The organism is Streptomyces sp. NPDC001985 (genome assembly GCF_040296845.1).
In the GTDB taxonomy this organism is placed as follows: domain Bacteria; phylum Actinomycetota; class Actinomycetes; order Streptomycetales; family Streptomycetaceae; genus Streptomyces.
The window spans coordinates 28,041-84,607 of the sequence record NZ_JBEOYB010000012.1; the positions used below are offsets into that span (position 1 = coordinate 28,041).

General features: G+C 72.4%; 48 protein-coding genes and 3 pseudogenes (1 of these 51 only partly in view). 35 read left to right on the top strand and 16 right to left on the bottom strand.

Annotated features, from left to right (window positions below):
• Positions 1–51: 51 nt before the first annotated feature.
• The 4 genes and pseudogenes from ABT122_RS07680 to ABT122_RS07695 form a co-directional block, all read left to right on the top strand.
• Positions 52–168: pseudogene (locus ABT122_RS07680) on the top strand (DUF255 domain-containing protein); the annotation flags it as partial.
• Between the two features lie 518 nt (positions 169–686).
• Positions 687–1,949: an AAA family ATPase gene (locus ABT122_RS07685; RefSeq protein ID WP_351546922.1), complete on the top strand. Its 1,263-nt coding sequence runs from the start codon at positions 687–689 to the stop codon at positions 1,947–1,949.
• On the top strand, positions 1,939–2,964 hold the full coding sequence (locus ABT122_RS07690; RefSeq protein ID WP_351546924.1) for a hypothetical protein: 1,026 nt from the start codon (positions 1,939–1,941) through the stop codon (positions 2,962–2,964). The genes ABT122_RS07685 and ABT122_RS07690 overlap by 11 nt, the downstream gene beginning before the upstream one ends.
• A gap of 2 nt (positions 2,965–2,966) precedes the next feature.
• Positions 2,967–4,643 (top strand): DUF262 domain-containing protein, encoded by a 1,677-nt coding sequence (locus ABT122_RS07695; protein WP_351546927.1) that lies wholly within the window; start codon positions 2,967–2,969, stop codon positions 4,641–4,643.
• A gap of 517 nt (positions 4,644–5,160) precedes the next feature.
• On the opposite strand, the gene ABT122_RS07700 is transcribed toward ABT122_RS07695, so the two are convergent.
• Positions 5,161–5,727: a Uma2 family endonuclease gene (locus tag ABT122_RS07700; RefSeq protein WP_351546929.1), complete on the bottom strand. Its 567-nt coding sequence runs from the start codon at positions 5,725–5,727 to the stop codon at positions 5,161–5,163.
• A 180-nt stretch (positions 5,728–5,907) separates the two neighbouring features.
• On the opposite strand from ABT122_RS07700, the gene ABT122_RS07705 reads away from it, so the two are divergent.
• Positions 5,908–7,920: a thioredoxin domain-containing protein gene (locus tag ABT122_RS07705; protein WP_351546930.1), complete on the top strand. Its 2,013-nt coding sequence runs from the start codon at positions 5,908–5,910 to the stop codon at positions 7,918–7,920.
• A gap of 49 nt (positions 7,921–7,969) precedes the next feature.
• Here ABT122_RS07705 and ABT122_RS07710 read toward each other — a convergent pair whose 3' ends face one another.
• Positions 7,970–8,581, bottom strand: a complete 612-nt coding sequence (locus ABT122_RS07710) for a TetR/AcrR family transcriptional regulator (RefSeq protein ID WP_351546932.1) — start codon at positions 8,579–8,581, stop codon at positions 7,970–7,972.
• A gap of 18 nt (positions 8,582–8,599) precedes the next feature.
• Positions 8,600–9,274: a PAQR family membrane homeostasis protein TrhA gene (gene trhA, locus ABT122_RS07715; protein ID WP_351546933.1), complete on the bottom strand. Its 675-nt coding sequence runs from the start codon at positions 9,272–9,274 to the stop codon at positions 8,600–8,602.
• A gap of 301 nt (positions 9,275–9,575) precedes the next feature.
• On the opposite strand from trhA, the gene ABT122_RS07720 reads away from it, so the two are divergent.
• A complete protein-coding gene (locus ABT122_RS07720; protein ID WP_351546936.1) occupies positions 9,576–11,420 on the top strand; it encodes a phosphoenolpyruvate carboxykinase (GTP) in 1,845 nt (614 codons plus the stop codon).
• A gap of 330 nt (positions 11,421–11,750) precedes the next feature.
• On the opposite strand, the gene ABT122_RS07725 is transcribed toward ABT122_RS07720, so the two are convergent.
• The 6 genes from ABT122_RS07725 to ABT122_RS07750 all read right to left on the bottom strand — a co-directional run bounded on the left by ABT122_RS07725 (position 11,751) and on the right by ABT122_RS07750 (position 16,094).
• On the bottom strand, positions 11,751–12,134 hold the full coding sequence (locus tag ABT122_RS07725) for an SCO4983 family protein (RefSeq protein ID WP_351546939.1): 384 nt from the start codon (positions 12,132–12,134) through the stop codon (positions 11,751–11,753).
• Between the two features lie 134 nt (positions 12,135–12,268).
• Positions 12,269–13,480, bottom strand: coding sequence for a pyridoxal phosphate-dependent aminotransferase (locus ABT122_RS07730; protein WP_351546942.1), 1,212 nt, complete (start codon positions 13,478–13,480; stop codon positions 12,269–12,271).
• A gap of 336 nt (positions 13,481–13,816) precedes the next feature.
• Entirely contained in the window at positions 13,817–14,008 is a 192-nt protein-coding gene (locus ABT122_RS07735) for a chaplin (protein WP_351547132.1), read from the bottom strand.
• A 306-nt stretch (positions 14,009–14,314) separates the two neighbouring features.
• Entirely contained in the window at positions 14,315–14,725 is a 411-nt protein-coding gene (locus ABT122_RS07740; protein ID WP_351546945.1) for a rodlin, read from the bottom strand.
• Positions 14,726–15,073: 348 nt separating this feature from the next.
• Positions 15,074–15,484: a rodlin gene (locus tag ABT122_RS07745; RefSeq protein WP_351546949.1), complete on the bottom strand. Its 411-nt coding sequence runs from the start codon at positions 15,482–15,484 to the stop codon at positions 15,074–15,076.
• A gap of 319 nt (positions 15,485–15,803) precedes the next feature.
• On the bottom strand, positions 15,804–16,094 hold the full coding sequence (locus ABT122_RS07750) for a hypothetical protein (RefSeq protein ID WP_351546951.1): 291 nt from the start codon (positions 16,092–16,094) through the stop codon (positions 15,804–15,806).
• 485 nt (positions 16,095–16,579) lie between these two features.
• Here ABT122_RS07750 and ABT122_RS07755 point away from each other — a divergent pair, with 485 nt between their 5' ends.
• The 9 genes from ABT122_RS07755 (at position 16,580) to ABT122_RS07795 (ending at position 28,292) form a co-directional block, all read left to right on the top strand.
• Positions 16,580–17,737, top strand: a complete 1,158-nt coding sequence (locus ABT122_RS07755) for a DUF3344 domain-containing protein (RefSeq protein WP_351546954.1) — start codon at positions 16,580–16,582, stop codon at positions 17,735–17,737.
• Between the two features lie 87 nt (positions 17,738–17,824).
• Positions 17,825–19,018, top strand: coding sequence for a glycosyltransferase (locus tag ABT122_RS07760; protein ID WP_351546957.1), 1,194 nt, complete (start codon positions 17,825–17,827; stop codon positions 19,016–19,018).
• Positions 19,015–20,469 carry an exopolysaccharide biosynthesis polyprenyl glycosylphosphotransferase gene (locus tag ABT122_RS07765; protein WP_351546960.1) on the top strand — a complete coding sequence of 485 codons (1,455 nt, stop codon included), beginning with the start codon at positions 19,015–19,017 and terminating at the stop codon, positions 20,467–20,469. Before ABT122_RS07760 ends, ABT122_RS07765 begins: the two co-directional genes overlap by 4 nt.
• 2 nt (positions 20,470–20,471) lie before the next feature.
• Positions 20,472–21,917, top strand: a complete 1,446-nt coding sequence (locus ABT122_RS07770) for an O-antigen ligase family protein (RefSeq protein WP_351546963.1) — start codon at positions 20,472–20,474, stop codon at positions 21,915–21,917.
• 671 nt (positions 21,918–22,588) lie between these two features.
• Complete coding sequence (locus ABT122_RS07775; RefSeq protein ID WP_502976114.1) at positions 22,589–24,349, top strand: lipid II flippase MurJ; 1,761 nt, start codon at positions 22,589–22,591, stop codon at positions 24,347–24,349.
• Positions 24,339–25,142: a polysaccharide deacetylase family protein gene (locus ABT122_RS07780; RefSeq protein WP_502976111.1), complete on the top strand. Its 804-nt coding sequence runs from the start codon at positions 24,339–24,341 to the stop codon at positions 25,140–25,142. The genes ABT122_RS07775 and ABT122_RS07780 overlap by 11 nt, the downstream gene beginning before the upstream one ends.
• Before the next feature lie 8 nt (positions 25,143–25,150).
• Positions 25,151–26,470, top strand: a complete 1,320-nt coding sequence (locus ABT122_RS07785) for a glycosyltransferase (protein ID WP_351547138.1) — start codon at positions 25,151–25,153, stop codon at positions 26,468–26,470.
• The gene (locus ABT122_RS07790) at positions 26,467–27,144 is read left to right on the top strand and encodes a YveK family protein (protein ID WP_351546970.1); all 678 of its coding nucleotides are present in this window, start codon (positions 26,467–26,469) and stop codon (positions 27,142–27,144) included. The genes ABT122_RS07785 and ABT122_RS07790 overlap by 4 nt, the downstream gene beginning before the upstream one ends.
• On the top strand, positions 27,144–28,292 hold the full coding sequence (locus tag ABT122_RS07795; protein ID WP_351546973.1) for a GNAT family N-acetyltransferase: 1,149 nt from the start codon (positions 27,144–27,146) through the stop codon (positions 28,290–28,292). The genes ABT122_RS07790 and ABT122_RS07795 overlap by 1 nt, the downstream gene beginning before the upstream one ends.
• Positions 28,293–28,295: 3 nt before the next feature.
• Here the strand turns inward: ABT122_RS07795 and ABT122_RS07800 are convergent, their stop codons facing one another.
• Positions 28,296–29,873: a glycoside hydrolase family 26 protein gene (locus tag ABT122_RS07800; protein ID WP_351546976.1), complete on the bottom strand. Its 1,578-nt coding sequence runs from the start codon at positions 29,871–29,873 to the stop codon at positions 28,296–28,298.
• Between the two features lie 177 nt (positions 29,874–30,050).
• Here ABT122_RS07800 and ABT122_RS07805 point away from each other — a divergent pair, with 177 nt between their 5' ends.
• From ABT122_RS07805 to ABT122_RS07820, 4 genes are all read left to right on the top strand, one after another.
• Positions 30,051–31,460: a carboxylate--amine ligase gene (locus ABT122_RS07805; RefSeq protein ID WP_351547141.1), complete on the top strand. Its 1,410-nt coding sequence runs from the start codon at positions 30,051–30,053 to the stop codon at positions 31,458–31,460.
• On the top strand, positions 31,442–32,707 hold the full coding sequence (locus tag ABT122_RS07810) for an NAD(P)-binding domain-containing protein (RefSeq protein WP_351546979.1): 1,266 nt from the start codon (positions 31,442–31,444) through the stop codon (positions 32,705–32,707). The genes ABT122_RS07805 and ABT122_RS07810 overlap by 19 nt, the downstream gene beginning before the upstream one ends.
• 759 nt (positions 32,708–33,466) lie before the next feature.
• Entirely contained in the window at positions 33,467–34,009 is a 543-nt protein-coding gene (locus tag ABT122_RS07815; RefSeq protein ID WP_351546982.1) for a DUF4352 domain-containing protein, read from the top strand.
• 45 nt (positions 34,010–34,054) lie between these two features.
• Entirely contained in the window at positions 34,055–34,555 is a 501-nt protein-coding gene (locus ABT122_RS07820; RefSeq protein WP_351546985.1) for a DUF5949 family protein, read from the top strand.
• Here the strand turns inward: ABT122_RS07820 and ABT122_RS07825 are convergent.
• Complete coding sequence (locus tag ABT122_RS07825; RefSeq protein WP_351546988.1) at positions 34,552–35,769, bottom strand: cytochrome P450; 1,218 nt, start codon at positions 35,767–35,769, stop codon at positions 34,552–34,554. The genes ABT122_RS07820 and ABT122_RS07825 overlap by 4 nt on opposite strands.
• A 425-nt stretch (positions 35,770–36,194) precedes the next feature.
• On the opposite strand from ABT122_RS07825, the gene ABT122_RS07830 reads away from it, so the two are divergent.
• A complete protein-coding gene (locus ABT122_RS07830; protein ID WP_351546991.1) occupies positions 36,195–36,635 on the top strand; it encodes a tyrosinase family oxidase copper chaperone in 441 nt (146 codons plus the stop codon).
• Between the two features lie 19 nt (positions 36,636–36,654).
• The gene (locus ABT122_RS07835) at positions 36,655–37,515 is read left to right on the top strand and encodes a tyrosinase family protein (protein ID WP_351546994.1); all 861 of its coding nucleotides are present in this window, start codon (positions 36,655–36,657) and stop codon (positions 37,513–37,515) included.
• 75 nt (positions 37,516–37,590) lie between these two features.
• On the opposite strand, the gene ABT122_RS07840 is transcribed toward ABT122_RS07835, so the two are convergent.
• A complete protein-coding gene (locus ABT122_RS07840) occupies positions 37,591–37,854 on the bottom strand; it encodes a chaplin (protein WP_351546996.1) in 264 nt (87 codons plus the stop codon).
• A gap of 172 nt (positions 37,855–38,026) precedes the next feature.
• Between ABT122_RS07840 and ABT122_RS07845 the strand changes: the two genes are divergently transcribed.
• Positions 38,027–38,257 (top strand): hypothetical protein, encoded by a 231-nt coding sequence (locus ABT122_RS07845; RefSeq protein ID WP_351546998.1) that lies wholly within the window; start codon positions 38,027–38,029, stop codon positions 38,255–38,257.
• A gap of 12 nt (positions 38,258–38,269) precedes the next feature.
• Here ABT122_RS07845 and ABT122_RS07850 read toward each other — a convergent pair whose 3' ends face one another.
• Both ABT122_RS07850 and ABT122_RS07855 read right to left on the bottom strand, forming a co-directional pair.
• Positions 38,270–39,877, bottom strand: coding sequence for an N-acyl-D-amino-acid deacylase family protein (locus tag ABT122_RS07850; RefSeq protein WP_351547001.1), 1,608 nt, complete (start codon positions 39,875–39,877; stop codon positions 38,270–38,272).
• 17 nt (positions 39,878–39,894) lie between these two features.
• Positions 39,895–41,169, bottom strand: coding sequence for an alanine racemase (locus ABT122_RS07855; protein WP_351547004.1), 1,275 nt, complete (start codon positions 41,167–41,169; stop codon positions 39,895–39,897).
• Positions 41,170–41,358: 189 nt separating this feature from the next.
• Here ABT122_RS07855 and ABT122_RS07860 point away from each other — a divergent pair.
• The 4 genes and pseudogenes from ABT122_RS07860 to ABT122_RS07875 form a co-directional block, all read left to right on the top strand.
• Positions 41,359–42,066 (top strand): annotated as a pseudogene (locus tag ABT122_RS07860) (sugar kinase); the annotation flags it as partial.
• 699 nt (positions 42,067–42,765) lie between these two features.
• Positions 42,766–43,062: pseudogene (locus tag ABT122_RS07865) on the top strand (PfkB family carbohydrate kinase); the annotation flags it as partial.
• Complete coding sequence (locus ABT122_RS07870; protein ID WP_351547007.1) at positions 43,059–43,811, top strand: IclR family transcriptional regulator; 753 nt, start codon at positions 43,059–43,061, stop codon at positions 43,809–43,811. The pseudogene ABT122_RS07865 and the gene ABT122_RS07870, both read left to right, overlap by 4 nt.
• A gap of 44 nt (positions 43,812–43,855) precedes the next feature.
• Positions 43,856–44,266 carry a RidA family protein gene (locus ABT122_RS07875; protein ID WP_351547010.1) on the top strand — a complete coding sequence of 137 codons (411 nt, stop codon included), beginning with the start codon at positions 43,856–43,858 and terminating at the stop codon, positions 44,264–44,266.
• Between the two features lie 73 nt (positions 44,267–44,339).
• Here ABT122_RS07875 and ABT122_RS07880 read toward each other — a convergent pair whose 3' ends face one another.
• Positions 44,340–45,689, bottom strand: coding sequence for a M14 family metallopeptidase (locus ABT122_RS07880; protein ID WP_351547013.1), 1,350 nt, complete (start codon positions 45,687–45,689; stop codon positions 44,340–44,342).
• Positions 45,690–45,987: 298 nt separating this feature from the next.
• On the bottom strand, positions 45,988–47,685 hold the full coding sequence (locus ABT122_RS07885) for a chitinase (RefSeq protein WP_351547016.1): 1,698 nt from the start codon (positions 47,683–47,685) through the stop codon (positions 45,988–45,990).
• Between the two features lie 414 nt (positions 47,686–48,099).
• On the opposite strand from ABT122_RS07885, the gene ABT122_RS07890 reads away from it, so the two are divergent.
• The 9 genes from ABT122_RS07890 to ABT122_RS07930 form a co-directional block, all read left to right on the top strand.
• A complete protein-coding gene (locus tag ABT122_RS07890) occupies positions 48,100–48,930 on the top strand; it encodes a hypothetical protein (protein ID WP_351547019.1) in 831 nt (276 codons plus the stop codon).
• A 284-nt stretch (positions 48,931–49,214) separates the two neighbouring features.
• Positions 49,215–49,925, top strand: coding sequence for a Flp pilus assembly protein CpaB (gene cpaB / locus ABT122_RS07895; RefSeq protein ID WP_351547022.1), 711 nt, complete (start codon positions 49,215–49,217; stop codon positions 49,923–49,925).
• 7 nt (positions 49,926–49,932) lie between these two features.
• Positions 49,933–51,183: a CpaE/TadZ family protein gene (locus ABT122_RS07900; protein WP_351547025.1), complete on the top strand. Its 1,251-nt coding sequence runs from the start codon at positions 49,933–49,935 to the stop codon at positions 51,181–51,183.
• A 22-nt stretch (positions 51,184–51,205) separates the two neighbouring features.
• Entirely contained in the window at positions 51,206–51,634 is a 429-nt protein-coding gene (locus tag ABT122_RS07905; RefSeq protein ID WP_351547028.1) for a TadE/TadG family type IV pilus assembly protein, read from the top strand.
• Positions 51,631–51,993: a TadE/TadG family type IV pilus assembly protein gene (locus ABT122_RS07910; RefSeq protein WP_351547031.1), complete on the top strand. Its 363-nt coding sequence runs from the start codon at positions 51,631–51,633 to the stop codon at positions 51,991–51,993. Before ABT122_RS07905 ends, ABT122_RS07910 begins: the two co-directional genes overlap by 4 nt.
• Before the next feature lie 88 nt (positions 51,994–52,081).
• Entirely contained in the window at positions 52,082–53,422 is a 1,341-nt protein-coding gene (locus tag ABT122_RS07915; RefSeq protein ID WP_351547034.1) for a TadA family conjugal transfer-associated ATPase, read from the top strand.
• 36 nt (positions 53,423–53,458) lie between these two features.
• Positions 53,459–54,400, top strand: coding sequence for a type II secretion system F family protein (locus ABT122_RS07920; protein ID WP_351547037.1), 942 nt, complete (start codon positions 53,459–53,461; stop codon positions 54,398–54,400).
• 17 nt (positions 54,401–54,417) lie between these two features.
• The gene (locus tag ABT122_RS07925) at positions 54,418–55,305 is read left to right on the top strand and encodes a DUF5936 domain-containing protein (protein WP_351547040.1); all 888 of its coding nucleotides are present in this window, start codon (positions 54,418–54,420) and stop codon (positions 55,303–55,305) included.
• A gap of 107 nt (positions 55,306–55,412) precedes the next feature.
• On the top strand, positions 55,413–56,567 hold the 5' portion of the coding sequence (locus ABT122_RS07930; RefSeq protein WP_351547043.1) for a sensor histidine kinase. It continues 273 nt past the right edge of the window; only the first 1,155 of its 1,428 coding nucleotides appear in the window; its start codon is at positions 55,413–55,415; the stop codon falls past the right edge of the window.

The window sequence follows — 56,567 nt, forward strand, 5'->3', positions numbered from 1 at the left end:
CCCGTGCGGGCCTCATCTGCCGGGCCGGGGCGCTGTGAGAGGCTGGACCGCATGAACCGGCTGGCCAGCGCGACCTCGCCCTACCTGCTTCAGCACGCTGACAATCCGGTCGACTGGTGGCCCTGGACGCCGGAGGCTTTCGGGGAGGCCCGGTGTCGCCACTGGTGCCAGTGAACCCACGAACCCAGTAGTCCGCAGCTCTCGCGTCCGCTCGAGGTGCGGGGTGCCGTAGCCAGGACGTGATGGCTACCCGGAGGCGGAGGTACTGAGTCTCAGAGGAACCCAAGCTGACGTATGTGGCAAGGCTCCGACAGCAGCTGCATCAAGGGGCGGAGCTGTTGCTGGCCGCAGGCGATGGCCACGGGGTCCTTTCCAGGAGGTTCAAAGGCTGGGCCAGGTCGTAGCAGGGAGGGGAAGTTGATATGCCCGCTGCCCTTCTGGTACCTGTGCTCGCAGCCACATGCAGCACCTCTGCCGTCCCGAGGAAGGACTGTTCCGTAGAGGCTGACGGTCTCGCCAGATAGCTGGAGCTCCGAGACAGACGTCGGGCATCTCCGCAACTGGAAGGTGGAAACTCGGGTCCCGAGCTTCCACTGTCTGAGAGTATTGCTGCGGCCAAGCTGGCGCGGTGTTCCCTGAGGTCGGCACGGCCTCGCCAGACATGGTTTAACCGAACGGGAGCTCCGGTGTCGTTGGAACGGTTCTCGCTGGAGAACTATCGCTGCTTCAGGGAGAGACAGGAGGTGGAGCTTGGAAAGATCACCGTAGTACTCGGCCGGAACAATTCTGGCAAGAGTGCGGTCGTGCGAGCGCTCCCGCTCCTGTCCCTCGGTATCCGCGGCGACTCCCCCTACCCTCTGGACCTGGACCTGATCCAGGGCTTCACTCCTTCGTTCGCCGATCTGATCCACGGCTCATCACCCCATGGGCATATTCGCCTGGGAGTGTCGATCGGGCGCGAGGGCGGCGAGACCATCAGCGCCACCGCCGAGGTCCAGAACATCGCCAACCAGGGACTGCAGCTGGTCTCCTCGGTGCAGATCTCCTGTGGGACCGAGGTCGCGAACCTCTCCTGGATGCCCGGCATCGACGCCTACTCCCAGGAGAAGCGCGCGTATCTTATCGACGGCCAGGAGGCCAAAGTCGGATTTCGCGGGCTGCTACCCGATCCGGCCGACTGGCCGGACTCCGTCGGCGGTGTCAGCGGTGTCACTGGGCTCATTCGGGAAGGCCTCGACGAGATCCGGTATCTCGGTCCGTTCAGGAAGAGTCCAGAGCGCTTCTTCCGGTCCCCGGCCAGAACCTTGAGCAGCGTCGGCTATCGGGGCGAGAGGGCGCTTGGCATGCTCGCCGCGGACGAGGTGTACGGCCGCGGTCTGATTGGCCGTGAGGTGAACACCCTGCTGGAAAGCATCCTGCCCGGGTGGCGCCTCGAAGTCACCGACGTCGGCTCCGGGATGTACATCCCCAAGCTGCGTTCCTTGCGCGACCCCGATCTCGTCGTCCACATCGACGACGTCGGCACCGGTGTGGTCCAGTTCCTGCCGATAGTGATCCAGCGGGCTGCGGACTGCGTGGAACCGCCCGCCGGGCCGGTGATCGAGATCGTGGAGGAGCCCGAACTCCATCTCCACCCTTCGGCGCACGCCGCGATCGCCGATTTCTACATCGACGCCGTGCACGAGTCGCAGGTGCGCTTCCTGGTGGAGACGCACAGTGAGAACTTCCTCCTGAGGCTTCGCCGGCGGGTCGCGGAGCGGAAGCTGGCGCCGGAGGACGTGAAGATCTACTTCGTTGAGCAGGCCGAGGGGGCCGCCACTCTGTGGAAGATCGAGGTGGACGCCCTCGGCAATCTCGACTATTGGCCGCGGGGAGTCTTCGCGGAGGATTTCGAGGAGGTGCGGGCCCTCGCGGACGCGCAGGCGAATCGGATCGACGATGCGCGTTGAGATTCCCGTCGACCTGCTGAAGGGCCGGCAGGGCGACGAGAACGCAGAGCTCATATTGAAGCTGATCGCGTTCTTCAGCGAGGCGCGGCACGAGTGGGCGATCTCCCCGCGTGATGTGGACGCCGTCCATACGTTCCTGGAGCGTCACCTCCCTGTCCTGGCGCAGAGCTACCTGCTGCTCGCGCAGAAGGCGAGCATGGCGCAGGCCTGGGCGCCGCAAGGGGGGGCCACGGGCGTGGTCAGGGTGGCAGCTGAGACGCTCACGGCGGACATCCGCGACCTGGAGCGGCCGGCCGTGCTGGTCGTGGAGAACGCGATCTACGACTGGCAGATGATCGAGGCGCTCGCGCGCCTGCTCGGCTGCGAGGACGTCATTGACGCTAAGGAGGGCAGCCGCCTCGGCGTGTACAACGGAGGCGGCAAGGACGGGGCGACCCGTCATGCAGTCGACCAGGCTGCGCAGTTCTCCCGTACCAAGCGTGTGGTCCTCGTCATCGACAGTGACAGCTTCCACCCCACGGACCGGACCGGCAATCACGAGAAGGCCGAAGCCGCCGTGGCCGAAGGCGTTAGTGCGCACGTCCTCAGCTTCCGTGAGATGGAGAACTACATCCCCAACCGGGTCCTGGCCCGGCAGCCGAAGAGGGCCGTCGGCATGTCCTCCATGGCCAAGCGCCTGGAGTCCCTCAAGGCCTTCTCGCCCGAGCAGCGAGCCCACTTCGACATGAAGTACGGATTCAAGGGGAAGCCGCAGATGGGTGCCGGCCAGAAGGGGCGCCACTCCGGGAAGGCGGGGACCACCTACGTCGTCCCGCAGCGCCACGGTGATCTGTACGACGAAGTGGCGGAGCAGGATCTCATCACCCTCCAAGAGGGATTTGGAACGGACTTGCCGGGTCTGTTTCTGCAAGAGGTGAAGCGCGGCGGCATATCGGAGAGGGACCTGGATGGCCTGGGCCCCCGAGCGAAACAGGAATTGCGATCGATGTTCGAAACGATTCGGGGCGTGGTCTGAGCATGGGAGACATCGAGGTGGTCAAGGATATCTCTGTGGTGCCGGAGGTCCATTTCCTGGAGCAGGTCCTGGAGCGGATCGCGCAGGGCGAGCTGCGGGTACCGAAGTTCCAGCGCCCGTTCCTGTGGCGCCCCGAGCAGATGCTCCAGCTCTTCGACAGCATGGAACGCGGGTATCCGATGGGCAGCCTGCTCATCTGGGAGACCACCATGCCGCTCGAAAGCCTCGACACCATCGGTGGTCGCAGGATTCCGCCGGCACCGGAAGGGGCGAAGGTCGCCTACATCCTGGACGGTCACCAGCGGCTCTCGACGCTCTTCGGCGTCCTCCACCGCTCGGCCGACGCCCCGTCGTCCGCGCGTCAGGAGGACTGGATGTGGTGGGTCTACCGGCCGCTCGTCCGGTCGGAACACGATGGTGTGCGCTACCGCCACTGGAAGAGCGGCGAGCCGGTGCCCAGCCACTTCCTGCCCATGCGGTCTGTACTGGGGACCCTGGACTTTCTCGAATACGCGCGGACCCTGTCCGACGTCCCCCACTCCCGCGAGGAGGCCGGCCGCCTCACCAAGGAGAGCGAGCGCATTGCGAAGCGGGTGAAGAATTACAAGGTCTCCGTAGTGCGCATGGAGGGCGGTACTCTTCAGCAGGCGATCGAGGTCTTCTCCAGGATCAACAGCAGCGGCCAGAAGATGCGTCCCGATCAGATGGTCTCCGCACTGACCTACGGGACCATCGGCTCCTCGGAGACGCTCAGTGACAAGATGGAGGAGATCAAGGGGCGGATCGCAGCTTCGGGCTTCGGCGAGATCCCGATCATGACGATCTTCCAGACCGTCCTCGCGCTGTCCGGCGAGGAGGACGTGCAGCGGGACACCTCCTGGGAGACGATGGCCCGCAAGGTCCAGGGCCAGCTCATGACCGCGGTGGAGGACACCGACCTGATCCTCCAGCAGGTGGTCGAGTTCCTGCGCGAGGAGGTGCGGGTACCGCTGGCTCGCCTGGTTCCCTACAACATCCAGATCATGCTGCTCGCCGTCTTCTTCCACTTCTCCGACAAGGTCGAAGCTGAGCAGCGGGTCAAGCTGCGGCACTGGTTCTGGACCACGTCCCTGGCGGGCACCTTCGCCGGGTCCAACACCACCCAGGTCCGGAAGTTCATCACGGAGATGAAGGCCTTCGCCCGAAGCGAGAGTGGGCTTAGCTATGCCGCTGAGCGGGCCCGTTCCTTCCCCGAACGCTTCGACCTGCGCAGCGCGCGCGTGCGCGCCTACCTCCTGTGGGACCTGCAGACGTTCCCGGATCGGAAGAACCTCGACGGCGACACCGCCAACGTGCTGGAACAGCTGGCGACGGCGCACAGCGAAACCTATCGACACGTCATCACCCAAAGCGGGGTCCCCGGGGCTTCCAGTCCTGCCAACCGGATCGTCATGACGACGCCGCCGCGTGTGTCGATCCGGCAGGCGCTCATCAGGCTCGCGGAGGAAGGGCGGACCGACATCCTGGACTCGCACGGAGTCAGCCTCGAGTCCATCGAACACCTCAAGGCTGATGAGTTCACCGAGTTCATCCTCGCCCGGCAGCACGAACTAGCGGCGCGGGAAAGGCAGTTCATCGAAAGCCTGGGCATCAAGTCGGCCGACAAGGAGGTCGGCGAGGCTGATATCGACACCGAGTGAGAGGCCGCGGGCATGGCGATCACCACCTACCCGAGCCCTGATCCGACAGGGCCGTGCGGGATGCCTCTCACCGACCCGCGCGCGGCCAGGCTCATCACACGAGCTTCTACGCTCGACTCGTGAGGACGGGCCACTTTCCCGTGAACTCTTGTATCGCCGCCGACAGTGACGTCCGCATGGATGGTCGGCTGGTGGTCGAACACGTCAGCTCGTACCTGCCTGCAGCGCCATGGTTGGCGCAGCGGGGCGGTCGTAGCACGTCAGCGTCGATGAACCGCAACTGGAGACCAAGACTGGGGTCGCTGTTTGGACGGCTGCCCCGCGGGTGCGGCCGTCCGTTAGCCTGCCCTCGAGTAGTTCTTGGCTGGGCGCGGCTGAACGATCGTGTGCGAGTCGGAGTGGCATTCGCGTGTCGTGCATCTGGTCCGTAGCCAGAGAATGTCCTGATCGGTCCGCGAAGCACCGTGATGCGGGTGCTGACGGTCAAGGGTCGATAGAGGGGCGGCTTCTCTGTGCCTTACGCGAGCCCAAGATCGACCGCGATGGAGAAAGGTGCGGTGGCCTTCACCGTGCCGGTGAACATCTCACCGTCCCTGTAAGCCTTGGTGGCGGGGTCGAGTACGTAGGTGTAGATGATCGGGAGACCGGTGGCGGCCTGCTCGATCCGCCAGTAGAAGGGGATGCCCGCCTTGGCGTACTGGTCCACCTTCACGATCCGGTCGGTGGTCTCCGAGCCGGGCGACACGACCTCGACGACCAAGAGCAGGTGTTCGGGGCGGGTGGGTGTGAGGTCGATGGTGTCCGCCCGGTAGACAGCCACGTCCGGGCGGCGGTTGGTGAGGGGAACGTCCTGCAGGCGGACGTCGAAGTCCGTGTCGGCGTTCCAGTCCGGGCCTGCTGCCGCGTCCAGGGCATTGGCCAGGATCCGGGCCAGCCGATTGTGCCGCTTGGAGGCGCTCGGGCTCACGACGACCATCCCGTCCACGATCTCGATGCCGGCACACTGCTCCTCGGACCAGGAGTCGTACTGCTCCGCGCTGATCTGCGTATGCATCCATGCGGGTGCCACCATCTCGGCGGTCATGATGTACCTCCTCCGAGGAGCCTCGACAGGTCCGGCACTGCTGGGCTCAGACTACTGTTCCGCGCTGCCGGTACGCCCGGTTCCGAAGAGCGGGCAGAGCCACGAGTGTCGATCGGCAGCGCGCGGTGGCCCGTGCGGGCCTCATCTGCCGGGCCGGGGCGCTGTGAGAGGCTGGACCGCATGAACCGGCTGGCCAGCGCGACCTCGCCCTACCTGCTTCAGCATGCTGACAATCCGGTCGACTGGTGGCCCTGGACGCCGGAGGCTTTCGAGGAAGCGCGACGGCGGGATGTACCCGTGCTGCTGTCGGTCGGCTACGCGGCGTGCCACTGGTGCCACGTCATGGCCCACGAGTCCTTCGAGGACGCCCCCACCGCCGCCTACGTCAACGAGCACTTCGTCGCGGTGAAGGTCGACCGCGAGGAGCGGCCGGATGTCGACGCGGTCTACATGGAGGCCGTGCAGGCCGCCACCGGGCACGGTGGCTGGCCCATGACCGTGTTCCTCACCGCCGAGGGGGAGCCGTTCTACTTCGGGACCTACTTCCCGCCGGAGCCGCGGCACGGGATGGCCTCCTTCCGGCAGGTCCTGGAAGGGGTCGCCGCCGCCTGGGGCGAGCGGCGGGGCGAGGTGGACGAGGTGGCGCGGAGGATCAGCCGGGATCTGGGCGGGCGTTCGCTGGCCCACGGGGGGCAGGGCACACCCGGCGAGGAGGAGCTGGCGCAGGCGCTGCTCGCGCTCAGCCGGGACTTCGACGAGCGGCACGGGGGCTTCGGCGGGGCGCCCAAGTTCCCGGCGGCGATGGTGGTGGAGTTCCTGCTGCGGCACCACGCCCGCACCGGGGCCGAGGGGGCGCTCCAGATGGCCGCCGCCACCTGTGAGGCGATGGCCAGGGGCGGGATCTACGACCAGCTCGGCGGCGGGTTCGCCCGCTACTCGGTGGACCGCGAGTGGGTGGTGCCCCACTTCGAGAAGATGCTCTACGACAACGCCCTGCTCTGCCGGGTCTACGCCCATCTGTGGCGGGTCACCGGCTCCCCGCTCGCCCGCCGGGTCGCGCTGGAGACCGCCGACTTCATGGTGCGGGAGCTGCGCACCACCGAGGGTGGCTTCGCCTCCGCGCTCGACGCCGACAGCGTGGACGCGGCGGGGGAGCGGACCGAGGGCGCCTTCTACGCGTGGACACCCGGGCAGCTCCGCGACGTGCTCGGCGAGGAGGACGGCCGGCGCGCCGCCGAGCTGTACGGGGTGACGGAGGCCGGCACCTTCGAGCACGGCTCGTCCGTTCTGCGGCTCCCGGGCGAGGAGGCCGGTCCGGCGATCCGGGAGCGGCTGTGGTCCGCGCGCGAGCGGCGGCACCGGCCCGAGCGCGACGACAAGGTGGTCGCCGCGTGGAACGGGCTCGCCATCGCCGCCCTCGCCGAGGTGGGTGCCTTCTTCGACCGGCCCGATCTGATCGAGCGCGCCACCGAGGCCGCCGATCTGCTGGTACGGGTGCACCTGGACCCCTCCGCCCGGCTCTCCCGCACCTCCCGGGACGGCCGGGTGGGCCCGAACGCCGGGGTGCTGGAGGACTACGCCGATGTCGCCGAGGGCTTCCTCACGCTGGCGGCCGTCACCGGGGAGGGGGTGTGGCTGGAGTTCGCCGGCTTCCTCCTGGACATCGTCCTCGACCGCTTCACCGGCGAGAACGGGACGCTCTACGACACCGCGCACGACGCGGAGAAGCTCATCCGCCGCCCCCAGGACCCGACCGACAACGCCACCCCCTCCGGCTGGACCGCCGCCGCCGGGGCGCTGCTCTCCTATGCCGCGCACACCGGGTCCGAGGCCCATCGCACGGCGGCGGAGGAGGCGCTCGGGGTGGTGAAGGCGCTGGGGCCGAGGGCACCGAGGTTCATCGGCTGGGGGCTCGCCGTCGCGGAGGCGCTGCTGGACGGGCCCCGGGAGGTCGCCGTGGCGGGTCCGGAGGGCGATCCGGCGGCGGAGGCGCTGCACCGGACGGCGCTGCTCGCCACCGCGCCCGGTGCCGTGGTGGCGGCCGGGGCGCCGGACAGCGGGGAGTTCCCGCTGCTGCGGGACCGGCCGCTGGTGGACGGGCGGGCCGCGGCCTATGTCTGCCGGGGCTTCGTCTGCCGGATGCCGGTGACGGACCCGGCCGACCTGGCGCGGGAGCTGGCCCCGGGGGAGTGACCGCCGGACGGACCGCGCCCGCCGGAGGCCTCCGCCGGGGCGCCGGCGACTACAGCCGTACACCGTCCTTCATCGCCCGGAGCGCCCGGTCCAGCAGCTCCACCGGGTCGTCGCGGTGGCCCCGGGCAGCCCAGTGCAGCAGCACCTCGCGCAGGGCACCCAGCACCGCCGCCGTGAACACCCGGACGCCCAGGTCGTCCCGGGGGCGGCCGGCGCGGTCCGCCAGGACGGGGACCAGCAGCTCCGCCGTGCGCGCCAGGGACTCGTCCAGCCGCGCCCGCACCGCCGGGACCTCCACCATCAGCCGGGTGCGCTGGACCGCCGCCGCCCGCTCCCCGTCGAGGAGGCCGGCCAGGGCACCGGTGAGGACGTACCGCATCGAGTCCAGCGGGTCCTCGCCCGCCGGCCGCGCCCGCAGCCCGGCCTCCAGCACCGGGTCCACTCCGTCGCCGAGGACGATGTCCTCCTTCGCCGGGAAGTAGCGGCTCACGGTGGAGGGGGAGACCTCGGCGGCCTCCGCGATCTGCTCGACGCTGGTGGCCTCGTACCCCTGCTCGGCGATCAGCCGGTGGGCCGCCCGCCGGATCGCGATCCGTGTCTTGAGCTTCTTGCGCTCCCGCAGCCCCATCGGCGACTGAGCGGTGTGTGCGGTACGGGACATGGGCCCATTGTCCCGTGGTCAGTTCTGGTAGGCCACCAGGGAGATCCCGACGTAGTGGACGACGAACGCGGCCAGCGTCAGCGAGTGGAACACCTCGTGGAACCCGAACCACCGGGGTGACGGATTGGGGCGCTTGATTCCGTAGACCACGCCTCCGACGCTGTAGAGCAGCCCGCCGACGACCACACAGACGAGCACCGCGATCCCGCCCGTCCGCAGGAAGTCCGGCAGGAAGAAGACCGCCGCCCATCCCATCGCGATGTAGCAGGGCGTGTAGAGCCAGCGCGGCGCGCCGACCCACAGGACCCGGAAGGCGATCCCGGCCGCCGCCGCCGCCCAGACCGCCCACATGAGGGGCCGGGCGGTGGAGTCGGGGAGCAGCAGCATGGCCAGCGGGGTGTAGGTGCCCGCGATGATCAGGAAGATATTGGCGTGGTCCAGCCGGCGGAGCACGGCCTCACCGCGCGGGCCCCAGTTCCCCCGGTGGTAGAGCGCGCTCACCCCGAAGAGCAGACACGCGGTGGCCACATAGATCGCGCAGGCCACCCGGGCCCGGCCGGAGTCGGCGAGGGCCGTGAGCACCAGTCCCGCGATCACCACGGCGGGGAACATCCCGGCATGCAGCCAGCCGCGCAGTTTCGGCTTCACCGGAGGCGGTTCGATCTCGGTCACTTCGGGCGCGGCAGACGTCATGTCTGGATGGTACCTACGCAACCGTAAGTAAGGCGTGGGGGTGCCCGCCCCTCATCCGGAGTGACTTCTCCGCGGAGCAATCGGTTGATAGAGGTGCAGAAGTTCCCGGTGCCGGAGGCCGGCACAAGTGGCGATGCTCACGTGAGGCGCCCTCTGGACATATGGGCGCGGAGCACGGGATGATCAGATGAGTGCGGTCGGCACCGGATGAGCGCCAGCGAAGCATCCGGGCCGCGGCCCCCACGGGGCAACAGACGAGAACAGCACAGGGCAAACCCTCAACCCTTATTTAGGAGCGATCGTGGCGCGCGACATCGCGGCTCCCACCACCGTCCCCACCCCCGCACCCACGGATCACAAGGCGCTGATCTCCTGGGTCGACGAGATCGCGGCGATCACACAGCCGGACCGTGTCGTCTGGTGCGACGGATCGGAGGCCGAGTACGACCGGCTCTGCGCGGAGCTGGTGGCCAAGGGCACCTTCCGGAAGCTGGACTCGGTCAAGCGCCCGAACTCGTACTACGCCGCGTCCGACCCGACCGATGTCGCCCGGGTCGAGGACCGCACCTTCATCTGCTCCGAGGACGAGAAGGACGCCGGGCCCACCAACCACTGGAAGGCCCCGGCGGAGATGAAGGACATCTTCGCGGGCGAGGACGGCATCTTCCGCGGCTCGATGCGCGGCCGGACGATGTACGTCGTCCCCTTCTGCATGGGCCCGCTCGGCTCCCCGCTCTCCGCCATCGGCGTCGAGATCACCGACTCCGCCTATGTCGCGGTCTCCATGCGCACCATGACCCGCATGGGACAGGCCGTCCTGGACGAGCTGGGCGATGACGGCTTCTTCGTCAAGGCCGTCCACACCCTGGGCGCGCCGCTGGCCCCGGGCGAGCGGGACGTGCCCTGGCCCTGCAACTCCACCAAGTACATCTCGCACTTCCCCGAGACCCGGGAGATCTGGTCCTTCGGCTCCGGCTACGGCGGCAACGCCCTGCTGGGCAAGAAGTGCTACGCGCTGCGCATCGCCTCCGTGATGGCCCGCGACGAGGGCTGGCTCGCCGAGCACATGCTGATCCTCAAGCTCACCCCGCCCGCGGGTGAGTCCGATTCGCCCAAGTACATCGCCGCCGCCTTCCCCTCCGCCTGCGGCAAGACCAACCTGGCCATGCTGGAGCCCACCATCCCCGGCTGGACCGTGGAGACCATCGGCGACGACATCGCCTGGATGCGCTTCGGCGAGGACGGCCGGCTGTACGCGATCAACCCCGAGGCCGGTTTCTTCGGCGTCGCGCCCGGCACCGGCGAGCACACCAACGCCAACGCCATGAAGACCCTCTGGGGCAACGCCGTCTTCACCAATGTCGCGCTCACCCAGGACAACGACATCTGGTGGGAGGGCATGACCGAGGACGCCCCGGCCCGCCTCACGGACTGGAAGGGCAACGACTGGACCCCCGCGTCCGCCACCCCGGCCGCGCACCCCAACGCCCGCTTCACCGTGCCGGCCGCGCAGTGCCCGACCGTCGCGCCGGAGTGGGAGGACCCCCGGGGCGTGCCGATCTCGGCGATTCTCTTCGGTGGCCGGCGGGCCAGTGCCGTCCCGCTGGTCACCGAGTCCTTCGACTGGCAGCACGGGGTCTTCCTGGGCGCCAATGTCGCCTCCGAGAAGACCGCCGCCGCCGAGGGCAAGGTCGGCGAGCTGCGCCGCGACCCCTTCGCGATGCTGCCCTTCTGCGGCTACAACATGGGCGACTACATGGCCCACTGGGTCAAGGTCGGCAAGGGCGCGGACGCGGCGAAGCTCCCGAAGATCTACTACGTCAACTGGTTCCGCAAGAACGACGCGGGCGCGTTCGTCTGGCCGGGCTTCGGTGAGAACAGCCGGGTGCTGAAGTGGATCGTGGAGCGGCTGGAGGGCCGCGCCGAGGGCGTCGAGACCCCGATCGGCATTCTGCCGACGGCCGAGTCGCTCGACACCGACGGCCTGGACCTGCCCGCCGAGGACCTCGCTTTCCTGCTGAAGGTCGACCGTGAGGTCTGGCGCGAGGAGGCGGCACTCGTCCCCGACCACCTCAACACCTTCGGCGAGCACGCGCCGAAGGAGCTGTGGGACGAGTACCACGCGCTGGTCGCGCGCCTGGGCTGAGCCCGGTACCGCGCGGACGGCCGGGCCCCGGGGCCCGGCCGGTGCGTGCGGCACCCCCGCCCGGCCGGTCGCGCCGGGCACCGAAACCCCGCGGCGGACCGTCCGACATCCGCCCTGACCTGTGGCGTCCCTCAGGTCCGCCGCGTCCCGGCCCCCGGAGTCCTCCCTCAGACTCCGGGGGCCACTTCTTTCCGTCCACGGACAACCGCGGGGCCGCGGGAAGAGGGGGCTGCGCCCTCGGACGGAATCCAGGGGGGATGGGGGACCTCGTCCGAGGACGCAGCGGGGCACCCGGTCCACGCGCCTTCCCGGCCCGTGAACCAGGGCCGATCAGTGGGCGCCGACCAGCCGGCGCTCGAGCGCGGCGGCGTGGGCGTCCATCCGCTCGGCGGCGAGGATGGCGGCCGTGGTGTCCGCGCGGGAGGCCGCGACGACCAGGGCACGGCCGGCCAGGGTGTGGGCCCGGCGGTGCAGATCCTCGGTACGGGCGCGGCTCGGCGGGGCGTGCCGGACCGGCGGCATGTCGCGCAGCCGGGTGATCTGGCCGGCGATGCGCTCGGCGGCCTCCTCCAGCGCCAGCTCGTCGGTGACGGCCAGCAGCGCCGAGAGATGGCCGGCGAGCTGGATGTCCAGCTCCTCCTCGCGCGAGCGGTGGGGATAGGCGGCACTCTCGGCCATCGAGTGGACGGACTTGGTGCGAATCGGCTCGTACATGGCGATGGCCTCCTGCTCTCTATCAGGAGACCATCCTACCTTGGATTATGTCTAAAGTTGAGTCGAGTCGGATGTGCTGGCGCGATAGTGCCGCGCCGACCGGTTTCCGCAGCTCGGACGGGGTCGGGAATCGGTCAGGGCTGGCTGTACCCGTCCAGGAACGAGCCGATCCGGGTCACCGCGTCCGCCAGTTCCTTCACCGCGGGCAGCGTCACGATCCGGAAGTGATCGGGCTCCGGCCAGTTGAACCCCGTACCGTGCACGACCATGATCTTCTCCGAGCGCAGCAGATCGAGGACCATCTGCCGGTCGTCCTTGATCTTGTAGACCTTGGGGTCCAGCCTCGGGAAGAGATAGAGCGCGCCCTTGGGCTTCACACAGGTGACCCCCGGGATCTGGGTGAGCAGCTCGTACGCCTTATCGCGCTGCTCCAGAATCCGTCCGCCCGGCAGCACCAGGTCGTGGATGGACTGCCGGCCGTTCAGCGCCGTGGCGACGGCGTGCTGGGAGGGCATGTTCGCGCACAGCCGCATATTGGCGAGGATGGTCAGCCCCTCGATGTACGAGGAGGCATGGGCCTTCGGTCCGCAGACCGCCATCCAGCCGGAGCGGTATCCGGCGACCCGGTAGTTCTTGGAGAGCCCGTTGAAGGTGAGCACCATCAGATCCGGGGCGATGGCGGCGGTCGGGGTGTGGGTGGCGCCGTCGTAGAGGATCTTGTCGTAGATCTCGTCGGAGCAGACGATCAGGTTGTGGCGGCGGGCGATCTCGGTGAGCCCGCGCAGCATCTCGTCGTCGTAGACGGCGCCGGTGGGGTTGTTCGGATTGATGATCACGATCGCCCGGGTGCGGTCGGTGATCTTCCGCTCCACATCGGCGAGATCGGGCATCCAGTCGGACTGCTCGTCGCAGCGGTAGTGCACGGCCGTGCCTCCGGCGAGGGAGACGGAGGCGGTCCACAGCGGATAGTCCGGAGCGGGTACGAGGACCTCGTCGCCGTCGTCGAGCAGGGCCTGCATCGACATCTGGATCAGCTCGGAGACGCCGTTGCCGAGGTAGACGTCCTCGACGTCCAGCTCGATCCCCCTGGTCTGGTAGTGCTGCATCACCGCGCGCCGCGCGGAGAGCAGCCCCTTCGCGTCACCGTAGCCGTGCGCGTCACCGAGATTGCGGAGGATGTCCTCCAGGATCTCGGGCGGGCACTCGAACCCGAAGGCCGCCGGGTTGCCGGTGTTGAGCTTGAGGATGCGGTGGCCCGCCGCCTCCAGCCGCATCGCCTCCTCAAGGACGGGTCCCCGGATCTCGTAACAGACATTTGCGAGCTTGGTCGACTGGATCACCTGCATGCCGGTGAGCTTACGGGCGTGTAACCGCGACCGCTGAGCGTTTTCGCCCGGAGCGGTCGCGCGGGGGAATACCGGCGCGGGTGCTTGGGCCGGTGCCAGGGGTGAACATCCTTGGAATGCGACAGCCGTGCGGGCTTCATGCCTGCGGTTTATGCGGTACGGGCGGAGAATCGGCGCCGGGGTGTTGTCCTCGTCACTCGGCACCCGGTCACCCGACCGTGGGAGGCCCCGGGAACGGCTCCGGGAACCATCCCGGGCGGGGTCCGGGTATCGGGCACGAAATAGCCCCGGGGCGCGATTGGCTCGCACCCCGGGGCGGAGAACGCCGTCGTAATGTCAGGCGTTGATGCAGGTGTTGCCGAAGGCCGGGTTCAGCAGGCCGATGACGTTGATCGAGTTGCCACAGAGGTTCACGGGGACGTGGACGGGGACCTGGACCACGTTGCCCGACAGCACGCCGGGCGAACCGACGGCAGCGCCGTTGGCACCCGCATCGGCCATGGCCGGAGCGGCGGAGCCCAGCGCCATGAGGACGCCCGCGACAACGGCAGCAGCCTTCTTGTGCTTCATTTCATTGATCCTTTCAGCGGCGGTGCTGTACGCAGCCGCGGCCTTCGCGCTGCGTCGACAGTTTCCTGTGCATGGCACCCCCACAGACCTAGTAACGATGGGGTTCCCGAATGGAAACCTGGATATGGCCGTCAGTTCGAAAAGTCACTCTTTTGCAGCACCGTGGCGCATTGCCTTTTCCGATGTGCGGGGAAGGACCGGTCATGGAGTGTGCCCCCGAACGCGCCGCGCTCAGGGGCACACTCATGGCCTCGGTGCCGAAGCTCAGTTGTTTCCGGCGCCGTTGCCCGACAGGACCGGGATGTTGCTGAGGATGTGCGACAGCGGCTCGTCGCCCTTGGCCTGGGTCGAGTTCTCGGTGCACTGCTGGTTCTGCGGCGACGACAGGACGTTGATGTCCTGGACGGTGACCGGGATGAGGCCGATGAGCGAGCCGACGTTCGCCTTCGCGGGCAGGCCGATGCAGGGCTTGTTGAGCGAGCCCTGGACCAGTGCCAGCTGCGGGCTCATGTCGCCGTGCGTGGCGGAGTTGCCGTAGGCCTGGGTCGAGCCGTTGCCGCTGAAGGACGTGGTGCCGTTGTCGTTGCCGATGGCCATGGCCTGGGGGGCCATCGTGGCGCCGGCGCCCACCATCGAAGCGGTGACCGCGGCGGTTGCCAGAATCTTCTTGATCACTTGTGTTCCTTTTCGCTGTGAACGATCGATCGTGGAGCAACCTGATCAACTGCTCTCGGCCCGTTTGGTTCCGCCCGTTCACCCGAATGACGCAATGTCCGCCGGTGAGGTGTCCCTGGCGTACGGAGAGTCGAGGCGAATTCATTCGAATGGCGTCGCCCCGGCGGACACCCGGCCGGGCGCCGTACGGCCGAACGGATCTCGCGATCACCCGTCTGCGGACTGAATCGGCCGGCGGTCGGACGCTCCGGCGCGCCGGAGCGCGAATACCCCGGCACCGCGAGGGTGACGGGGTATTCACACGGGAGCGGCGCGTCACGCCCGCCCGGCGGGCGGCGGCGCGGCGGTTCAGCGGTTGGCGACGCCGTTGCCGGAGAGCACCGGGATGTTGCTGAGGATGTGCGACAGCGGCTCGTCGCCCTTGGCCTGGGTGGAGTTCTCGGTGCACTGCTGGTTCTGCGGCGACGAAAGAACGTTGACGTCCTGGACGGTGACCGGGATGAGCCCGATGAGCGAGCCGACGTTCGCCTTGAGCGGCAGGCCGATGCACGGCTTGTTGAGCGAGCCCTGCACGAGGCTCAGCTGCGGGCTGAGGTCGCCGTGCGTCTCGGAGTTGCCGTACGCCTGGAACGAGTCGTTGCCGCTGACCGAGGTGGTGCCCTGGTGGTCGCCGATGGCCATAGCCTGCGGAGCCATCGCCGCGCCCGCGCCCGCCACGGAGAGGGTGACCGCGGCGGTCGCCATAACCTTCTTGAGCATGTTCCGTCCTTCTGTCTCGTGGATGCCCGCAAGTGGAGCGACCTGAGCAACTCCGCACGGGGGTTTTGGTTCCGCCGGTTCACTCCAATGGCCCCCATGCGGCGGACTCATCGGCTTATCGCACCGATCGGGGGGCACTGCGGACACCGCCCGTGTCGTCACCACGGAGGCTCCGACCCGCTCTGTACCCGTCCGCGCCCCGGGTGGTGTGGACCGGGGCCGTACGCCACCCGTACGGCCGCACTTCATTTGACGGACGGCATGGGGAGGGGGTGCGGCAGCCGATCGCCGCACCCCCTCCCGCGTCCGCCGGCGGCTGTCAGCCGCCCAGTTGGACACCGCCCAGCATCGGGGTGAGGGCGCCCGCCGCCTTCAGCGCGTTCTGCGGGGCGTCGCCCTTGACCTGGTTCAGCTCGGTGGCGGTGGTGGCCACGTCCGTCACCGCGTCGCCGCTGCCGCCGTTGAGCAGGGGGGTCTGCCTGATGGCCGAGTCCAGGCCGCCGTTCAGGCTCGTGGGCATGGTGGGCCCGTTCGCCGCCATCGCGGGAGCGGCGGCGCCGAGCGCGGCGAGCGAACCGGCGATGACCGCGGCAACCCTGGTGTACTTCATCTCTTCGCATCCCTTTCTCCGGCGGCGGCCGTCGCCGCCGTCGCCCTGGACAACGAGACCCCGGCACCGGGGAAACCCCCACGGCGATTCTCGTATCAGCCTTCCGTCCGATCATCCGCTGAATGTCGAACAGATATCCGGAAAATGAGTCCGTCCGCCGGATGCCGCAGACCGGCGGCATCCGGCCCGCGGCCCCGGTCCGGGAGCCGCCCCGAAGAACTCCGCAGGAATACGGTGCGCGTCACCCGCCCCGCCCGGGATTCACCCCGGGTGTCCCGGTGAATCACCGGAACGGAAATTCCCGCCCCGTGCCCCGGTGAATGACCCGCCGAACGGATGGCGGCACAGTGAACCGCCGAAGTCCGGTCCGGGCAATCGGGGCGGGGCCATATGGCCGCACAAGCGAGTCCTGCGTGTTTTCCGACCGGATTCTGACAAACTGCACTCCTGTTTTTGTCATGTTGATCGAACAGGGAGAGCCAGTCATGTCAGAGCCGACCGGCCTCGCCGTACGGGGTGTTCTGGGAGCGATGTTCCTCCTGGCCCTCTCGGCCGCTCCGCTGCTGGCCGCACCACTTCCCGCGCACCGGTCCGACGCGCCCCGCGCCACCGCCGGAGCCCTGGCCGCCGATGTGTCGGGACAGCCCGAATCGGCGCGTATTCCCTTCGCTCAGCGCTATCAGGCCGTACACCGCGGGGGCATCGTCCGCGCGGCCAACTCCTCGATCACCTGCAGCGCCCCGAAAGCCCCCGCCACCAGGGAGTGCGCCACGGCCCGAGCGGGTGCCGACGGGGTCAACAGCGACTTCGAGATGTTCTACATCGACGAGGACAGCGACCCCAATACCTACAACTCCAGCCGTGCCCGGCTCGCCGTGCCGAAGAATTCGACGGTGACCTACGCACGGCTCTACTGGGGCGGAAATCTGCTCGCCGGTGAGCAGAAGCCGCCCGAGGACAACGGCCGGGTGCTGATCGCCGAGGAGGGCGGCCAGTACCAGGCGGTACTCGCCGATACCCGGATCGCCCACCGGAACGCGGACGGAATGGACGCCTTCCAGGCATCCGCCGACATCACCCCCCTGGTGCGCCGGGCCGGTGCCGGGATCTACACGGTGGCCCAGATCAATGTGGCGATGGGGCATTCGGACATCGGCACCTGGGGCGGCTGGACCCTGGTCGTCGCCTATGAGAACAGCGGCGAACCACTGCGCCACCTCTCCCTCTGGGACGGATTCGAATCCCTCGGCGCCGGACGGAGAACCCAGGACATCTCTCTTCCCGGAATGCGCATTCCGGAGAAGGCCGCGGGGCACGCGGGATTCGTCGCCTACGACGGCGACCGGGGCCAGGACGGCGACACCGTACGGGTGCGCGCCGACGGGGCCGAGGGCCTCGGGCTCACCGACGCCGCCAACCCGGCCACCGATGTCATGAACTCCACCATCACCGGGCCCGGCGCGGCGATCACCCGCCGGCCCGACCACGCCAACACCCTCGGATACGACTCCGACGTCTTCGACATCACCCCCGCACTGGCCTCCGGCGGCACCGGCCTCACCTTCCGGTTCGCCGGCGAGACCGCCGCGGTCCACGGATACGGCCTCGGCGTCCTCTTCGTCCAGGCCGACACCCGCCGCTGACCGGGCGGTTCCCGCCGCGCCGCCGGACCGCGCGGCGCCGCTCACCCGAGCCCAGCTCCGCCCCTCCCCGCACCCGGAGAGCCGCACGTGCCGCACGAACACCGGACCGAGCCGAGCCAACCGACGATTCTCCATCTGGTGCAGCCGGTGGAGGGCGGAGTCGCGCGCGTCGTCGCCGACCTCGTCCGCGCGCAGGCCGCCGAGGGCGTCCACCCCGTGGTCGCCTGTCCGCCCGGCGGCGAACTCGCCGAACGCGCGAGCGCCGCCGGAGCCGAGGTCCACCCGTGGCACGCGGTCCGCGCCCCCGGCGCCCGCCTCCCCGCCGAAGTCCTCGCCGCCGCCCGGATCGTCCGCGACAGCCGCCCCCATCTGGTCCACGCCCACAGCGCCAAGGCCGGGCTCGCGGGCCGGCTCGCCGTCCGGGGAAAGCTGCCGACCGTCTTCCAGCCGCACGCCTGGTCCTTCGACGCCGTCGCCGGGCGGGCCGCCCGCACCGCCCTGGCCTGGGAGCGGTACGCCACCCGCTGGAGCACCCGCACCCTGTGCGTCAGCGAGAGCGAGCGCCGCGCCGGGGAGCGCGCCGGGATCGCCGCGCGCTGGGCCGTGATCCGCAACGGAGTCGACCTCGGCCACTACACCCCCGATGACCCGTACGCCCCCGCCGCCGAGCGGGCTCGCGCCCGCTCCGGTCTGCGCGCCCTCGACGCGGTCCCCGCCGGCGCGCCCCTCGTCCTGTGCGTCGGGCGGCTCTGCCGCCAGAAGGGCCAGGACATCCTGCTGGACGCCTGGCCCCGGGTGCTCGACGCCGTCCCCGGGGCCCGGCTGCTCCTCGTCGGCGACGGACCCGACCGCGAGCACCTCACCCGCACCGCGCCGCCCGGGGTCCTCTTCGCCGGAGCGGTCCCCGACACCGGGCCCTGGCTCCGCGCGGCGGATCTCGTCGTCCTCCCCTCCCGCTGGGAGGGCATGGCGCTCGCCCCCCTGGAGGCCATGGCCTGCGGACGGCCCGTCGTCGTCACCGATGTGAGCGGCGCCGGGGAGAGCCTGCCGCCCGGACACCGCGCCCACAGCCTCGTACCGCCCGACGACCCCGGCGCGCTCGCCGCCGCGCTCACCCGGCTGCTCGCCGACCCCGCGCTGCGCGGCTCGCTCGGCCGCGAGGCCGCCGCGCACATGCGGGCGACCGGCGATGTGCGCACCACGGCCGCCGCCGTGTCGGACCTCTACCGGGACCTACTCCTCCCGCACCACCCCCTGACGAGGAAGAGCGCCACGCGATGACCACGGAGAGCGTTCCCGCACCCCACGCGGCCCCCCGGGCCCGGGGCGCGACCCTGCACCCGCCGCGCGGAACCGCCCGCCGGGGCGGTGCGCCCCCGGGGGCGCGGGCCCGGGGCGGGCGGCACGGGACGGTCGCGGGACTGCTCGCCGCCGATGTGCTCGCCCCGGCGCTCACCACGGCCCTGCTGCCACCTCAGGGGTGGCCCCTGCCGGTCCTCGCCCTGCTCGTCCTGCTGCCCCCGGCCGTGCACGCCTGCCGGGGCCTGTACCGCCCGGGCCTGACCCCGTCGGCGCTCGCCGACGCCCCCGCGGTCGCCGGGCTCGCGCTCGTGCAGTGGCTCGCCGTCGCCGAGGCGCTGACCGGGTACGCGCCCCGGCACACGGCCGGCCTCCGGGAGCTGCTCCTCGCGGTCCTCGTCCAGACCGCGCTGTGCTGCGCGGGCCGCGCCCTCGTCCACCGGGCCGGCCGCAGGGCCGCCGCGCGGAGACCGGACGCGGTGCTCGTCGTCGGCCGGGGCGCCCTCGCCCGGCAGGTGACGGCGGCGCTGCTCGCCCACCCCGAGTACGGCATGCGGCCCGTCGGACTGCTCGGCGAACCCGCGGCCGACGGCGGCCCGCTGCCCGTGCTCACCACCCGTCAGGAGGTGCGCGGGGCGGTCGTCCGGAACACCGTCCGGCACGCCCTCCTCACCGCCCCGCCCGGCGACGACACCGGGACCGAGGCGCTCCTCGGCCTGTTCGCCCGGCACGGCTGCCGGCTCTGGCTGGTGGAGACCGGCGCGGCCGGCGGGAATCCGTGGCGGCGGGCCGTGGGCCACGACCACCTGTGGGGACTCTCCGTACGGCCCCTGCGCGACCCCTTCGACCGGCCCGTGGCCCGGGCCGTCAAACGCGCCGTCGACACGGTCGTCGCCGCCGTCGCGCTGCTCTTCGCCGCGCCCGTCATCGCGGGGTGCGCGCTCGCCGTGCGGATCGCCGACGGGCCCGGGGTCATCTTCCGGCAGGAGCGCGTGGGGCTGCACGGCAGGCGGTTCACCCTGCTGAAGTTCCGCACCCTCAGCCCCGTGGACGAACACGAGTCGGCGACCCTCTGGAACGTCGCCTTCGACCGCCGGATGTCCACCACCGGCAGCGTGCTGCGCCGCACCTCGCTCGACGAGCTGCCCCAGCTGTGGAACGTGCTGCGCGGCGATATGAGCCTGGTGGGCCCGAGGCCCGAACGGCCCTACTTCGTCGACCGGTTCAGCCGTGTCCACCCCGGCTACCGGGCCCGCCACCGGATGCCCGCGGGCATCACCGGCCTCGCCCAGATCCACGGACTGCGCGGCGACACCTCCATCGAGGAGCGCGCCCGCTTCGACAACCACTACATCGAGACCTGGTCGCCCTGGCAGGACCTGTGCATCCTCGCCCGGACCGCGGCCTCGCTCTTCCGGCTCGGAGGCAGTTGAGCATGACGGTGCTGTGGGGGACACCCCTCGCTCCCGGTGAGCCGGGCGCCGGAGCGCGGAGCGGTGGAGTCCGGAGCGGTGCGGTCCGGAGCCGGTGGCTGCCGAGGGCGGAACTGCTGCCGCTGCTCGCGACGGTGGTGCTGCTGGCCGCCCCGCTGCCCGCCGGGAGCGAGGCCGGCTCCGGGCGGCTCGCCCCGTCCGACCTCGCGTCGGCCGTGCTGGTGGTGTGGTGCCTGGTCCAGGTGGCGCGCGGAAGGACCCGGCCGCTGGGACCGGCCGCCGCGCTGGTCCTCGGGCTGCCGGTGGTGGCCGTGGCCGTCGCCGCCGTCACCGCCGCCGACCCGGTGGCCGCCCTGCCCGGGGTGGTGCGCTACCTCCAGGTCTTCGTGCTGGTGCCCGGCGCGGTGCTGCTGCTCCTGCGGGGCGCCCGGGACTTCCGGGCCGTCGCCGCCGCCCTCGCCCTCGTCGCGCTGGTGCAGGGCGCGATCGGCCTCCACCAGTACGCCACCGGCACCGGCGCCTCCTACATGGGCGCCGACATCCGCGCCGTCGGCACCTTCGGGCCCACCGACGTCATGGGCATGGCCACGGTGGTCGCCTACGGGCTGCTGGTGGCGCTCGCGCTCGCCCTCCGCCCACCCCCGGGCGCGCCCCGCTGGGTGCGGCCCGCCGCCGTCGCGGTCGCGGCCGGTCTCCTCGTACCGCTGGCGCTGTCGTTCAGCCGGGGCGCGTGGATCGCCACGGCGCTGGCCGCGCTGGTGATGATCGCGCTGACCGGGGCGCGGCAGGCCCTCAAGGCGGTCGCCGTGGTGACCGCCGCCGGTGTCGTCCTGGTCGGCGGCTTCGGGGTGGGCTCCGAGCTGATCTCCCAGCGGGTCAGCAGCATCACCCGGGTCGCGCAGGCCCCCGACCGCTCGGTGACCGACCGCTACACGATGTGGGCCGCCGCCGCGAGCATGTGGCGCGAGCAGCCGCTCACCGGGGTCGGCCTCAAGGGTTTTCCGGCCCACCGCGACGGCCACGCCACGATCGGCCTCTCCTCCGCCGGGGACACCGGGGGCGCGGGGCAGGCCTTCCGCCGCCAGCCGCTGCTGTCGCCGCACAACATGTATCTGCTGATCCTCAGCGAGCAGGGACTGATCGGCGTGACCGCGTTCGCCGGGTCCTGGGCCCTGATCCTCGCCGCCGGGGTGCGCCGGCTGCTGCGGGGCGCCGGCCGGAGGGGGGCGGAGTGCGGTCTCGCCGCCGTCGCGCTGATGCTCTGGCAGACGGTGGACTTCCTGTACGCGGACATCGGCGGGCCGTCGACGGTGCTCACCGGGGTGGTGCTGGGGCTCGCCGCCTGGTGGGGTCTGGCCGGGGCTCCCAGGGCTCCCGGGGCTCCCAGGGCTCCCAGGGCTCCCGGGGCTCCCGGGGCCGCCGGACGCGAGCGGGCGACCGCGCCGTGACGGAACCGGCGGGCGCCGGTGCGCGGCGGCGGCTGAGGCGGGCGGCGCGGGCCGCCGGCGGGCCGCTGCTCTCGGTGGGCCCGGCCCCGGAGGCGCGGGAGGACCGAGCGGACCCTGTGCACCCGGCGGACCCTGTGCACCCGGGGGACCCTGCGGACCCGGGGGCCGTACCGTCCGGGCCGCCGCACCCGCTGCCGATGCGCGGCCTCGGGGGGCGGCTCGCCGGCCGGGCGGGCGGGCCGGGGCCGGCGGAGGTACGAGGACCGGGCGCCTCCGGGCCCGAGGCCGCTCGGTCCGCCCCGGCGGCGGCCGGCTGCGCCGGCCCCGGAGGCGCGCGCGGCACCGGGCCGTGCCGGGAGCGGGAGTGCCGGCGGTGCGGAGCCGCGCGGCCGGCGGTGCCGGACGCGGTGACACCGGGTCAGGGGACCGGCGCTGTCGCCGTGGAGGTGGACATCCGGTCCGGGCCGGGCGGCGGGGCGGCCGGGGAGGCCGCCGGGGAGCGTCAGGCTCCGCACCGGCTCGGGAACGTCCTCGCCCGGGCCGCGGCCGTCACCGCCGGGCTGACCGTGGCCGGGGCGGTCCTCGGGCTCGTACGGGACCAGACCATCGCGAAGATCTACGGCGCGAGCACCGAGAGCGACGCCTTCCTCATCGCCTGGACCGTGCCCGAGATGGCCGCGACGCTCCTCATCGAGGACGCGATGGCGCTCCTGCTCGTCCCGGCGTTCAGCCACGCCCTCACCCGGCGCGCGGCCATGGCCGCGACGGCTTCCCCCGCGCCCAACGCGTCCTCGGCCTCCTCGGCACCCGGGGCCTCGGCGGCGGGTGGGGCGCCCGTCGCGTTGGCGGGGGACGCGGTGTCCTCGGCGTCCTCGGCGGGTGCGGCGTCCGTCGTGTTGGCGGGGGGCGCGGTGTCCTCGGCGTCCTCGGCGGGTGCGGCCTCCTCCGCCTCCTCGGCCTTGGCGGCGGGTGGGGCGTCCGTCGTGTCCGCACGCGATGCGGCTTCCCCGGCTTCCCCGGCCTCGGCCTCGGCTGGCTCCACCGCGTCCTCGGCGGCTGCCCCGCCCGCCTCCTCCGGCGCGGCTGCCCCGCCCGACGCGTCGCGTGCCGGGGGCGGCGACCCCGTACAGCAGCTGGTCGCCGCCACCCTGCCGCGTCTCCTCGCCGTCCTCACGGGCGTCACCGGTCTGCTGATCCTCTTCGCGCCCCAGTTCGTCTCCACCCTCGCCCCCGGCTTCGCCGATCCCGCCCTCGCGGTCGACTGCACCCGGCTCACCGCCCTCACCGTCCTCACTTACGGGATCGCCGGATACTTCAGCGCCGCGCTCCGCGCCCACGGCCGGTTCCTGCCGCCTGCCGGTGTCTACATCGCCTCCAACGTCGGCATCATCGCCACCACCCTGCTCCTGAACTCCCTCTGGGGTGTGCGCGCCGCCGCCACCGGGGTCGCCGTCGGCGGGCTGCTGATGGTCCTCACCCAACTGCCCGCCTTCCTGAGCCGGGTGAGCCGGGTGGGACGGGTGAGGCCGTCCCGGCGCACCGTCCCCCGGGCACCCCGCGCCGCCGCGACCTCCCTCGTCGGCTTCGCGGTCGTCGCGCCCATCGTCCTCTTCGCCGTCAGCCGGCAGTCCCAGGTCCTGGTGGAACGGTTCATCGCCTCCTCGCTCCCCGGCGGCGCGATCTCCCACCTCAACTACGCGCAGAAGGTCGCGCAGATGCCGATGGTGCTGTCGCTGATGTTCTGCACCGTCACCTTCCCCGTCATCGCCCGGGCGATGGCCGACGGCGACCACGAACGGGCCCGCCGCCGGGTCGAGAACGATCTCGTTCTCGCCGGGCTCGTGGTGCTGCTCGGGACCGCGCTCATCCTCGGCTGCGCCCACCAGATCGTGGAGGTCCTCTTCGAGCGCGGGGCCTTCGACGCCCACGACACCGCCACCACCGCATCCGTGATGCGGGTGTACGCCGCCGGGCTGATCGGCCACACCCTCGTCGGCGCGCTGGGCCGGCCGTTCTTCTCCACCGGCCGCCCCACCTGGTACCCGGCCGCGGCGATGGGCGCGGGTCTGCTGGTCACCGTCGCCGCCGGATGGGCCGCCGCCGGACCGTGGGGGGTGTACGGGATCGCCGCCGCCAACGCCGCCGGCATCTGCGCCACCGCCCTGCTGCTGCTCCACGGGCTCGGTTCGCGGGGCATCGCCATCGAGGTCCGCGCCATCAGCGCCGGCCTGGCCCGGCTCGCCGCCGCCGCGGCCGTCGCCGCGCTGGCCGGCCGGGTGGTCAGCGGCCTCATCCCCTCGCCGCTGCTCGGCCTGACGGCGGGTGTGCTGCTCGTGCCCGCCGTCTTCGCCGCCACCGGGCTCGCGCTCCGGGCCCCGGAAGTCGTCCATCTGCTGGCCCTCACCCGACAGAGGATTCGTCATGTCCGCTGACACGACCACCGCCACCGGCTCCACCGCCACCGGCTCCACCGCCACCGAAGCCACTGAAGCCGCCGCCACCCGCCCCGCCGCGCCCGCCGCCCCGCCGCCCTCCTGGCCGTGGATTCTGATGTACCACTCGGTGGCCGACCCGGCCGTCGACCCCTACGGCATCACCGTCGCGCCCGGCCGGCTCGACCTCCAGCTCACCCGCCTCCGCCGGCTCGGGCTCACCGGCGTCGGCGTGGCCACCCTGCTGCGGGCCCACGCCCGGGGGAGGGCCCGGGGGCTGGTCGGGCTCACCTTCGACGACGGTTACGCCGACTTCACCGAGGCCGCCCTGCCGGTGCTGCGCCGGCACGGGTGCGGTGCCACGCTGTTCGTCCTGCCCGGGAGGCTCGGCGGCGCGAATGTGTGGGACCCCGAGGGCCCGCGCAAACCGCTCCTCGACGAACAGGGGATTCGCGGCGCGGCGGAGGCGGGGGTCGAGATCGGCTCCCACGGGCTCTACCACGTCGATCTGACGGCCGTGGACGACGCCGTGCTGGACGAGGAGGCGGGGCGCAGCCGCGCCTGGCTGGAGCAGATCACCGGCACCGCGCCGGAGGGCTTCTGCTATCCGTACGGCACGGTCGACGGCCGGGTGGCGGACGCGGTGCGCGCCGCCGGGTACGGCTACGGCTGTGCGATCCGCCCGCCCGCCGCCCTGACCGGCCCGTACGCCCTGCCCCGTACGCACATCAGCCAGGCCGACCGCGCCGGGCGGCTGCGGCTCAAGCGGCTGCGGCACCGGCTGGGCGCGTGAGACGCCCGGTGCGGGCGCTCCAGGTGATCACCGGGCTCGGTGTGGGGGGCGCGGAGCAGCAGTTGCTGCTGCTGCTGCGCCATCTGCCGCTGGAGTGCGAGGTGGTGACCCTCACCAACCCGGGCCCGGTGGCGAGGGCGCTGCGCGCGGACGGGGTGCGGGTGCACCACCTCGGCATGGGCGGCAACCGGGACCTCGGGGCGCTGCCCCGGCTCACCGCGCTGATCCGGAGCGGGCGGTACGACCTGGTGCACACGCATCTGTACCGGGCGGGCGTGTACGGGCGGGTGGCGGCGCGGCTCGCGGGGGTCCGCGCCACCGTCTCGACGGAGCACTCGCTCGGCGCGGCCGAGATCGAGGGGCGTCCGCTGACCCGGCGGGTGCGCGCGCTGTATCTGGCGACGGAGCGGCTGGGCGCGGCGACGGTCGCGGTGTCGCCGACGGTGGCGGCGCGGCTGCGGGCCTGGGGGGTGCCGGACGAGCGGATTCACCTCGTGCCCAACGGGATCGACGCGGCCCGTTTCCGCTTCGACCCGGCGGTGCGCGCGGCCGTCCGCGCCTCACTGGGCATCGGGCCGGGGGAGTTCGTGGTGGCCGGGGTCGGCCGGCTGGTTTCCGGCAAGCGCTTCGACACCCTGATCCGCGCCGTCGCCGGGCTCCCCGGCACCCATCTCCTCCTCGCCGGTGACGGTCCCCGGCGCGCGTCCCTGGAGTCCCTCGCGGCCCGGCTCTCCATCGCCCACCGCGTGCACTTCCTGGGCGAGTGCGACGCGCCCCGCCGCGCTCCCGCGCCGGAGGGCCCGCCGCCCTTTCCCGAAGCCGCCGCCGGAGCCGCCGCCGGTCCCGGAGCCGGTCCCGGAGCCGGTCCCGGTCCCGCCGCCGGGCCCGTGCGCCCGCCCGGTCCGCCCGGTCCGCCGGGCCCCTCCCCACCCGCCGGCGGCGCCGGGGCCCCGGGCGCGTGGCGGGCGAGCGGAGTGCCCGGGGTGCTCTGCGCCGGTGACGTCTTCGTGTCGGCGTCCCGGGAGGAGGCCTTCGGACTCGCCGTCGTCGAGGCGCTCGCCGCCGGGCTGCCCGTCCTGCACGGCGCCTGCCCGGCCGTCGAGGATCTGCCGGCGGGCCAGGCGCCCGGGAGCCGGCGGATCGACGGGCCGCCCGAGGAACTGGCCGGAGCGCTGCGGCGGCTGCGGTCCGCCGGGGCGCGGCGGCTCGAAGCCCCGCCCGCCGTCCGGCACTACTCCATCGCGTCCAGCGGCGAGCGCCTCATGGAGGTCTATGAGCGCGTCCTCGCCGGCCCCTCCCACCCCACGACCGAGAGAGCACGCTCATGACCGACTCGCCCGAATCCGCCGCCCCCGCCCCCGCCTCCCGGGGGCGGATCAGAAGGTTCGTCACCCGGCTCGCCGCCCCCCTGCGCTGGTGGCCACTGCCCGTCTGCGCCCTCGCCGGGGCCGGTGCCGGCGCCGCCTACGGGCTGCTCGCCACCCCTCAGTACTCCGCCACCAGCTATGTCGTCGCCGTCCCGGCGAAGGACACCCAGCCCGGCGCCGCCCTCGGCTTCGCCCAGGCGTACGGGCGCATCGCCACCAGCGAATCCACCATCGCGTACGCCCGGGTCGCCGCGGGAGTCCCCGCCGGGGTGCTGCGCTCCCGGGTGCGGACCGAGACCTCCCCCGACTCCCCGATGATCGCGATCACCGGGACCTCGCACCGCCCCACCGAGGCCGCCGACATCGCCAACGCGGTCGCGGACGCCGTCTTCGTGAGCAGCAACCAGGTCGCCAAGAGCACCGGCGTGCAGCTGGTCAGCTTCTCCCAGGCCATCCCGCCCGCCCACCCCGCCTCGCCCTCCCCGCGCATCGCCACCGCCGTCGGCGGCTGCGCGGGCGGACTCCTGGGCGGTCTCGCGCTGCTGGTCAGGCCCCGGCGGCGGCCCCGGGCCGCCGTCGCCGCCGTGCCCGCACCGGCCGGGGCGGGCGACGCCGTCGAGCGGGAGCGGGTCTGATGGGGCGAGCGCCGGCGGGGGTGACCGTCACGCTCTGCCGCGACCCCCGCGCCTTCGCCCGGCTGCGCCCCGAATGGGACGACCTCCGGCGCCGCTGCTCCACCGCCACCCCCTTCCAGAGCCATGCCTGGCTCGACTCCTGGTGGCTCTCGTACGGCACGGACGGCCGGCTGCGGACCCTTCTCGTCCGTCTGGACGGGCGGCTGATCGGGGCCGCCCCGCTGATGCTCGTCCACCGCCCGATGCCGCTCCTCGTGCTCCTCGGCGGCACCGTCTCCGACTACGGCGACATCCTCCTGGACGACGACCACCGCGGCCGGGCGGTCGCCGCCCTGGAGCGCGGACTGCGGCGCGCCGCCCGGCGCACCGTGGTCGACCTGCGCGAGGTGCGCCCCGGGGCCGCCGCCGAGCTGCTGTACGAGAGCTGGCGCGGCGGCCGGCGGCGGCTGGCCGACTCGGTCTGTCTGGAGCTGCCCGCCGCCCCCATGGACGGACTGGTCCAGCGGCTGCCCGCGCACCGCGCCCAGCGGGTCCGCGCCAAGCTGCGCCGGATCGACTCGCTGAAGATCGAGGACCGTACGGTGACCGGCCAGGAGGTTCCCGAGGCCATGGCGCATCTGCTGCGGCTGCACGAACTCCAGTGGCGGGGCCGGGGGGTCACCGTCGAGCATCTGCGGCCCCGGTTCGCCGAGCACCTGGCGCGCGCCACCCGCCGGATGGTGCGCGACGGCGAGGCGGATCTCACCGAGTACCGCCACGACGGCGAGGTCGTGGCGGCCAGTGTGGCGCTCTTCTCCGGAGCGCTGGCCGGGGGATATCTCTACGGGGCCGACCCGGGGCTGCGGGAGCGGCGGATCGATGTCGCCACGATGCTGCTCCGGCACGACGCCGACGCCGCCGCCTCGGCCGGGCGGCGGGTGCTGAGCATGCTGCGGGGCGACGAGCCGTACAAACGCCATTGGCGGCCCGAACCGGTCACCAATCAGCGGCTGCTGATGGCCCCGCCGGCGCTGGCGCCCCTGCTCCGGCTGCACGCCGCACGGGTGACCTGGCGCGCCCGCGCGGCGGGGGCGGTGCACACCCGCTTCCCCGCCGCGCAGGAGTGGCGCGCCCGGCTCAACGACTGGCGGGCGGCCAGGAGGTCCTGAGCCTCAGGACGCGCTCCGGTCGCCGGACCCGGACGGGCCGAAGGGCCAGCCGGTGGGCCAGGGGATCGTCACGCAGTACTTCCGCTGCGGGACCCAGGCGGTGACCCAGCTCCCGAGGTTCACCGGGACGCACCACTCACGGGAGTTGAGCCGGGGCACGGTGGCCGGCACCGGCGCGGGTGCCGGCACCGGCGCCGCCGTCCCGGCCGGTGCCCCGGGCGTCCGGGTGGGAGCGGGTGTCGGACCGGCGGGGCTGGGCGTTGGTGCGGGTGCGGGCGTCTGCGCGGCTGTCGGTGTCGGTGTCGGTGTCGGCGTGGGTGTCGGTGTGGCGCTCGGGACGGGGAGCGGTACCGGCGCCACGGGAGGCGCGGTGACGACGGACGGGCCGGGCACCGGCGACGGTACGGAGGGTACGGAGGGTACGGAGGGTACGGAGGGCATGGGCGGTGTGGTCGGTGTGGCGGGCGCCTGTGGCGTGGGCACCGCCGTGGGCACCGCCGTGGGCGTCGGCACCGGGGTCGGTGCCGGGACGGCCGGGGGTGTGGGGAGGGCCGGTGGTGTCGGCACCGCGGGGCCCGGCTTCGCGGAGAACACCGAATGGAAGACCTTCGACGACTTGGGGTTGTCATCGCACTGCCAGACACCGTGCGGACAGTAATCCGTGATGGTTTGATACAGCGGCCGGTAGCGCTCGATCCAGTCGAGCATCCCCCGCATGTATTCCGGGTTGTCCCCGTTCCGGAACAGCCCCCACTCCGGGTACGAGATCGGTTTGTTGTGCGCCGCTGCGAATTCCACCTGGTGCCGGAGACCGTACGGAGCGTTTGCCTGCTCATCGAACGTCCGCCCCGGCGCCTGGTCGTACGAATCCATTCCGATGATGTCCACGGTCCGGTCACCCGGGTAGCACTCGGTCCAGGCAATCGCGTCGATCCCCCGGTTCGGTGCGAAGTCGAACCGGAAACCCTGCCCCGGAACGGAACGCATCGCTGTGACAATACGATTCCAGTACGCCTTCCAGGCCCGGGGGTCGGGGCCGCAGCGATGGGTGTAGGTCGTGCCGTTCATCTCCCAGCCGAGCACGATCACCGTGTCCGGCACCCCCAGCTCCACCAGCCGGTTCGCCAGCGTCCTGAAGTGCTGATCGAACCGCCCCGCCGCGCCCGCCCGCAGCAGCCGCGCGACCTCGTGGTCGGGGACGCGGTCCTCGTTCCGCTCCAGCATGGGCACGTTGAGCACCAGCATCCGGCCCTCCGCGCCGCGCCGCCAGCGCGCCCAGTCCTCCAGAAAGCCGGGGCCGCCCTCGATATTGCTCCACCGGTCGCCCGGCAGATAGGTGTGCCCGACTCTCAGCTCCGTACCGCCGAGCCAGCGCGAGAGCTGATCCATCCGCCAGACGCCGGACGGTCCGTAGTCGAGATAGGCGCCCATCGCGACCGACGAGACACCGGTCGGCGGGGGTGACGCCTCGTCGGCGCGCGCGACGCCCGCCGTCCGTTCTCCGAATACTCCCGCGGAAACCAGCAGACTGGCGGCAACCGTCCCGATACAGGTTCCGGTGAACCGGCGCCGACGGGTCATGGCTCCTCCTCAAGAAAGCAGTGCGTGCTGTCCGGGCCGAGAAAGCCGTTGAGAAACACGGCGTACCCGACCGTAGACAGAAAGTCCTACTTATGTGCCGATTGACATCCCGTCAGCGCGCCATTCGCGAGAACGGGCCGGTTGTTCAGGACCATCCAGGTGAAAGTTGTGACGCTGATGCCCCCCTTCGACACCGGAGCCGCGCCCGAAGTGCCGTACGAAACCGGGAATACCGCCGGAGCCCCTTTCGACCCCCGGGTGCCCGCCCTGGTGCTCCGGCTCGACCCCAATCCCTTTCACCACGGCACCCTCGGCGCCGTGCGGTCCCTCGGGCGGGCCGGTGTCGATGTGCACGCCGTGGTCGAGTCGGCCCGCAGCCCCGTCGCCCGCTCCCGCTTTCTGCGCCGGGCGCACCCGGTCCCGCCGGGGCCCGTGGGGCCCGAGGAGTTGGTGGCGCTGCTGCGGCGGATCTCGGAGCGGATCGGCCGGCGCGCGGTGCTGATCGCCATGGACGACCTCGGCGCGATCCACACCGCCGCCCACGCCGCCCGCCTCACCGACCGCTTCCACCTCCCCGACCAGCCCCCCGGGCTGCCGCGCCGCCTCGCCGACAAGGCCGAACTCGCCGGGCTCTGCGCCGAGGCGGGCATCGCGCACCCGACGACCGTGGTCCCCGAGGGTCCCGGGGAGGCGGCCGACGCGGTACGGAGCCTGGGGCTGCCGCTGGTGGCGAAGTGGAGCCACCCGTGGCTGCTGCCCCCGGCCGCCGGGCTGCGCAGCACGACCCTGGTGCGCTCCCCGGCCGCCGCCCGGGCCCTCTGCGAACAGGCGGGGGCGGCGGGCAGCCGACTGCTGCTCCAGCGGTACATCCCCGACGCGCCGGACACGGACTGGTTCTTCCACGGCTGCTTCGGCGCGGGCGGCCCGGACGGGCCCGTCCGGCTGCTCGGCGGCTCCGGGCGCAAGGAGCTGTCCTGGCCGGTGCGGACCGGCCTCACCGCGAAGGGCCGCTGGCAGCCCAACCCCGAGGTGGAGGCCGCCGCGATGCGGCTGGTGGCGCATGTCGGCTACCGGGGCATCCTCGATCTCGACTTCCGCCACGACCGCTCCACCGGCACCTATCAGCTCCTCGACGCCAACCCCCGGCCCGGGGCGCAGTTCCGGCTCTTCACGGACCCCGACGGGCTCGACGCCGTACGCGCCCTCTACCGCGATCTCACCGGGCAGCGGGCCGTCCAGCGCGAGGGCGGCGCGGGGCGGGTCTTCGTCGCCGAGAACTACGCGCTGCTCTCGGCGCTCGCCTCGCTCCGTGAGCCCCCGGGGCCGCCCGCGCCTCCCGCGTCCCGAGGGCCGGCCGCGCGGCGGGACAGCGCCGGTTCCGCCCCGGCGCTGGAGACCGCCTGGTACGCGGCCGACGACCCGAGGCCACTGCTCTCCATGACCCGCGCCTGGCTCGGCCGGGGGGCCGTCAAGGCGGTCGCCCGGCTGCGGTCCGCGTCCGCTCCCGCTCCCGTACCCGCTCCCGCTCCCGTACCCGCCCCGTCCACCTCTCAGCGAGAAGGAACCCCATGTACGACATCGCAGTGATCGGCGCAGGCCCCTATGGGCTCTCCATCGCGGCCCACGCCGCCGCGGCGGGGATGAGTCTGAAGGTCTTCGGGCGGGCCATGGCGTCCTGGCGCGACCACATGCCCGAGGGCATGTACCTCAAGTCGGAGCCCTGGTCGTCCAATCTCTCCGACCCGTCCGGCGCGCACACGCTGAGGGACTTCGGCGAGGAGCACGGCTTCGACGCGGCGCACGGCACCCCGCTGCCGATCGCCGCGTTCACCGAGTACGGCATGTGGTTCGCGGAGCACGCCGTTCCGGCGGTCGACGAGCGGACCGTGACCCTGGTGGCCCCGGTGGGCGACGGCTTCCGGGTGGAGACCGCCGACGGCGAGCGCGTCCGGGCCCGGACGGTGGTCCTCGCGGTGGGCGTGATGCCCTTCGTCAACCTGCCCGGGCAGCTCGCCGGGCTGCCCGCGCCCCATGTCTCCCACAGCAGCGGCCACCGGGACCTCAGCGGCTTCCGCGACCAGGACGTCACCGTGCTCGGCGCGGGCCAGGCGGCGCTGGAGACGGCGACCCTCCTGGCCGAACAGGGCGCCAGGCCCCGGCTGGTCGCCCGCCGCTCCCGGCTGAACTGGAACACCCCGCCCGAACCCCTCCAGCGCGGGCTGCTGCGCTCGCTGCGGACCCCGCACAGCGGGCTCGGCACCGGCTGGACGAGCTGGGTCTGGTCCGAGACCCCCTGGGCGGTACGCCAACTGCCCGCGGCCACCCGGGAGCAGATCGCCCGCACGGCGCTCGGCCCGGCGGGGGCGTGGTGGCTCAGGGAGCGGTACGAGCGCCGGGTGCCGGCGCTGCTGGGGCACGGGCTGCGGAGTGCGGAGGTCCGGGGGGAGCGGGTGCTGCTGACGCTGCGGGCGCCCGACGGGAGCGCCGTGCCGGTGGAGACCGATCATGTGCTCGCCGCGACCGGCTTCACCCCGGATCTGGACCGGCTCGATCTGCTGGACACCGCGCTGCGGAGGGCGGTGGGGACGGTCGGGGGCGGGCGGGCGCCCGAGCTGACGGCGGGGTTCGAGTCGTCCTGCCCGGGGTTGTTCTTCGCGGGGTTGCTGACGGCGCCGTCGTTCGGGCCGGCGATGCGGTTCGTGCACGGTGCGAGCTTCACCGCGCAGCGGCTGGTGGCGGGGGTGCGCCGCCGCCTCCGCGACCGCCCGCCGGTCCGCCTCCCCCGCCCGGCCGAGCCATCCCTCCCCCCACGCCAGCCGGCCCGCGACCGCTGATCGCCTCGCCGGCGGGGCAGCACTCTTTCGGCCTCGCCGGTGAGCCGGCACTCGTCCGGCCCGACGGCGGGGCAGTACTCCTCCGGCTCCGTCGGCGGGCCGGGACTCCTCCGGCTCCGTCGGCGGAGCAGTACTCCTCCGGCCTCGCCCGCGGGCCGGCACTCCTTTGGCCCCGCCGGTGAGCCGGCACTCGTCCGGCCCCGCCGGCGTGGGAGCCGCACCATTTCGGCCTCTCCGGCGATGGGGGCCGCAGCCGCACCACCTCAGCCCCTCCGGCGCGTGAGGCGCCATCCTCAGCCCCTCCGGCGCGTGAGGCACCAAGCCCTTCCGGTGTTGGAGCCGCGCCACTTCAGCCCCTCCGGAGACCTGAGCAACCCAGCCCCTCCGGCGTTTGAGGAGCGGGGGTTCGGGGGCCGGCCCCCGACCCGGGCCCGCAGGATGCGGGGACCTGTGGACCGGGGTCCGTCCTCAAGCGCCGGACGGGCTGGAGACGCACAGGCCCGGGCTCTCGTGGACCGGGTCCGTCCTCAAGCTCCCCCAGAGCCGCCTCTGGGAGGCGCCCCCAGACGGGCCTGGGGCTGCCCGGGCCGCCCGTGGCGCGGGGCCGTCCTGAGCGCCGGACGGCCGGGTGGGTCCGACGGGCCGGGTGCGGGCCCTCCGGGGGACTTGGGGCGCGACACGGGCCCCACAGCGACCCCTTCCCCGGCCGAGCCGGTGATGATACGGAAAACGGTCTGCCGAAGGGGACCCATGCGTCACATGGCCTCCACCCTCCTGCTGTCGGCACTGGCACTCACCACCACCACCTCCTGCCAGAACCCCTTCGACAGCCCGCCCCACCCCCCCACCGACCACAAGCCCCGCCCCGCCATTCCCACCCCCGCCCCCGCGTGGTTCGGCGACTCGGTCGACCTCACCGGCCGGGGCTTCGGCGAGCACCTCCGCGTCTCCGTGCTCGGCCAGGTGGACCCCGCCGTCGCCACCCGCGCCGCCGAAGGGCCGGGAAGCGGCAAGCGGTGGTTCGGCGCCGATGTCTCCCTCCTCAACATCGGCGGCAGGCCCTACGACACCACCGGCGCCCGCGCCTGGGCCGTCGACGAGACGGGAAAACGCTATTCCCCGGTCACCACCGGAAGGCTCACCACCGGCGCCCCGCTGACATGGAACACGCTCGCGGTTGGCGAACAGAAACAGGGCTGGCTGGTATTCGAAGTGCCCGAGCGGTCAAGGATCGTACGGCTCCACACAGCCCTCGGAAACCACACCTCCGTCTGGCAGCTCCGCTTTCCCCCATCCAGGTGAACGCGGTCCCCGCACAAGCCGCACCGGGCATTAGGGTGCCGACCCATGACCCTTGCGAATTCCGCACGTTCCACCGTTCAGCGCAGCCATCTGGGCACCGTCTCCATGCTCGCCTGGACCGGTGACCCGGCCGGCGGCCACGACATGCCGTATCTGCTGGTGTACTCCCTCGGCGACGGGGAGGCGGGCCCCGAGGGCGGCACCGCGGCCCTGACGGCGCTGATCGAGGACGCCGGGCTGACGATCTCCGGGCTCACCGACGCCACCGCGGCGTCCTTCAACTCCCCGGTCCGGCTGCTGGTCGAGGGCGGCCGGGCCGTCCTCAACATGCCGGGGCTGAGCGCCCAGTGCCCCGCCCCGCCCGAGTGGCTCGCCGCCGCCGACGCACGCGGCCACGTCCATCTCCTCCTCGGCACCCGCCCCTGGCCCGAGGCGGTCCCGGGCGAGCCCGTCACCGAGGACGTCCTCCGGGCCCACCTCGGCGACGAGGAGACCCTGATGGCGGCGGCCCACGCCCTGCTGCCGGTGAGCAGGCTCCGCGGCTAACCGGCGGCGGTGTCGAAGGCGAAGGGCAGGGCCCGGACCCGGTTGTCGAAACTGGAGTCCACCAGTTCGGCCGCGCCCACCGCCCGCAGCCCGCGCGGGCGCGTGAGCAGTTCGGCGAAGAGGGCTTTCATCTCCTGGCGGGCCAGATGGGCGCCCAGACAGTAATGCGGGCCGCCGCCCCCGTACCCCAGATGCGGATTGGGGTCGCGGGTGATGTCGAAATCATCGGCGTTCTCGAACACGGCCGCGTCGCGATTGGCGGAGGCGTAGAAGAGCACCACCTTCTCGCCGGGGCGGAAAATCCTTCCGCCCAGCTCGCATTCGGCCACCACCGTGCGGCGGAACTGAATGATCGGCGTCGAATGGCGCACGATCTCCTCCACCGCGCCGTCCGCGTACCGGTCGAAGTCCGATTCCAGCAGGGCGCGCTGGGCGGGGTGCTCGGTGAGCAGAGCGAGGCCGTGGGCGATGGCGTTGCGGGTGGTCTCCACGCCGGCGACCAGGAGCAGGGAGAAGAAGGCGCCGAGTTCGCGCGCGTTGAGCGCCGACCCGTCGACATCGGCGCACACCAGTGCGGAGATCAGATCGTCGGCGGGGCGGCGGCGGCGCTCCCGGGCCAGCCGCGCCATCACCAGCTGGAGATGGGCGAGGGCCCGCAGCCCGCGTCCGGGGACGCGGACCCGGCGGCGTCCCACCCCGACGTTCTCGGAGGCCTCGTCGATCCGCCGGGCGATGTCCGCCCGGTGGTGGGCGGGGATGCCCATCAGATCGCAGATGATCTCGAAGGGCATCCGGGAGGCGATCGCCGGTACGAAGTCCCCGGGGCGGTCGCGGATCATCTCGTCCACGATCCGCCGCGCCACGGAGTGGATGTTCTGCTCGGCCGTCGCCAGCAGGCGCGGGGTGAAGGCGCGGGCGACGATCGCGCGCAGCCCGGCGTGTTCGGGGCCGTCCATGTTGACCATCGAGTTCCCGAAGACGGCCTTCGCCCAGGGGGCGGGCTCCGGGGTGGTGACGCCCGGGGCGCTCGCGAAGTGCCGGGGGGAGCGGCTGGCCTCGCGTACGTCGGCGTGCTTCACCAGCGCGTAGAAGCCCGGGCCGGGCCCGAAGCGGAGGGGGGTGCCGAGGGAGCGGAGGTGGGCGAAGGCGGAGAGGCGGTCGGGGCGGGGGAGGCGCCAGAAGGCGGGGTTGGCGAGGTCGGGCGGGACGGTCATGGGGGCTGCCTCCTGAGGGGGCGTGTGCCGGAGGGCCGGAGGGCCCATGCTGGCCCACGTGCCAGGGGGAGCCCGGCTGAACACGACCCCGCCTCCCCCGGATTCACCCCACCGCCGGGCATCCGCGAACGCCCCCCGGACCAAGCAATTCAGCCCGTCCGGGGGCACCTCCCGGAGGCAGCTCTGGGGGGTGCCAGGACGGGCCCCGGGGCCCAGGCCGCCGCACCCCCGCGAGGCCCGGTCAAGGGCGGGCGGGCCCATGGCTCACGCCCACCCCCATTGCTGCGGACAGGCGACATCCGCACCCGTTCCCCCTCCCCACTCGTTACCCGGGGAGCAGCACTCTCCGAACCCGCGCCCCCGAACTCCCCGCGCCGGAGGCCCGTTGTCGTGCGGACACTCCTCCGGACAGGACGGAACGAACCATGCGCATCCCCACCCGCCCGCTCACCCGGCGCACCGCCCTGCGGGCGCTCTTCACCGCCGGGGTGGTCGCGGGCACCGCAGGAGCTCTCGCGCCGGTGCTCGTGGGGCGGCGGGCCCCGGCGGGGCCCTTTCGCCGGGCGCCCGGGCCCGGGCGGGATCTGGAGCGGTTCGCGGAGATGTACCGGGGGCGGCACATCCAGGGCGGCGAGACCGTCATCGTCCCCGCCGGAGGAACCCCGGCCGGCGCGCCCCCGGCCGACGGGGTGCCGAGCGTCGAGGTCCGGATCGACGGGCGGCCGCTCCACGTGATGCGCCGGGCCGACGGCAGCTATCTCAGCTCCGTCAACCACTACGAATCCTTCCCCACCCTGCGCGAGGTGGCCCGGGCCGCCGTGGACGACCTGGGCGGCGCCCGTCTCGCGCCGCACCCCGCCCACTGACGACCGAGGAGCCGCACCCGTGCACACCCGCAAGAACCAGCGGAATCTGACGGCCGAGGAGAAGCGGCGGCTGGTCGGGGCGCTGCTGGAGCTGAAGCGTTCGGGGCAGTACGACGAATTCGTCCGGATGCACGACGCCTTCTACGTCCCCGACGGCCAGAACCGGCCGAGGGCGGCCCATATGACCCCCTCCTTCTTCCCCTGGCACCGGCGCTATCTCCTGGAGTTCGAGCGGGCGCTCCAGCGGATCGACCCCGATGTCACCGTCCCGTACTGGGACTGGACCGCCGACCGCGCGCCCGGTGCCTCCCTCTGGGCGGACGACTTCCTCGGCGGCACCGGCAGGTTCGGCGACCGTCAGGTGATGACCGGCCCCTTCGCGTACCGGAACGGGAACTGGCGGATCACCTCCCGGATCACCGACGGCAAGTATCTGACCCGCGATCTCGGCCGCCCCTCCGACCCGGTCCACCTGCCCACCGCCGGCGAGGTCCGCCGGGCCCTCGCCGACCCCGTCTACGACACCGCCCCCTGGGACTCCACCGCGCGCACCGGCTTCCGCAACAGCATCGAGGGCTGGAGCGCCGGGGGCGAGGAGCGCTGGCGCAACCACAACCGTGTGCACCGCTGGGTGGGCGGGCTGATGCTGGGCGCCACCTCGCCCAACGACCCCGTCTTCTGGCTCCACCACGCCTTCATCGATCTGCTGTGGGACCGCTGGCAGCGCGCCCATCCGCGCTCCGGCTATCTGCCGCGCACCCCGCCGGCCGGCTCCGACCCTCAGGCCGGGCGGGTCTTCGCCCTCCACGATCCGCTGCCGCCGTGGGAGGTGCGCCCGGCCGAACTGCTCGACCACTCCCGCGTCTACCGGTACGTGTGACGCCCGGTACGCAGAACCGCGGCCTCCCCCGCGGAAGCGGGGGGGAGGCCGCGGTGCTCGGGGAGGTGCGGTGGATCAGTGGCCGTACGCGCTGCCCTCGGAGGCGTTGACGCAGGTGTTGCCGAACGTCGGGTTCAGCAGCGCGATGATGTTCACGGTGTTGCCGCAGACGTTGACCGGGATGTGGACGGGGACCTGCACCAGGTTGCCCGACAGCACACCGGGGGAGTGGGTGGCAGCGCCGTGCGCTCCCGCGTCGGCGGTGGCCATACCGGCGCCGCCGACCAGGAGGGCGCCCGAGCCGGCGACGACGGCAGCGGCCTTGGCGAAACGCGACATCAGTTCTCCTTGCAGTTCTTCAGAACAGCGGCCACAGGGCCTGCGGCCTTCACGCTCCTTCAACGCCGCAGGCCGTGGGCGGTAACGGATGATCGCCAAAGTGACCGCCCATGCCGTAGTGGCACACGTGTCGGAACGTGACCAGCCGCCCCTCCCGGGCGTTGCACAGCGCATGATCCAGTACAAGAAGGCCGCCGCCGTCGCGGCCGCCGCCTGTGCCCTGGCCGTCTCCGCCGCCGGTGCGGCCCAGGCCGCCACCGCCCACCAGCCCGCCGCCAAGCCCTCGGCCACCGAGGTCGACCGCAATCTGCTCAAGCCGCCGCCGGGGGGCGCGCTCGCGCCCGTGACCGACATCGTCGGCAAGATCGTCCCCGGCGGGGTCTCCGGCGGCCTCCCCTCCTGATCCCCGTACGGCCTATCCGCGCGGTGTGCGGCGGACGGAGCGGCCCGCCAGGACCTCCGTCCGCACCCCGTCCTCGATCACGAACCGCCCATCGATCAGCACGTGCGGGATGCCCGTGGGCAGCGTGCGCGGGGCCGCGAAGGTCGAGCCCGCGGCGACCGTCTCCGGGTCGAAGAGCACCAGGTCCGCCCGGTGTCCCTCCCGGACGACCCCCCGGTCGGCGAGCCCGAGCCGGGCCGCCGGGCGGGAGGTGAGATGGGCGACCGTCTCCTCCAGGGAGAGGATGCCCAGCTCGCGCGCGTACCGGCCCAGATAGTGCGGGAAGGTGCCGTACGCGCGCGGGTGCGGCTTTTCGCCCTGGAGGATGCCGTCGCTGCCCCCGGTGTGCACCCGGTGGCGCATGATCGCCCGGACGTTCTCCTCGTGGCCGACGTGCTGGAGGATCGTGGAGCCGAGCCGGTCCTCGATCAGCAGCCGCCGCGCGGTCACCCAGGGCGCCTCCCCGCGCTCCCGCGCCGACTGCTCGACGGTGCGGCCGACATGGGCGGCGAGCGCCGGATCGGTCACCCCGGAGATCTCGATCGTCTCCCACTCCACCGGCACCCCGTGGCAGCCGTCCGAGCCGGTCACCTCCAGATCGTGGCGGATGCGCTCGGCGGTCGGCCCGTCCGCCAGCCGCGCCAGCAGCGCGTCGGGCCCGCCCTCGGCGGCCCAGCCCGGCAGGATCGCGGCCAGCGTGGTGGAGCCCGGGGTGTACGGATAGGTGTCGAGCGAGATGTCGGCCCCGGCCGCCAGCGCCGTGTCCAGCAGCTCCAGCAGATCGCCCGCCCTGCCCTTGTTGACGCCGAAGTTCATCGTGGCGTGGGCCAGGTGCAGTGCGCAGCCGGCCTCCCGGGTGAGGGTCACCATCTCCTCGTACGCCTGGAGGGCCCCGGCCCCGTACGAGCGGTGGTGCGGGCAGTAGAAGCCGCCGTAGGAGGCCACCACCCGGCACAGCTCGGTCAGCTCCGCGTCCTTCGCGTACATCCCCGGGGTGTAGGTCAGCCCCGAGGACATCCCGACCGCGCCCTGCTCCATGCCCTCGGCGACGAGCTGCCGCATCCGGTTCAGCTCGGCCTCGCCGGCGGGGCGGTCGTCCCAGCCCACCGCGTACATCCGGACGGTGCCCTGCGGGATCAGATACGCGGCGTTGACCGCGATGCCCCGGTCGAGGCGGTCCAGGTACTCGCCGACGGTGCGCCAGTCGAAGTCCACGGAGTCGTCACCGGGCCCGCCGCCGTTCCAGCCGCCGATGGCCCGGCGCACCTCGTCGAGGGTGCGGTCGTCCACCGGCGCGTACGACAGCCCGTCCTGGCCGAGGACCTCCAGCGTCACCCCCTGGGCGGTCTTCGCCAGGTGCTCGGGGTCGCGCAGCAGGGCGAGATCGCTGTGGGCGTGCATGTCGATGAAGCCGGGGGAGAGGGCGAGCCCCGCGGCGTCGAGGGTGCGGGTGCCGTCGAGCGCCGGCTCGCCCGCGCGGCGGATCGCGGCGATCCGCCCGGCGCGGACGCCGACATCGGCCCGGAAGGAGGGGCCGCCGGTGCCGTCGATGACCCGGGCGGCCCGGATGACGAGATCCATGGTGCGAGATCCCCGGCCTAGAAGAACGTGCGGATGTAGTCGGTGACCGTGCCGTCCGCCTCGACCAGCGGGATCAGCTGCCACTTGTCGAAGGAGGTGCAGGGGTGCGAGAGGCCGAGCCCCAGCCAGTCGCCGACCTCCAGCGCGGCGCCGGGCGCGGTCTCCACCCAGCCGTGCTGGTCGGAGAGACCGGTCACGGTGATGCCGTCCGCCGCCCGGATCTCCCCGGTGCGGCCGTCGCGGACCACCTGGGCCTCCGGCAGATCGAGGTCGTACGCGGCGTCCCGCTTGCCCGCGTTGAGGAACGCCTGCCCCGGGCTCGGCCGGGAGACCACCTGGGCCCAGAGCCGGAACGCGGGCTGGAGGGCACCCTCCTCCGGGACCCGGTTGAAGGGGGTGAGATGGCGGTAGTGGCCGTCGTCGTGGGAGACATACGCCCCCGAGCGCAGCAGCTTCAGCACCGGCAGGGAGAGCTGCGGGATCTCCGCGAAGACATCCGCGACCGCGTCGAACCAGGCGCTGCCGCCCGCGCTGACGACGATCTCGCCGGAGTCCGCGAACCGGCCCTCCCGGTCGAAGGCGGCGGCCAGCGCGACGAGGCGGCGCAGCCAGGCGCGGACGTTCCCGTTGTCGGCGCCCGGCACCTCGCCCTCGTACCCGGCGACGCCCACGAGCCGCAGCGCGGGGGCGGCGGCGACGGCATCGGCGACGGCGGCGCACTCGGCCTCCGTACGGGCCCCGGTGCGGGCTCCCTCGCCCGCGCCCAGCTCCACCACCACATCGAGGGGCCGGGGCGCGCCGGCCCCGGTGAGCGCCTCGTTCATCAGCTCGGCGCCGCGCACGGAGTCGGCGTAGCAGATGAAGCGGAAGTCGGGGTCCGCCAGCTCGCCGGCGAGCCAGCGCAGGGCGGCGGTGTCGACGACCTCGTTGGCGAGGAAGATCCGCTGGATGCCGTGGGCGCGGTAGACGCGGGCCTGGTGGGGGACGGCGGCGGTGATGCCCCAGGCGCCGTGCTCCAGCTGGCGGGCGAAGAGCTGCGGGGACATGGAGGTCTTGCCGTGCGGGGCGAAGACCAGGCCGTGGCGCTCGGAGTAGGTCTGGAGCAGGGTGAGGTTGTGCTCGACGGACGCGGCGGAGAGGGCGAGTACGGGGGTGGTGAAGCCGCCCGTGAAGAGGGAGCGCCGCTCGGCCGCCAGCTCGGCGACGGTCAGTCCTTCGGCGTCCGGGGGCAGCGCCTTGAACCGGTGGTCGACGCGCTCCCGCCCGAGTGCGGCGAGGTGGTCGTCGGGCATGGGGTCCTCCCTGTCGTTGCACTGTGTGCAACACTCATTGCGTATATCGCTCGATGGTGTCTAACATCCGGCGCAGTGTCGGGTCAATGGACCCGACCACACCAGACCACCGCGAGGAGCCCCAGGGTGAGCAGCCTGACCGGAACCGAGGCCGTGGATGTCGCCGATGTCATCTGCCTCGGCGAGTCCATGGTCACGTTCCTGCCGTCGCAGCCCGGACGCCTCGCGGACGTGCCCTCCTTCGCGCGCGCGATCGGCGGGGCCGAGTCAAATGTGGCGTGCGCGCTGGCGGCGGCGGGGCACCGGGTGAAGTGGGTCAGCCGGGTGGGGGCGGACGGGTTCGGGGATCATCTGATCCGGGCGATCGGGGGGTACGGGGTGGACACCTCGGCCGTCGGCCGGGACCCGCGCCGTCCGACCGGGATCTACTTCCGGACCGCGACGGACCGGGCCACCGATGTCCACGAGGTGGTGTACTACCGGCGGGGGTCGGCGGCGTCCGCGATGTCGCCGGAGACCGTTCCGGCGGGGGTGCTGGACGCGACCCGCGTCCTCCACCTCTCCGGGATCACCGCGGCGCTCTCGCCCGAGTGCCTGGCCCTGATGCGCGCCCTGACCGCGCGCCGGCCCGGGCGGCCCCTGGTCTCCTTCGACCTGAATCACCGGCCCGGCCTCTGGGGGGAGTCCTCGGGCGCGGAGATTCTTCTGGAGCTGGCCCGGGGCGCGGACCTCGTCTTCGTCGGCGAGGACGAGGCCGAGGAGGCCTGGGGCCTGGTGGGCCCCGCCGCCATCAGGGAGGCCCTCCCCGACCCCGCGGTCCTGATCGTCAAGCAGGCTGCCCGGGGTGCGACGATGTTCGCCCGCGAGGAGGGGGTTCGCGGGGGCCGGGTGGGTTCGGCTCCGCCGGTGACCGGGGGCCCGCTCATCTCGGCCCCTCCGGTGACCGAGGGGTCGTTCACCTCGGCGTCTTCGGCGTCCGAGGGCCTGTCCGCCTCGGCGTCGCCGGCGTCCGGGGGCCCGTTCACCTCGGCCCCTCCGGCGTCCGGGGGCCTGTCCGCCTCGGCCCCTCCGGCGTCCGAGGGCCTGTCCGCCTCGGCCCCTCCGGCGTCCGAGGGCCTGTCCGCCTCGGCCCCTCCGGCGTCCGAGGGCCTGTCCGCCTCGGCGTCGCCGGCGTCCGAGGGCCCGTTCACCTCGGCCCCTCCGGTGACCGAGGGCCTGTCCGCCTCGGCCTCGCCGACGTCCGAGGGCCCGTTCACCTCAGCGTTGCCGGTGACCGAGAGCCCGTTCACCTCAGCCCCTCCGGCGTTTGAGGAGCGGGGTTCGGGGCGGAGCCCCGACGAGGTGCCGGCTCCTGGGGCGGAGGGTTCGTCCTCAAGCGCCGGACGGGCTGGGGTGGGCCCCGCCTCTGGGAAGGGGCCTGACGGGGTGCCGGCTCCTGGGGGCGAGGGTCCGTCCTCAAGCGCCGGACGGGGCGGGGTGGGACCGGGTTCTGGGCAGCGGCCCGACGGGGTGTCGGCTCCTGGGGGCGAGGGTTCGTCCTTGAGTGCCGGGTCGGCCGGGGTGGGGCCGGGGGCGGGGCAGCGCACCGGCGTCGGGGACACCGTCACCTTCGTGCCCGCGCCCCGCGTGGACGTCACCGCGCCCGTCGGCGCCGGCGACGCCTTCGCCGCCGGCTTCCTCTCCGCCACCCTCCGCTCCCTCCCTCCCCGCGACCTCCTCCGCCACGGCCACCTCTGGGCCGCCGCCGCCCTCACCGTCCCCGGCGACCTCACCACCCCCCCTTCCACCGCGCACGCCGACCGCCTCGTGGCCCTCGGCGACGCCGACTGGGAGAGACTTCGTCTCGCCCCCGGCTGGACCTCAGCCGCGGATGAGGAGGTACGCACCCCATGAGCCAGACCGTCGACCGCGCGCTGAGCATCCTGCCGCTGCTCGCGCAGGGCCCCGCCGACCTCGGCCAGGTCGCCGACCGCCTCGGCGTCCACAAGTCCACCGCGCTGCGCCTGCTGCGCACCCTCCACGACCACGGCCTCGTCTACCGCCAGCAGGACCAGCGCTACCGCCTGGGCGCCCGGCTCTTCGCCCTCGCGCAGGAGGCCGTCGAGAACCTCGACGTGCGCGACATCGCCCACCCCCACCTCGTCACCCTCAACGAGCAGATCGGACACACCGTCCATCTCGCCGTGTACGAGGAGAGCGAGGTGCTCTACATCGACAAGGTCGAGAGCCGCTACCCGGTCCGGATGTACTCCCGTATCGGCAAACCCGTCGCGATCACCGTCGCCGCCGTCGCCAAACTCCTCCTCGGCGATCTGCCCGAGCACGAGCGGCGCGCCATCGCCGAGAAGCTCGACTACCCCCTGTACACCTCCCGTTCGACGCCGAACGCCGCCGCCTTCCTCAAGGAGCTGGCCGCCGTCCGCGACCAGGGGTGGGCCACCGACCTCGGCGGCCACGAGGAGTCCATCAACTGCATCGGCGCCCCCATCAGGGGCGCGGCCGGCCGGGTCGTCGCCGCGATGTCGGTCTCCGCGCCGAATGTGGTCGTCACCGCCGAGGAGCTGCTCACCCTCCTCCCGCTGGTGCGCCGCACCGCCGACGCCATCAGCCGGGAGTACTCCGGCTCCGGCACCCCGCACTGAACCGTCCGACCCCGTAGAGACACGACCAGCCCGAAGGAACCCGCATGACCGAGAAGACCGCGATCACCCCCGCGACCCACACCGCCCCGCCGGCCAAGTTCTCCCACGGCGTCCGCAAGGGCAACATCCTCCAGGTCGCCGGCCAGGTCGGCTTCCTCCCGGCCGTCGAGGGCCAGGCCCCGACCCCGGCGGGCCCCACCCTGCGCGAGCAGACCCTCCAGACCTTCGCCAACGTCAAGGCGATCCTGGAGGAGGGCGGCGCGAGCTGGGACGACGTGATGATGATGCGCGTCTACCTCACGGACGTGGACCACTTCGCCGAGATGAACGAGATCTACAACGCCTACTTCGAGGAGCAGGGCCTCAAGGCCCCCGCCTCGGCCCGTACGACGGTCTATGTCGGGCTGCCCGCCGGGCTGCTCATCGAGATCGACGCCCTGGCGGTCCTGGGCTGATCCGGCCCCCCGCCGCGCGCGAGCGGGCCGCCCGGTGCCGACCGGGCGGCCCGCTCGCCGCGTACCGCCGCCGTCAGGCGCAGTACTGCGCCTCCTTGCCGATCGAGCGGTACATGCAGTCCGAGTTCTCCAGGAGCTGGAGCACCGCGTCCCGGTTGCGGCTGGTCTCCCGTTCGATCACCTCGTCGGGCGGGTAGAACCCGCCGCCGCCGAAGCTGCCCGGGTACATCTCGAAGGTGTAGCCGAAGATCCTCTGGTTGCCCCACAGCCAGTCGTCGATCGAGCCGTCGGTGATGTAGAGGTCACTGGCCTGCTCGGGCGTGTAGCCGTTGCTGGCCGCCATCTTCTGCCCGACCGCGGCGAAGGCGTTTCGGTCGTCCTGGGTCATGCCGGGCGCGGTGTCGGCGGTGGTGTAGCCGTACGGCCAGAGCACCAGCTCGCTGTAGGTGTGGAAGTCGATACCGGCCCTGATCTGCTGCTGTCCGCCGACGACCCGGCTGCGGACGAAGTCCGCGACGACCTTCACCTCGGGCGCGGACTCGGCCGCGCGGCCCCGGTAGGTGTCCGAGCCCGGAGAGGTGGACGAGCCGCCGCAGCAGCCCCAGCGGAAGTTCCAGTTGCGGTTGAGATCGGTGCCGACCGCCGTGGAGCCGGTGTTCGGCTGGCGGTTCTTGCGCCAGCTGCGGTAGCTGCCGGTGGCGATGTCGTACTCGCCGCCGTCCGGGTTGACGTCCGGGACGATCCAGATCTCCCGGCTGTTCACGGCGTTGGTGACCCGGGAGTCGGTGCCGTAGTCGTCGCCCAGCTCACGGATGAGATAGAGCGCCATCTCCACCGTCAGATGCTCACGGGCGTGCTGGTGGTGGGTGAAGAGGACCTCGGGCTCGTTCTCGTCGGTGGCGACATTGTCACTGATCTTGACGGCGATGATGTCCCGGCCCTGGTGGCTCTTGCCGATGACCCGCTTGCTGATGATGTCGGGATGGGCGGCGATCCGCTGGTCGATCGCCGTGTTCATCTCGGCGTAGTTGTGGTAGCGCGAGTCCGCGGGCGGGAAGTCGAGTGCCTGGACGGGGCCGCCGGCGGTACGGGCCGGCGGGCCGGGCAGCGCGGTCAGCCGGTGGCCCAGCGCCCGCAGCCGTTTCACCTGCGCGGAAGTGGCGCTGACGACGGTGGAGTGGTCGCCGGCCTCGTCGACGGTGGCCCCGCTCGCCGCGATGGCGGTCCGGGAGGCGACGGTGGTCTCACCGCTGATCCGGTACTGCCGGGTCTGTTCGTCGGCGGTGGCGGCCGGTGCCCTGGAGGCCGGTGCCCCGGGGTCCGGTGGCGCCGCACTGGCGGTGAAGGGGGCCGCCACCGCGAGCGCCAGCAGGGCGCTGAGCGTGGCGGCCTTCCGGCCGCTGCCGCGTATCCGAAGTCGCATGCTGTCTCCAGGATGTGGACTGGGAGGGTGGAACCGGCGCGTGCATCGTGCGAACAGGCGCCCACATCCTGTTGGACCTGACATGCCCGGGTCAAGAGGGCGGGTGGGCCGGCCCGGGCCGGCGGGCGGACCGGCCCGTAACGCACAGCAGCGCCCCCGCGGATGCGGTGGCGCTGCCATGGATGTCGTACGACCCTTGGCGTGGGGGTGGACGGGTTCGTACGACTGGTCCGGTGGCGGCCCGGGGGCCGCCGGTGCGGGGCGGGGCCGGTGTGGGACCGGCCCCGCCGTCAAGCGGTTACGGCAGGGTCTTGATGTGCGCCCCGACCGAGTTCGACCAGGCGTTTCCGGCCGTGGCGTCCCAGTTCGTGGACCAGGTCATCGCACCGCGCAGATTCGGGTAGGTCTTGGCGGGCTTGAAGGTGCCGCAGTTGGTGCCCTTGGTGAGGCAGTCCATCGCGTTGTTCACGACGGTGGGGCTGACATAGCCGCTGCCCGCGCCCCGGGTCGAGGCGGGGACCCCGATGCCGACCTGCGAGGGGTCGAGACCGTTCTCCAGCTGGATGCAGGCCAGCGCGGTGAGGAAGTCCACCGTGCCCAGCGAGTACACCTTGCCGTCGCAGCCCAGCATCGAGCCGCTGTTGTAGTTCTGCATGTTGACGACCGTGAGGATGTCCTTCACGTTGAGCGCCAGCTTGAAGTACTCGGTCGAGGTGGACTGCATGTCGATGGTCTGCGGGGCCATCGTCAGCACCATGTTCGGGCCGGCCTTGGCGGAGAGCTGGCGCAGCGCCTTCGTCATGTAGGTGGAGTTGATGCCGTGCTCCAGGTCCACGTCCAGACCGTTGAAGCCGTACTCCTGCATCAGCGCGTAGGCGCTGTTGGCGAAGGCGGTCGCGGAGGCGTCGCTGTTGACCGTCACATTGCCGATCTCGCCGCCGACGGAGATGATGACCGACTTGCCGGCCTGCTTCTTGGCGGCGATGTCCTGCTTGAACTCGGCGACGTTGGCGTAGCCGAGCGCCGGGCTGAGGTTGAAGGTCAGCTCGCCGGGCGTGGTGGTGGAGTCCGCGAAGGCGACCGCGATGATGTCGTAGGCCGACTGCACGTCACGGAGCTTCTGCACGGTCGCGCCGTTGTTGAAGTTCTGCCAGTACCCGGTGATCGCGTGCTTGGGCACCACGGGGTTCGGCTGCACCGGTCCGTCGCTGGTCCGGCCGGAGACGGCCGTGGACTTCACGGACTCGCCCGCGCTGTTGGTCGCCGTCACCTGGAACTGGTACGAGGTGTTGGCGGTCAGCCCGGTCACGGTGGCCGATGTGCCGGTCACCGACTGGACCTTGGCGCCGTCGCGGTAGACGTTGTAGCCGGTCGCGCCGGAGGCCGCACCCCAGTTGAGGGCGATGGAGGACGAGGTCACCGCGCCCAGCGCCAGCCCGGAGGGGGCCGGCGGGATCACGGGCTCCGGCTCCTGGCCGCCACCGCCGTCGGGGCCGAAGACGCTGACGTCGTCGACGTGGTAGGCGGGGGTCCCGTACCAGCCGTGGGTGTAGATCGTGACGGACGTGGTGCTCGCGCCGGTGCGGAAGCTGGTGTTGAGCTGGCTCCAGCCGGCGCTGCCCTGGGTCCAGGTGGAGACGTCGGTGGTGCCGGTGCCGCTCGCGCCGAGGTAGGCGTAGCCGCCCTGGGTCCAGGCGCTGAGCTGGTACGTCGAGTTGGGCTTCACGGCCACGGTCTGGGTACAGCGGGCGTTGTTCTGTCCGCCCGGTGTCGCCTTGAGGGCCGAGGCTCCACTGCGCACGGGAATGGAGACGTTCACGCCACTGCCGCCGGCACAGGTCCAGCTGGAGAGTCCCGACTCGAACCCGGCGTTCTTGGCGACATTGATGTCCGCCGCCTGCGCTGTTCCTGTCATGCCGGTGACGGTGAGCCCGGCCCCGACTGCGAGGGCCAGGGCTCCGCCGAGCCATCTCCGCGAGCGTGTGGTGCGGTCCACTTGCTGCCTCCAGTGGGGGAGTTGGGGGGAGGAGGGTGAGAAACGGTGGCCACCGCTGGGTCGTAAAACTGGTCCAGACCAATGAGGTTGTCAAGCCCTCAAGCAGTGATTGGTGCCGTGGAAGCGCCATCGGTTTTCAGCCATACCCTGGGGTGCGCACTCCCGCGCGCCCCTGCTATGGGCGTACAGATCGTCATCCTTTGGTGAGCTTTGGCCTGTGCGGAGCGTGCGCGCCCCGGGGCTCTGGGTTCAGCAAGGTGTTCTCTGGTTTCACCGTCGCGGATAAAGTGCTCGTGCAGGAGCAGCGAGCAGTACGTATCTGCGGTCACGGGACCACCGGTGACCGGAGCCGAACGGGGAACCAGCGTGCCGACCGCAATAGCTGTCACCAGCGCAGATCTGGTGCTACCGCCGATGGACCAGCACACGCCCACGGCGGCTCTGCTTCCGCCGCCGGACGCCCAGCCGCTCCAGGACGCCCTCACCGCCACGTCCGTCCTGCTCGAACAGCACGGGTACGTGGTCGCGCTCTATCCGTCCTGTCTGCCGCTCGCCCATGAACGGCGGCTGCACACCGTGCGGTCCGCCCTGGAGACCAATCGGCTGGCGCTGCTGAAGGTGGACCTCCCGCCGCTCGGTATCGCGGTCCTCGTCCGCCAGCTCCGTCAGCTGTCGGTCTGCGACTTCGGCCCCGGAATTCTCGCATCGGCGGCCCGGCTGCTCTCCCACTACGTTTATGCGGGGGCGCTGCTCAATTCCGTCACCCGGCTGGACCGGGTGCCGGTGAGTCTGAAGTCCCACGCCAAGTCATGGGTTCCGGGCGCGCAGTTCGGGGTACTCGCCAACCCCACGCCGGAACTGGTCAAGGTGGGCGGCGGCGGGCGGCTCGGCGGGCCCGCTTTCACCACCCGGCTGGTGGTGGCGGAAGGACAGCTCCAGTCGGAGTGGATCGAAAAGACCCTGGCGCCGCAGTGGCAGACACAAGTAGTGGAGGAGACCGCGCTGCCCGCGGATTCCCCGCTCTGGTGGGGCACCGGCAAGCTGACGGAATTCGCCGCCTTCCTGCCGGACATCTCCACCCTCTATCAACTGGTCGCGTCCGTACGGAGAGAGGTGTGCACCTGGTGCGGAATCGAACTCATCGGTGACCGCTGCGGATTCTGCTCGGCGACCCTGCCGGCGGCGGGCCCGGGCGGGGACGCCGGCGTCCCCCACCACGGCGCCCCCGCGCACCACGGGCCGTGAGTACCGCGGAGATCACCGCCGTGACCTGCCGGATTCAGCGCCCGACCCGCTTCCCGCCGCACCGGTAGGCACGATGAACCCGACGCCACCCGCCCGTCCGGCGTGCCCCGCCCGCCGGACGGGGCGGGCGCCGCGCCGGGTGTCCCGCTCAGTCCGCTCCGTCAGCCCCTGTCTGCGAAGTCCGCGGATTCGCGGGGAGAGCCCATCCGGGCGATCCGGCGCATCCGGCACACCCGGCGAATCCAGCGCATCCAGCGAAGTCAGCGAACGAGGTTGTCCAGCACATGAATTCACGCCAACGACGCGGTGTCATCCTTCTGCTTCTCTCGGTGCTGTGCGCCATCGGTGCGTTCGCCGGCGTGATATCGGTGATCAATGATGTGAACTCGAAGGTCGGCCCCGAGGTTCCCGCCTATCGGGTGAAGTCCGATGTCGCGCCCTATACGGCGCTGCGGGCCGGCCAGTTCGAGAAGGTCAGCATGCCCGAGCGCTGGCTCTCGGACAGCGCCGTCACCGATCTCTCGGCGGTCAGCGGAAAGATCGCCGTCACCCAGCTGAAAAAGGGCTCACTGCTCCAGAAGGACATGATCGTCGACCGGCCGGAACTGGCGTCGGGGGAGCAGGAGATCGCCATCATGATCGATGCCGCCACCGGGGTGGCCGGCAAGATCACCCCGGGCGACCGGGTCAATATCTTCGCCACCTTCGCCGGGAAGACCCAGGACGACGCCGACCAGTCCCGGATCATCGTGCCCGGCGCCCGGGTCATCGACGTGGGCCGGCTCACCCCGCTCGACCGCCGCGACGACGACCGCGGCGGTTCCCGCGAGGCGGTCCCCATCACCTTCGCTCTCGGCACCAAGGACGCCCAGCGCGTCGCCCACGCCGAGTCCTTCGCCGAACACGTCCGGCTCGCCCTGCTCGCCAGGGGCGGCTCCTCCGCACTGCGCCCCGGGGACAGCACCTACACCCTCGACGAAGACAAGAACAGGTGAGGGCTGTATGACCACACGCATCCTCCCGGCGGTCGGCGAAGCCGACGCGGCCCGCTCCATCACCACCCTGCTGGCCCAGCTCCCGGACGCGGAACCGGCCACTCCGGTGGGGGACTCCACCTCGCTGCTCGATCTGCTCGCCCGGCTGGCCGCCGAGTCCCTCGACGAGCTGCCCGAGGTCGTGCTGGTCCATGAGCGGATCGGCCCGGTGCCCGCGCTGGAGCTGATCCGGGAGGTCGGGCTGCGCTTCCCCTCCGTCGGCGTCATCCTGGTCACCGTCGACGCGGGCCCCGGTCTCTACTCGGCCGCCATGGACTCCGGCGCCCGGGGCCTGGTCGCCCTCCCCCTCTCGTACGAGGAACTGGCCCAGCGGGTCCAGGCGGCGGCCGGCTGGTCCACCGGGGTCCGGCGCCACCTCGGACACAGCGGTGACGTCTTCACCGGCCCGGGCGGCACCGTGGTCACCGTCAGCGGCGCCAAGGGCGGTGTCGGCGCCACCGTCACCGCCGTCCAGCTCGCCCTGGCCGCCCAGGCGTCCGGGCGCACCGTCGCCCTCGCCGACCTCGATCTCCAGGCCGGCGATGTGGCCTCCTACCTGGATGTGCAGTTCCGCCGCTCGATCGCCGACCTCGCCGCCATCCAGGACATATCGCCCCGGGTCCTCCAGGACGCCCTCTTCGCCCACCAGACCGGGATCGGGCTGCTGCTCTCCCCGGCGGAGGGGGAGCGCGGCGAGGAGGTGAGCGACCGGGCCGTGCGCCAGATCGTCAGCGCCCTGCGCAACCGGTACGAGGTCGTCGTCATCGACTGCGGCACCCAGATGAACAGCGCCAACGCCGCCGCCGTGGAAATGGCCGATACCACCCTGCTGGTGACGACTCCGGACGTGGTTTCCGTACGCGCGGCGAAGCGCATGGTCCGCCTCTGGGACCGGCTCCAGATCCGCAAGGCGGAGGAGACGGTCACGGTCGTCAACCGGCACAACCGGGCCACCGAGATCCAGCCGCCCCTGATCGAGAAGATCACCGGCACCCGGGTCGCCCGGACCGCCGTCCCCGCCGGGTACAAGGAACTCCAGTCCGTGGTCGACGCCGGCCGGATGCAGGATCTGGAGCCCAAATCCGCCGTCAAACAGGCCCTGTGGGCGCTCGCGGGCGAACTCGGGCTCGTCAAGGAGCGGGAGACGGACCAGAAGCAGGGCAGATTCAGGGGAGACCGGGGTTCGATCGGCCTCCGCAGGACGCGGTCCCGGCGATGACGGTGAGGGGGTACGGAGGGCGATGAGGTCTCACGTACGGCACGGCGGCCGGGGCGCGGCCCGGGAGCGGCCGGGAGCGGCGGGGCGGTGGGACGACCGGGGGCAGGTGGCGGTGGAGTTCGCCGGCACCCTGCCGGTCATCCTGGCGACCCTCGCCGTCCTCTGGCAGGGCGCGCTCATCGGCTACACCTTCTCCCTGGCGGGGAACGCGGCGGACGCGGGCGCCAGGGCGGGCGCGGTGGACGGACCCTCCGCCTGTGACGCCGCGGTCCGCGAGGACCTCCCCGACGCCTGGCGGGTCGAATCGAGCTGCCGGCGGGGCGATGGACTGTTCCGTGCCACGGTGCGGATCTCGGTCCCCATCCTCTTCCCCGGCGCGGCGAACTTCCCCTTCGATGTCGACGCCGAGGCCGCCGCGGTCGACGAGCATCCGCGGGGGGCCCTGTCATGAGGCCCGGGGAGGACCGGGACCGGGGCCAGGCCGCCCTGGAGTTCGCCGGGGTGATCACCCTGCTGATCCTGGTCGGCGTCGCCGCCATCCAGCTCGGCCTGGTCGCCTACACCGCCCAGCAGGCCGGCACCGCCGCCCGTGCCGCCGCCCGGGCCGAGGCCCAGCGGGACGGCGCGGGCACGGGCCCGGCGGCCGGTCTGGCCGCGATCAGCGGCTGGCTCGCCGACGGCGCGCGGGTGGAGGCCGGCTGTGCCCCCGGCTCCGAGGTCCGGGCGACGGCCACCGTCGATGTCCCCGCCCTGCTGCCCGTCCTCGACTTCGGACCCGCGAGCCGCACCGTCACGATGCGCTGCGACTGAGGCCCGCGCGCACCACCCGTACCAACCGAGGCCGGCGCGCACCACCCGTACCACCGGAAAGACCGAGCAGCACCTGGGAGATGAGTCCATGAGCCTGCGGGCGCGCATCAGCAGCCCCGAGCCGGTCAACGGCCACAGCGAGGAGAACCGCCTCGTCATCGTCTACCGCGCCAAGCTGCTGGAGGAGATCGACCTCGCCGAGATGTCCGCGCTCGCCGCGGCCGAGCGGCGGGCCCGGCTGGAGCGGGTCCTCGGGCACATCATCAGCCGGGAGGGCCCGGTGCTCTCCAGCGCCGAGCGCGCCCAGCTCATCCGCCGGGTCGTCGACGAGGCCCTCGGCCTCGGCATCCTGGAACCGCTCCTGGAGGACGCCTCCATCAGCGAGATCATGGTCAACGGACCCGAGCAGGTCTATGTCGAGCGCGGCGGCCGGCTGGAGATGCTCCCGCTCCGCTTCTCCTCCGCCGAGCAGCTCATGCAGACCATCGAGCGGATAGTCTCCACCGTCAACCGCCGGGTCGACGAGGCCAACCCCATGGTCGACGCCCGCCTCCCGTCCGGCGAGCGGGTCAATGTGATCATCCCGCCGCTCTCCCTCAGCGGCCCCATCCTCACCATCCGCCGCTTCCCCCGCGCCTTCACCCTCCAGGAAATGATCGCCATCGGCTCGCTGGACGAGCAGATGACCCTGCTCCTCGCCGGTCTGGTGCGGGCCAAGTTCAATGTGATCGTCTCCGGCGCCACCGGCACCGGCAAGACCACCCTCCTCAACTCGCTCTCCGGGCTGATCCCCGAGGGCGAGCGGATCGTGACCATCGAGGACTCCGCCGAACTCCAGCTCCAGCAGTCCCATGTGATCACCCTGGAGAGCCGTCCGCCCAACGTCGAGGGCAAGGGCCGCGTCACCATCCGCGACCTCGTCCGCAACTCGCTGCGCATGCGGCCCGACCGCATCATCGTCGGCGAGGTGCGCGGCGGCGAGACCCTCGACATGCTCCAGGCCATGTCCACCGGCCACGACGGCTCCCTCGCCACCGTCCACGCCAACAGCGCCGAGGACGCGCTGATGCGGCTCCAGACCCTGGCCTCCATGTCCGAGGTCGATATCCCCTTCATGGCGATCAAGGACCAGATCAACAGCGCGGTCGATGTCATCGTCCAGCTCACCCGGCACGCCGACGGCTCCCGCCGGGTCACCGAGATCGCGGTGGTCGACTCCTACGGCCGGGAGGAGTACCGCATCGTCTCCGTCTGCCGCTTCCACGCCCAGCCGATGTCCGCCGACGGGCGCATCCACGGGCAGTTCGCGTACTACCCGGTGCCCCGGCGGGTCGCCGAGCGGCTCTATCTGAAGAACGAGCCGCTGCCCCCGGTCTTCGGGGTCGCCGACTCCGAGGACCAGCTCGCCGTCCGCCGAACGGTCGTCTGACCCCCCGTACCCCCATCGAAGAGGTCCCCGCCCGACATGGACAATCTCCCGCTTCTGACAGCCGGGGTCACCCTGCTCGCCGGTGTGCTCGGTGTCATCGGCGTGCACACCTACTCCTCGGGCCGGGCCCAGCGGCAGGCCCTGGTCGACCGCATGAGCCAGAGCGGCCCCGCCGGGAGCGCGACGGGCCGGCGGCGGCGCTTCCGGCGCTTCGACCGGCGGCTGCGCACCACCCGGCTCGGCCGCCGCATCGAACGCGAGATCGCGGCCACCGGCCTCGATCTGACCCCCGGTGAGTACGCCGTCCACGTGCTCGCCGTGCTGCTCGCCCTCTACTTCACCGTCGGCGCGGTCTTCACCCCCTTCTTCGGAGTCCTGGGCGCCGTCGTCGGGCTGTGGGGCGCCGGGGCCTTCCTCGGCTGGCAGCGGGCCAAGCGCACCGAGGCCTTCATCAACCAGCTCCCCGAATTCACCCGCGTCCTCACCAACGCCACCCAGGCGGGCCTCGCCCTGCGCACCGCGCTCGCCATGGCCGCCGAGGAGCTCGACGACCCGGCGGGCCAGGAGCTGGGGATCGTGGCCGATCAGCTCGCCGTCGGCCAGAGCCTGGACGACGCGCTCGGCGCGCTCGGCGAGCGGCTGCCCTCCCGCGAGCTGAGCGTCCTCGTCACCACCCTGATCCTCGCCAACCGGGCGGGCGGACAGGTCGTCACCTCGCTGCGGAACCTCACCCAGTCCCTGGAGGAGCGGAAGGAGACCCGCCGCGAGGTCACCACCATGCTCTCGCAGATCAAGGTCACCGCCCTCGCCGTCCCCCTGCTGGGCCTCGGCTTTCTGCTGATGATCAACGGTATGACCCCGGGCGCCCTGGACCGGATGACCGGATCGTTCGCCGGGCAGGCCGCCACCGTCATCGCCTTCGGGCTCTACGGACTGGGCGCGTTCCTGATCCGCCGGGTCTCCCGCATCCAGATCTGAGAAGGGAGGACGACACCATGGGACTGCTCCTCGCCGCGCTCCTCGCCGTCGCCGTCCACGGCGTCTTCCACGGCATCCGCATGTACCGCGCCGACGCGAAACTCCCCGGCGATCTCGCCCTCGCCCTGGAGGTGGGCGCCACCCGCACCACGGCCGTGGGCTCGGCCATCGACCGGCTCGGCATGCGGTACGCCCCCGCCGTGCTGCGGGCCATGGGCCCCAAACGGGTGGACGCCCTGCGCCGCCGGCTCGACATGGCCGGCAACCCGCACGGCCTGACCGTCGACCGGTACGCCGCCCGCCGCGCCGTCTACGGCTTCCTCGGGGTGCTGGCCTCGCTGTCGATGCTGCTGCGCGGACAGCCGGTCTTCGCCGTGCTGCTGCTGCTCTTCGGGCTGCTGTGGACCGATGTCATCCTCAAGGCGGCGATCCGCCGGCGCCGGGCCGACATCGAACGGACCCTGCCCGACTTCCTCGATGTCCTCGCCGTCGTCGTCTCCGCCGGGCTCGGCTTCCGGCAGGCGCTGGAGCGGGTCGCGGAGAAGTACGAGGGCCCCTGGGCCGATGAACTGCGCATCACCCTGCGCCAGATGGACATGGGGGTGAGCCGCCGGGACGCCTTCGACCAGTTGCGCCGGCGCAATGACTCGGACCAGGTGTCGATGTTCGTCACCGCGCTCCAGCAGGGGGAGGAGCTGGGCGCGCCGATCGTGGAGACCCTCATCCAGATCGCCACGGACATGCGCCGCACCGACGCCCAGAACGCCCGCCGCGACGCGGCCCGCGCCGTGCCCAAGTCGACGCTCGTGGTCACCCTGATCATGCTGCCCGCGACGATGATCCTGATCATCATGAGCTTCTACTACGGTTCCGGGGTCGATCTGGGGGAGGTCCTGGGAGGCTGAGACAGGGCCACCGCCCCGGCCGGGCACCCCGCCGGGGCCGTGCCCGCGAGGCGGCACCGGGGACGAGCGGCCACGAGCGACCACGAGCGGCGCACGGGAGGTGAGACATGGGGCACGACCAGCGGCGGTTCTCCGGGGGGAGCCCCCGGCCGGGGCCCGGGGCGGGCCGGGAGCCGGACCCCGGTCAGCCGGCGGCCTCCCCCTCGCTCCCGCTCCAGGTCAACGCCCTCCAGGCGCTCTGCCGCCAGGTCTTCGGATTCCGGCTGGCGATGATCGCCCTGGCCGTCCCCTTCGCCCTCGCGGGCACCAGCCCCGGGCCCGCGAGCTGGCTGGTCGGGGCCGCCGTGCTGGTCACCTTCATGACCTCGTACGTCCTGCTGCGCGACTGGGAGCGGTTCGGGCCCGTCCTGCTGCGCCACCCCTGGCTGCTCGGCGCCGATATGGCCTTCGGGGCCCTGCTGCTGGTCACCGCGTCCCCGGACTCCACTCTCGCGTACGTCACCATCTGCACCCCCCTCCTCGCCGGGCTGATCTCCGGCTGGCGCGGCGCGGCCGTCTTCGCCGTGCTCCAGTCGCTGATCGTCGCGGGGGCGCACGCGGTCAACGACCAGACGGACGCGCGGTTCACCGCGCTGCTCCTCCCCGGGCTCTGTGTGCTCGCCGGGGCGCTGGGCAGCACCCTGCGGCGGCTGATGCTGGGGTTCGGCGCGGCCGGCCAGGCGCTCTCCGAGGCCCGGGCCCGGCTCGCGGTCGCCGGGGCCGTGGAGCGCGAGCGCGCCCGGCTCGCCCGGGAGATGCACGACTCGGTGGCCAAGACCCTGCACGGCCTGGCGCTCGCCGCCGACGGGCTCGCCCACTCCGCCGACCGGATGGACCCGGTGACCGTGCGGGACCGGGCCGAGCTGGTGGCGCGGGCGGCGCGGCGGGCAGCGGCCGAGTCCCGGGAGCTCCTCTCCGATCTGCGCCGCGAGTCGGGTCTCGACGGCGAGGGCGTCGACCTGCTGGCCGAGCTGCGCGCCCGTACGGAGGACTTCGCCCGTCGCGGCGGGGTACGGGCGGCCTTCCACCGGATCGGCCCGGCCCCGCCCGGCGTGCCGCCCGCCGTCGCCCGGCACGCGCTGACCATCGTGGCCGAGGCGATGGAGAACGCCCACCGCCACGGCGGCCCCGGGCGGGTGTCCGTCTCGGCGGGGGTGACCGGGGACCTCCTGCGGATCAGCGTGTACGACGACGGCCCCGGACTGCCGCCCGGCACCACGCTC

Excerpts from the sequence above, each read along its gene's own strand:
- ABT122_RS07690 (WP_351546924.1), top strand. The coding sequence starts at position 1,939 with ATGCGCGTTGAGATTCCCGTCGACCTGCTGAAGGGCCGGCAGGGCGAC.
- ABT122_RS07695 (WP_351546927.1), top strand. The coding sequence starts at position 2,967 with ATGGGAGACATCGAGGTGGTCAAGGATATCTCTGTGGTGCCGGAGGTC.
- ABT122_RS07700 (WP_351546929.1), bottom strand. The coding sequence starts at position 5,727 with ATGACCGCCGAGATGGTGGCACCCGCATGGATGCATACGCAGATCAGC.
- ABT122_RS07705 (WP_351546930.1), top strand. The coding sequence starts at position 5,908 with ATGAACCGGCTGGCCAGCGCGACCTCGCCCTACCTGCTTCAGCATGCT.
- ABT122_RS07710 (WP_351546932.1), bottom strand. The coding sequence starts at position 8,581 with ATGTCCCGTACCGCACACACCGCTCAGTCGCCGATGGGGCTGCGGGAG.
- trhA (WP_351546933.1), bottom strand. The coding sequence starts at position 9,274 with ATGACGTCTGCCGCGCCCGAAGTGACCGAGATCGAACCGCCTCCGGTG.
- ABT122_RS07725 (WP_351546939.1), bottom strand. The coding sequence starts at position 12,134 with ATGTACGAGCCGATTCGCACCAAGTCCGTCCACTCGATGGCCGAGAGT.
- ABT122_RS07730 (WP_351546942.1), bottom strand. The coding sequence starts at position 13,480 with ATGCAGGTGATCCAGTCGACCAAGCTCGCAAATGTCTGTTACGAGATC.
- ABT122_RS07735 (WP_351547132.1), bottom strand. The coding sequence starts at position 14,008 with ATGGCGCTGGGCTCCGCCGCTCCGGCCATGGCCGATGCGGGTGCCAAC.
- ABT122_RS07745 (WP_351546949.1), bottom strand. The coding sequence starts at position 15,484 with ATGCTCAAGAAGGTTATGGCGACCGCCGCGGTCACCCTCTCCGTGGCG.
- ABT122_RS07750 (WP_351546951.1), bottom strand. The coding sequence starts at position 16,094 with ATGAAGTACACCAGGGTTGCCGCGGTCATCGCCGGTTCGCTCGCCGCG.
- ABT122_RS07755 (WP_351546954.1), top strand. The coding sequence starts at position 16,580 with ATGTCAGAGCCGACCGGCCTCGCCGTACGGGGTGTTCTGGGAGCGATG.
- ABT122_RS07765 (WP_351546960.1), top strand. The coding sequence starts at position 19,015 with ATGACCACGGAGAGCGTTCCCGCACCCCACGCGGCCCCCCGGGCCCGG.
- ABT122_RS07770 (WP_351546963.1), top strand. The coding sequence starts at position 20,472 with ATGACGGTGCTGTGGGGGACACCCCTCGCTCCCGGTGAGCCGGGCGCC.
- ABT122_RS07775 (WP_502976114.1), top strand. The coding sequence starts at position 22,589 with ATGGCCGCGACGCTCCTCATCGAGGACGCGATGGCGCTCCTGCTCGTC.
- ABT122_RS07780 (WP_502976111.1), top strand. The coding sequence starts at position 24,339 with ATGTCCGCTGACACGACCACCGCCACCGGCTCCACCGCCACCGGCTCC.
- ABT122_RS07790 (WP_351546970.1), top strand. The coding sequence starts at position 26,467 with ATGACCGACTCGCCCGAATCCGCCGCCCCCGCCCCCGCCTCCCGGGGG.
- ABT122_RS07795 (WP_351546973.1), top strand. The coding sequence starts at position 27,144 with ATGGGGCGAGCGCCGGCGGGGGTGACCGTCACGCTCTGCCGCGACCCC.
- ABT122_RS07800 (WP_351546976.1), bottom strand. The coding sequence starts at position 29,873 with ATGACCCGTCGGCGCCGGTTCACCGGAACCTGTATCGGGACGGTTGCC.
- ABT122_RS07805 (WP_351547141.1), top strand. The coding sequence starts at position 30,051 with ATGCCCCCCTTCGACACCGGAGCCGCGCCCGAAGTGCCGTACGAAACC.
- ABT122_RS07810 (WP_351546979.1), top strand. The coding sequence starts at position 31,442 with ATGTACGACATCGCAGTGATCGGCGCAGGCCCCTATGGGCTCTCCATC.
- ABT122_RS07815 (WP_351546982.1), top strand. The coding sequence starts at position 33,467 with ATGGCCTCCACCCTCCTGCTGTCGGCACTGGCACTCACCACCACCACC.
- ABT122_RS07820 (WP_351546985.1), top strand. The coding sequence starts at position 34,055 with ATGACCCTTGCGAATTCCGCACGTTCCACCGTTCAGCGCAGCCATCTG.
- ABT122_RS07825 (WP_351546988.1), bottom strand. The coding sequence starts at position 35,769 with ATGACCGTCCCGCCCGACCTCGCCAACCCCGCCTTCTGGCGCCTCCCC.
- ABT122_RS07830 (WP_351546991.1), top strand. The coding sequence starts at position 36,195 with ATGCGCATCCCCACCCGCCCGCTCACCCGGCGCACCGCCCTGCGGGCG.
- ABT122_RS07840 (WP_351546996.1), bottom strand. The coding sequence starts at position 37,854 with ATGTCGCGTTTCGCCAAGGCCGCTGCCGTCGTCGCCGGCTCGGGCGCC.
- ABT122_RS07845 (WP_351546998.1), top strand. The coding sequence starts at position 38,027 with ATGATCCAGTACAAGAAGGCCGCCGCCGTCGCGGCCGCCGCCTGTGCC.
- ABT122_RS07850 (WP_351547001.1), bottom strand. The coding sequence starts at position 39,877 with ATGGATCTCGTCATCCGGGCCGCCCGGGTCATCGACGGCACCGGCGGC.
- ABT122_RS07855 (WP_351547004.1), bottom strand. The coding sequence starts at position 41,169 with ATGCCCGACGACCACCTCGCCGCACTCGGGCGGGAGCGCGTCGACCAC.
- ABT122_RS07870 (WP_351547007.1), top strand. The coding sequence starts at position 43,059 with ATGAGCCAGACCGTCGACCGCGCGCTGAGCATCCTGCCGCTGCTCGCG.
- ABT122_RS07875 (WP_351547010.1), top strand. The coding sequence starts at position 43,856 with ATGACCGAGAAGACCGCGATCACCCCCGCGACCCACACCGCCCCGCCG.
- ABT122_RS07880 (WP_351547013.1), bottom strand. The coding sequence starts at position 45,689 with ATGCGACTTCGGATACGCGGCAGCGGCCGGAAGGCCGCCACGCTCAGC.
- ABT122_RS07890 (WP_351547019.1), top strand. The coding sequence starts at position 48,100 with ATGGACCAGCACACGCCCACGGCGGCTCTGCTTCCGCCGCCGGACGCC.
- cpaB (WP_351547022.1), top strand. The coding sequence starts at position 49,215 with ATGAATTCACGCCAACGACGCGGTGTCATCCTTCTGCTTCTCTCGGTG.
- ABT122_RS07900 (WP_351547025.1), top strand. The coding sequence starts at position 49,933 with ATGACCACACGCATCCTCCCGGCGGTCGGCGAAGCCGACGCGGCCCGC.
- ABT122_RS07905 (WP_351547028.1), top strand. The coding sequence starts at position 51,206 with ATGAGGTCTCACGTACGGCACGGCGGCCGGGGCGCGGCCCGGGAGCGG.
- ABT122_RS07910 (WP_351547031.1), top strand. The coding sequence starts at position 51,631 with ATGAGGCCCGGGGAGGACCGGGACCGGGGCCAGGCCGCCCTGGAGTTC.
- ABT122_RS07915 (WP_351547034.1), top strand. The coding sequence starts at position 52,082 with ATGAGCCTGCGGGCGCGCATCAGCAGCCCCGAGCCGGTCAACGGCCAC.
- ABT122_RS07920 (WP_351547037.1), top strand. The coding sequence starts at position 53,459 with ATGGACAATCTCCCGCTTCTGACAGCCGGGGTCACCCTGCTCGCCGGT.
- ABT122_RS07925 (WP_351547040.1), top strand. The coding sequence starts at position 54,418 with ATGGGACTGCTCCTCGCCGCGCTCCTCGCCGTCGCCGTCCACGGCGTC.